Origin of the sequence: Cryobacterium roopkundense (assembly GCF_014200405.1) — a bacterium.
In the GTDB taxonomy this organism is placed as follows: Bacteria; Actinomycetota; Actinomycetes; order Actinomycetales; family Microbacteriaceae; genus Cryobacterium; species Cryobacterium roopkundense.
The window spans coordinates 4127307-4183979 of sequence record NZ_JACHBQ010000001.1; the positions used below are offsets into that span (position 1 = coordinate 4127307).

Sequence of the window (56673 nt, forward strand, 5' to 3'; positions counted from 1 at the left end):
GATGCCGCAACTGAACTTCGATGCCTTCATCGACATCGTGCGTCACGCCCTCTCCTGCAAGGAGGGGATCGGGGCTCTCGATCACACGACGATCATCGTGAGGATGAGTCTCGAATCCCTGCAGACCGGGCTCGGCGAGGCCCAACTCGACGGGGTCGAACAGCCGATCTCCGCCGGAACGGCCCGAAGGATGGCGGCGGAGGCGTGTTTGATCCCGATGGTCCTCGGTGGCAAGAGCGAGGTTCTCGACTTCGGCCTCCGAAAACGGCTCTTTACGACGGCGCAGAAGCTCGCGGCCATCGAGAGGGACGGCGGGTGCGCCACGGCGGGCTGTAACAGGCCGCCGAGCTATGCGGAGGGGCATCACATTCGTTGGTACAAAGCGCATGACGGACCGACAAATCAAGCCAACTGCGTGATGCTGTGTAGTGCGTGCCATCATCGGATCCACCGCGAAGGCTGGGACGTGGTCGTGAAGGATAACGTGGTGTACTTCATCCCTCCGGCCAGTGTCGATCCGAGGAGAACTCCGCGCAGAGGCGGCCGACCACCGGTCCCGACACCGAAAGGACACGACGGGCCGCACTACACGCGGTAACCGGCGGCACGTGCGGGGTGGTCGAGCGGGCGCGTCGGCTTACGGGGCCTACTAGGGAAAAGCGGTGCCTCTCACCATCTCTCTGATCGAGACACGACCAGCGGGGGGCGGCCGGGCCGCTGGTTGCGGAGCGGACCTTGACTCGGGGCGTCAGTCCAGGCAGAATTCGTTGCCTTCGATGTCCTGCATCACGAGGCACGACTCGTTCTCGTCGTCGGCCGGGAGGAGTTGCACACGAACCGCCCCAAGTGTCACCAATCGTGCACATTCATTCTCCAACTTGGCGAGGCGCTCCGCCCCGACAAGCCCAGAGCCGGCGCGAACGTCCAAGTGCACCCTATTCTTGACAGTTTTGAGCTCGGGAACGCGCTGGAAGTACAGGCGCGGCCCCGTACCTGTGGGGTCTACGCACACGACGCCGGAATCTTCGACGACATACCCCAACACATGGCCCCAGAACGCGGCGACGCGTCGGGGGTCTTCGCAGTCGAAGGTGACCTGGAACTCCGTGACTGACATCATCGGCCCAGCATAGTAATTTGCGCTCCACAACAGGTTAGGCGTTGGCGCAGGGGGCGTGCAGGGTGGCGGCGTAGGGTTAGGGCGTGAGTAACCCCGTTATTCGCCCGCGACGACTGCGCACTACTCCCGCGCTTCGTCGCCTGGCGAGCGAAATCCGTGTCCACCCCGCCGAGCTCGTTCTTCCCATGTTCGTGCGGGAAGGCGATGCAACGATGCCCATCCAGTCGATGCCGGGCGTCGTGCAGCACAGCATCGACAGCGCCCGTCGCGCTGTCGTGGCGGCGGCGGAAGCCGGCATCGGCGGTGTCATGCTCTTCGGCGTGCCCGAGGTTCGCGACGCGACAGGAACGGGAGCGACCGACCCCAACGGCATCCTCAACCTGGCCACCCGAGCCCTCGTCGACGAAATCGGCGACGCACTCGTGGTGCAGACAGACCTCTGCCTCGACGAGTTCACCGACCACGGCCACTGCGGCGTGCTGGCGTCCGACGGTCGCGTCGACAACGACGCCACCCTGCTGCGCTACCGGGACATGGCCCTAGCCCAGGCGAACGCCGGCTCCGCGCTGCTCGGCCTTAGTGGAATGATGGACGGCCAGGTCGCCGCCGTGCGCGAGACCCTCGACGGAGCCGGTTACGAAGACACCGCCGTGCTCGCCTATTCGGCGAAGTACGCATCCGCTTACTACGGTCCGTTCCGCGAGGCCGTGGCGTCGACCCTCACGGGCAACCGCCGCACCTACCAGCTTGACCCCGCCAACCGCCGCGAGGGCGTGCGCGAGGCGCAGATCGACATCGACGAGGTCGCCGACATCGTGATGGTCAAGCCCGCGGGCAGCTACCTCGATGTGCTCGCCGAGGTCGCCGGCATGAGCCCGGTCCCGGTGTGGGCCTACCAGGTGTCCGGCGAGTATTCCATGATCGAGGCCGCCGCCGCGCAGGGTTGGATCGACCGCCGCCGTGCCGTCGAAGAGTCGGTGCTGAGCATCCGTCGGGCCGGCGCTGACGCCGTGCTCACCTACTGGGCCGTCGAGCTCGCCACCTGGCTGAAAGAGGAACGCGCATGACACACAACGACGAACTGTTCGCCCGCGCCCAGGAGGCCATCCCCGGCGGCGTTAACTCGCCCGTGCGGGCGTTCCGCTCGGTGGGCGGCACCCCGTTGTTTCTTGTGAAGGCGCAGGGCGCCCACGTAACGGATGCCGATGGCCGCGACTACGTTGACCTCGTGAGCTCCTGGGGCCCCGCGATTCTCGGCCACGCACACCCCGATGTCGTGAAGGCCGTGCAGGACGCGGCGGCCCTCGGACTGTCGTTCGGCGCCTCCACGCCGGCCGAGACGGAGCTAGCCGAGCTCGTGAAGGAGCGCGTCGGCGCCGTGGAGAAGCTGCGCCTGGTCTCCACCGGCACCGAGGCCACCATGACGGCGATCCGCCTCGCCCGCGGGTTCACCGGTCGGGACCTGCTGATCAAGTTCGCCGGGCACTATCACGGCCACTCAGACGGGCTGCTAGCCGAGGCCGGATCCGGGCTCGCCACCCTCGCGCTGCCGGGCTCCGCGGGTGTCACCGCAGCCACGGCCGCGCAGACACTCGTGTTGCCGTACAACGACATTGAGGCCGTGCGGGCGGCGTTCGTGGCGCACCCCGGGCGCATCGCCGCGGTGATCACCGAGGCCGCCGCCGCGAACATGGGCGTCGTTGCCCCCGACCGCGGGTTCAACGCCGCCCTCGCCGCCCTCGTACACGAGGAGGGCGCGCTCCTCGTCATGGACGAGGTGCTCACGGGCTTCCGCGTGGGACCGGCCGGATACTGGGGCCTGGAGAATGCCACCGACGCGCGCTACAAGCCCGATTTGCTCACCTTCGGCAAGATCATCGGCGGAGGCCTACCCGTGGCTGCGCTCGGCGGACGCGCCGAGGTGATGGACTACCTCGCCCCCCTCGGGCCGGTTTACCAGGCCGGAACGCTTTCGGGCAACCCGGTCGCCGTCGCCGCAGGCATCGCGACCCTGAAGGCCCTCGACGCCGCCGTGTACGAGCACGTCGACGCCACCGCCCTGCTCCTGTCGGAGGCCGTCTCGGCCTCATTGGCGGCCGAGGGCGTGGCCCACAGTGTGCAGCGCGCCGGCAATCTCTTCAGCTTCGTGTTCGGCGCAGAGGCGCAGGCCACCCCACCGCGCACCTACGCCGAGGTGCAGCGTCAGGAGACCTTCCGGTACGGGCCGTTCTTCCACGCCATGCTCGACGGTGGCGTCTCGTTGCCGCCCTCGGTGTTTGAGGCCTGGTTCGTGTCGAACGCACACGACGAGAACGCCCTCGGGCGCATCTTCGAGGCGCTGCCCGCCGCTGCGAAGGCCGCCGCCGCGGCGACCGCCTAACCCGCGCGTCTGTGACGCGGCACGCGGCCGCTGGAGCGGTAGCGCGCCGCGGGAGGGGCGCGGGCATAACGTTCCGCACGCGATTCGGGGGCTTGAGCGATTCTCGGGCAGCGGATGCCCGCTCGACGGGGCACACTAGACACATGGCTTCATTGAGTGTTCACCCCGATCGGCTTGAGATCCATCTGACCCGCACCGAGAGAACGTTCGCGGTCAGGCGGGACTCCATCGTGGTGAAGCGCGAGAACATCCGCTCGGTGATCATTGCGGAGGATCCGTGGATCTGGCTGCGCGGCATCCGCTCCCCGGGAACCTTCATTCCGCTCGTTCTAGCGGCCGGCACCTGGAAGTTTCACGGGGGCAAGGACTTCGTATCGATCAAGCGGCAGCGTCAGGCCGTGGTGATCGACCTCGTCGACGAGGAATTCTCCCGCCTCATTCTCACGAGCCAGCATGCGCCCGACCTGATCGCGTCGCTCAAGCTCCCCGCCGTCTGACCTCAATCTCGACCAGCGCCTGGATCGAGCCCGTCTGGATTGGGGGCGTTGCGGAGGCCGGAGGACGTGGGAGAGGTCAGGCGGTGACCAGGGCGACCACGAGCAGTACGAGCCCGATCAGGGGAAACGAGCCCTGGATCAGCGCAGCGCGCCTGTACTGCGTTCCGCGCGAGAGCAGCACGACGGCCGCGAGCACCATGCAGGCCGTCGAGAAGAGGATGAGCGTGACGCCGGGTACCTGGAGGCCGCCGAAGAGAAGGCCCAGTCCGAAGACCGCGCCAACGCCGAGGAACAGGTTGTAGAAGCCTTGGTTGTAGGCCATCGGCTTGATCGCGTCGGCCGTGGCCTGATTGGCCACGCCGAAGCGCTTCCAGATCTGTGGGCGCGACCACCAGAAGCTCTCCATGAAGAAGATAAGCCCGTGCAGCAGTGCGGCGAGCATGACGAAGAAAGCAGCGATGTAGGCCATGGGCTCAGCCTACCGAGGCCCACACCCGCCGCCGTGCCGCCCGGGGCCGTGCCTACCGTGCAGCCACGCTCGTCTCTACGCGGTAGCCGGCGCCGCGGTGCTCGGTAGGCAGCCTGTCGCCGCGCCCGTGCAGCTTGTTGCGCAAGCTCCCCTCGGCGTAGGCCTCCGGGTACGCGCCGCGCTTGCGCAGCTCGGGAATGACGAACTCGATCACGTCCTCAAACGTGCCCGGGGTGATCGCGTAGGCGAGATTGAAGCCGTCCACGTCGGTGTCGGCCACCCAGTCCTGCAGGTGGTCCGCCACCTCCGCTCCCGAACCGACGACGATGGGGCCGAGGCCGCCGATGGCACCCTGGCGTGCGATGTCGCGCACCGTCCACTCCTTGCCCTCTCCGCCGGCGCCCTGCACGTTGGACACCGCGGATTGGATGGCGTTGCTCTTCACGTTGCCGATCGGCTCGTCGAGGTCGTAGGTGGACAGGTCGATACCCATCCAACCCGACATGAAGACGAGCGCGCCCTCCTCGCTCGCGTAGGAGAGGTAATCCTGATACTTGGCCTGGGCCTTCTCGGACGACGCGTCCGTGATGATCGTGAGTAGCGTATAGATCTTCGCGGCGTAGCGGTCCCGACCTTCGGCCTCGAGCGCGTCGCGGATCTTCTTCACGGTGGCCGTGAGCTGCGGCTTGGTCGACGCGGCGACGAAGATCGCCTCGGCGTTCTCTGCCGCGAATGTGATGCCGCGCGGCGAGGCTCCGGCCTGATAGATCACCGGGCTGCGCTGCGTAGACGGTTCGGCGAGGTGGATGCCGGGCACCGTGAAGTGTTTGCCGTGGTGGCCGATCTCGTGCACCTTGCTCGGATCGGTGAAGATGCCCGCCTCGCGGTCGCGCACCACGGCATCGTCTTCCCAAGAGCCCTCCCAGAGCTTGTAGAGCACCTCGAGGTACTCGTCCGCCACGTCATACCTGTCGTCGTGCTCTAGCTGGTCGTCGTGCCCCATGTTGCGTGCCGCAGAAGGCAGGTAGCCGGTGACGACGTTCCAGCCGACGCGACCGTTTGTCAGGTGGTCGAGCGTGGACATCCGTCGGGCGAAGGGATACGGGTGCTCGTAGGAGGTTCCGGCGGTGATGCCGAAGCCGAGGTTCTCCGTGACACTCGCCATGGCGGAGACCAGCAGGATGGGGTCGCCGACCGGAACCTGCGCGCCGTGCCGGATCGCCGCCTCGTTGCTGCCGCCGTACACGTCGTAGGTGCCGAGCACATCCGCGATGAAGATGCCGTCGAACGTGCCGGCCTCGAGCAGTTTGGCGAGGTCGGTCCAGTAGCGGAGGTCCTTGTAGCGCCATCCCTGGTCGTCGGGGTGGCGCCACAAACCGGCCGACTGGTGGGCGACGCAGTTCATGTCGAAGGCATTAAAACGAATCTGTCTGGGCATGTGCCCATGATGCGCCTCGGGCGGGTGCCGTCGCATCCCGAGGTGCAACAAACCGTTACACGGCGCGGCCGAGTCGGAGGAGCGTGTCGAGCAGCACGTTCGCGCCGTTCTCCACATCCGGCCAGGCGGTGTTTTCCTCGGGACAGTGGCTTCTGCCCCCGATACTCGGCACGAAAATCATGCCGGTGGGAGCCAGTCGCGCCATGTTCTGCGAATCGTGTCCGGCTCCGGAGGGAAGTGAGCTGAACGTGAGGCCGCGGGCCGCGGCGGCCTCGGCAATGATCGATTGAATGTCGGTATCGAGCCCGGTAGGAGGGATGGTGATCTCGAAATCCATCACGACCTCGAGGTCATACCGCGCCGCGATCGCCCGGGACTCGAGCACTATGGCCGCTTCCAGTGCGGCGACTCGATCGGCCCGCGCTTCGCGAAAGTCCACCGTCACCCGGGCAACCGCCGGCACCACATTCGCGCTCCCCGGCTCCACGGCCACGATCCCGGAGGTGATGACAGCCTGGTCGCTGACCGCAGCCGCGAGTTCCGGCAGGGCCACGAGTAACGCCCCGGCCCCGGTCAGGGCATTCTGGCGCCGCGTCATGGGAGTTGTCCCGGCGTGGTCGGCGCGCCCCACAAACGACACCACGCCCCCGCCGAGGGCAACGATTCCAGTGACGACCCCGATCTGGTGCTCGCGTTCCTCCAGTAGGGGCCCCTGTTCGATGTGCAGTTCCACGGTGGAGTGCAGCGTCGAGGGGTCAAGCCGGGTCGCGGCGGCGGCGTCGAGGTCGCCGCCGGCCGCCGCAAACGTCTCGGCGAAGCGATCACCGTCACGACCGGTGAGCGCCTCGAGTTCGGCGCGCGAGAACCCGCGTGCGAGCGCACTCGACCCGAACAGGTGTGCGTAGTTGCCTTCCTCGTCTGTGTAGACGACCAGGCGCACGGGCCGCGCGAGTTCGAGGTTTTCCTCCTGAATGCGCCGCACGCACTCGAGGGCGGCAAGCACGCCCAGGGTGCCGTCGAACGCGCCTCCGTTGGGAACGGTGTCGATGTGCGATCCCGACCAAACAGCCGGCAGCGCCTCGATGTTCTCTGCGAACACCGGCGACACGATCAGGTTTCCGATCCCGTCGGCCGTCACCGTGAGCCCGGCCTCGGCGCACCGGGCGAGCAACCACGCGCGGGCCTCGCCATCCGCTGCCGAGAAGGATGTGCGATCGATGCCTCCGCCGGGGCCGCGCCCGATGCGGCCCAGGGCCTGCAGGTCGGCGATGAGTCGAGGGCCGTTCACGGCGAGCCGGCCGGGGCGCGCGCTCAAGCGGCACCGCCCGTCGTGCCGACCTTCGACAGGATGGCCGTGAGGGCGGCCGTCAGGCCCGCCGCAAGGGCCGGCTCCGGGTCTGGCGCGAAATGCGGCGAGTGATTGCCGGCAACACTGTCAACAGAGTCGATGCTCTGCTGGGAATATCCACCGAACATCCAGTACACGGACGGCACGCCGATCGCCTCGGCGAGCAGGCCGAAGTCTTCGCTGCCCATAACCGGGGGCACCTCAAAGATGGCATCTTCCCCGAGGGAGTGGCTGAGTGCGGCGATCAACTTCTCGGTGGCCGCTGGGTCGTTGTAGCAGCGCGGGAAGGTCGACAGCACCTCGATTGTCGGTTCGGGCGCAGCGGATGCCTGCGCTTCCGCCGCGATGATACGCCGCACTGAATCGAGAACCCTGGTGCGAACCCCGAGGTCGAAGGTGCGCATGTTGATCGTGAACTCGGCGGTGGCGGGAATGATGTTTTCCTTCAGCCCGCCGTGGAAGGTGCCGACGGTAACAACGGCTGATTTCATGGGGTGAACCTCGCGCGCGACGACGGTTTGCAGGCGCACGACCATGTGCGCCCCGAGCACGATCGGGTCAATCGACTGGTCGGGCTGAGAACCGTGGGCCTGGCGCCCGTGCACTGTGACCTTCCAGGAATCGGCCATCGCCATGGCTACGCCGCTGCTGATATCGATGGTCCCGGCGAGTCCCGGCCACACGTGCTGGCCGTAGATGATCTCCGGGTGCGGTGCGCGGTCCCACAGGCCGTCCTCGACCATGGCGCGTGCTCCTGCGCCGGTTTCTTCGCCGGGCTGGAAGATGAAGACCAGGGTGCCTGCCCAGTCGGCCCGGTTGTCGACGAGGTGTTCGGCGGCGGTGAGAGCCACGGCCATATGAGTGTCGTGGCCGCAGCCGTGCATCGCCGGCACGTCGGTTCCGTCGGCGAGGGTGCCCCGCGCCACGCTGGCGTAGGCGAGACCGGTCTCCTCGGCGATGGGCAGCCCATCGGTGTCGGCGCGGAAGCCGATGGTCGGTCCGGCCCCGTTGCGCAGCACGCCCACCACTCCGGTGCCGCCGCAGCGGAAGGTCTCCAGGCCCAGAGCGTCGAGACGCGTGGCGATGAAGTCGGCGGTGGCCGATTCCTGCATGGACAGCTCGGGGTGGGCGTGCAAAAACCTGTACAGCTCGTGCATCTTCCGGGCGGTCACATCAGTATTCTGCGGGATGGTCAGTGTCATGATGTCTCTTTCGTGGATTCGGGTTGGGACTTTTTTCGGAGGAACCAGGCCAGGATGGCCGTGGCGACGACGGTAATGCCGGTGGCGAGATTGGCCACTGCTGGAACGGCGGGAATGATCACAAAGAACACGACGGCCGCCGTGGCGATCGCGATGAACGTGATGCGGGCCTGTTTCAGGGAGACCACCAGCTGCACGACGACCGCGCCGATGATGCTGGGGAAAATATAGAGGCGGGCCACGTCGGTGACGTCTGCCGGCACAATGCTCACGAGCCAGGACCCCAGCACGCCCACGAAGACGAGCATGAAGAACACGTGCACCATTGCGGCGCCGCAGATGGCCATCAGCGCGGAAAACTCACCCCGTTTTGTTCCGGCCTTGGCGCCGATCGACGCCTGCGCGACGAGGGCGGAGGGCAGCAGCTTGTTGGCGATATTGCCGATCATGAAGGCCTGGTACATCGTGGCAGGCCCGAGGATCGGGTAGTAGGTGATGGGTTCGACGACCCACAAGACGGAGAAGACCGCGGCGACGGCGAAGAACGCGGTCCACACCTGCACCTGGGTGATGCCGAGGTCGGCGAAGAGCACGAGGTACAGCGGTGCCGCGAGGGACATGATCAGCGCCGCGATCATGGTGAGGCGTCCCCACCGGGACGTCGTGCGATCGAACACCGCCAAATCGGCGGACTGTGCGGAAGTCACTGTTGTGGAGGACATGCTGGCCTTTCTCGGAGTCGGAGGGGAATCAGGCGATCGGCGCGAGGCCGCTGCTGTGGGCGGCGTACGCCACAATCAGGCCGATCACGATCGAGAATCCGAGGCCCCATTCGCGGAGCCAGCCCTGCTGGAATCGGTGGGCCGCGAGCAGGCACACGCCCATGACCACTGCAGAGGTGAGCACGGTGAGAACGTGGATGGGAGTCTTGCCGAGTTCGGCGATTCCGAGGCTGGCAAAGGCCCCCAGTAGCGCCGCCGCGGGAATGATAGCCATGAGCGCGGGGTTCACGGTGCGCAAGCGGGAGTCACCGCGCTTGAGAAGCGGAGTGAGAACGAGGGTGGCGATCATCCACATCGCCCCGGAGAGGCTCATCGCCATGAAGGCAACCGCGAAGACGGCCTGCGTGTAGCTCGCGTCGCCGAGGGCCGCGCCCATGGTGGACGCCGCGATGCTGGCTGAGGCGGTTTCGGTTGCCGCCGAACCCACCAGGCCCACCCGCACCAGCACTGCCGGGCCGCCGAACAGGCTGAGCAGCGCAACGCTGACAAGCACCACGGCCAGGGACGGTCCGATCGCGGCGACGGCGCCCGCCCGAAAGGAGGTCCTGAGTTCGGCCTGGGTGATTCCGGCCGCCGGGGCGGCGATCCGTGCGGCGCGCATATAGATGACCGTCTGCAGGATGATGGCCGCGAAGATGCCGACCGCGAAAATCCACAGAATCGGCGCGTTGGCGATCGACAGGATGTCGGTTGAATCGGGGTCACCGGGAAGAGCTGACGGCATGGTGCCTCCTGGGCTGGAATGCGGGTGGGATCGGACGTGCTGGTAGGTTCGGCGCTAGGAACGACGCGTTTCCCAGCGGAATTCACGGACGAAACGGAGTGGTTTGTGCGGCTACTTGACCCCCTGGAGCGGCGGATCGTGGCAGCCCTGCAGTTGGACGGGCGAAGCCCGTGGCGCAGGATCGCCGAGGTGTTGAACGAGCCGGAACGCACGGTCGCTCGCCGGGGCACCGAACTTCTCGACGCCAAGCTCGTGCAGGTTGCCGCGCTGCGTCCGCAAGCCACCTCCGTGATTCTGCGCGTGCAGAGCGCGCCGGGCACGACTCGCGCCGCCGCGAACGCCCTCGCCCAGCGCCGTGATTCGACCTTCGCCTATACGATGACCGGCGGGGTCGACTGCGTGGCCGAGATCCTCACCCGGCGCGAGCGGATGCCTGCCCTGCTCACCGACGAGGTCCCAGGGACCGTGGGGCTGGTGCGGGCGGTGAGTTACCCCGTGCTGCGGTACTTCCGCACCATTCGTGGCTGGCAACCGGATCTGCTGACGCACGTCGAGGCGAGCGCCCTGAGTGCAGGCGTGACAAACGACACCTGGACTTTGCAGCCTCCCCTGCGGCTGAGTACGGTGGACAACGAAATTGTCGGCGCCCTCTGCCGGGATGGACGGGTGTCGTGTGAACGCCTGGCCCGGCTCGCCGGGGTGTCGAACGCCACCGCACGCCGCCGCACCGACTGGCTGCTGCAGAACAACCACGTTTACATTCGCGCCGTGGTCGAACCGGCGAGCGTGGGTCTTCCGGTCGAGGCTTTTCTGTGGATCAGAAGCGAACCCCACAAGGTCGAGGCCGTGGGCCGGGAACTCGCAGCGTCGCCCCTGGTGAGGTACGCGGCGGCGGTCGCCGGCGATTACCAGATCGTGGCGAACGTCACCGCGAAAGACTCCGCAGCCCTGTACGCCTGTGTCACATCGGCACCCTGGGTCGCCCACACTAAATCGATCGACATCAGCTTGCTGCTGGGGGCATTCAAGCGAGGCGGTCGGGTGCTGAACCCGGCACACGCGTGAGGGCATCCGGCTCATCTCAGCGGCCGACGCTCAGCAGTTCGGGTGCCCGGCGAGCATGGTGTGTCGCCTGCTCGTACGCGAACCCAACCTGCAGCAGGTTGACGTCGCGGCCGTGGTTCATGGCCAGCTGCATGCCCACCGGGAGCCCGCTGTCGCTGAAGCCCGCGGGCATGCACAGGGCAGGAATCCCCATTGCGGACACGACGCACGCCGATCGCATCCACTCGAGGTAGGTGTCGAATTCGATCCCCTTGACGGTTCGCGGGTAGCGCCAGCTGGCGTCGAAGGGCAGCAGTTGCGCGGCGGGGCTGGCGAACACGTCGAACCGGGTGAAGAAGTGCCGGGTAGCCGCCGCGAGTCTGGTGCGCGCCAGCGCCGATTCCACGACATCCGCTCCCGTAAGTGCGAGGCCCCGCGCCACGTTCCACCGCACCTCTGCCTTGATGTCCTCGGCGTGGTCGGCAACGAGGTCGCCGTACGCCAGCGCGAAGTCGAGCGAACGCACCGTGTCGAAGACGACGTCGGCGTCCCGCAGATCGGGGGAGGCCTCCTCTACTATCGCGCCCAGGTCTTCAAAGACGCGCAGCTGGCCCTCGAGCACCCGCAACACTTCCTTCTGCACCGGAATCCCGAGCCCGAAGTCTGGCGACCAGCCGATCCGCAGGCCGGTGAGATCGCGCTCGAGCGGTTCGCGAAAACTGGACGCCGGCACCGGGCAGTGGAAGGGTGTCGACGCATCCGTACCGGTCAGAACGCTCATCGCCAGCGCCACGTCGGTGACCTCTCTGGCCATGGGGCCCGTGCGAGCGAGCCAGCCCCAGGCATTGCGCGAGGGGGCTAGCGGGATCATGCCCAGGGATGGGCGGAAGCCCACCACGTTGCAGAAGGAAGCCGGAATACGCAACGACCCACCCATATCGCTGCCGTCGCCGATCGACTGGATGCGCGCGGCCAGGGCCGCTGCCACGCCTCCACTGCTACCGCCCGCGCTCAACCGGGGATCGTAGGGGTTGGTGGTGGTACCGAAGACCTCGTTGAAGGTGTGCGATCCGGCCGCGAATTCCGGAACGTTGCTCTTGCCCGTGGTGACCACGCCCGCGGCCTTGAAGCGGGCCACGATGAGGTCATCGTGGTCTGGCACGTTGTCGGCGAACAGCGGGGAACCGAAGGTCGTGCGCAGCCCGGCCGTGCTGTGGGTGTCTTTGTGGGTCATGGGAACGCCGTGCAGGGGTGGCAGTACGGCGCCGCTCCGGGTCAGGGCGTCGGCCGCCTCCGCCTGTCGGGCGGCGCCTGCCCTGTCCAGGGTGACGATCGCGTTGATGCGGGGATTGACCCTGTCGATCTGGTCCATGTGCGCCTCGAGCGCCTCTCGCGCCGAGAGCTCGCGCGCACGTATGAGCCGTGACACATCGGATGCCGACAGTGCGGTGATCTCCTCGTTCACGTCTTCCCCCTGGTTGCGACTCGTGACTATGAGTCTCGTTGCCGGGGCGGGACCGGGTTAGTGCGCCGGGCCAATCGCATCCGCTTCTGTGGTTACGGCCACGAAAGTGGCTGATTTCTTCACGAATGACAGGGTGCGTGTGCGATTTCGTCGGGCGGGGTTCGACCGCCGCTATGTGACGTCCTTCTTCCAGCTCACGAAATAGCCGCCAACCGTGAAGACCACGGCGTAGCCGAGCAGCACGAGCCCGCCCTGCCACCACTCGAGCGAGGCGGCGCCGGCGCCGACGGGGCTCATCATGGAGTAGAAACTCGCGCCCACGAGGGCGTCGGAGGCCGCGCCCGGCAGGAACTTTCCGATGTTCGCGGTGACGTCGATGAACATCGCCGCGAGACGCAGCAGCGGTTCGATGAACTGGGTGAACGCGAGCACGATCACGATAGCCGCGACCTGGCTGGGCACGAGCACACCGAGCCCGACGCCCACGATCGCCCAGAGGGCCATCGCGAGCACGAGTCGGCCCACGAGCGCCCAGGTGTCGCTGTCGCCGAGCAGCGGGTCGACGCCGAAAGTCGACATGGTGAGGGCGCCGGTGCCCACGGATGCCAGCACCGCCACGAGCCCGAAGACCGCACCCACCACGAACAGCGCGATCGACTTCGCGGCGAGTACGCTTGCCCGGCGTGGATTGGCGAGAAAGGTGGGCGTGAGCGTCTGGTGCCGGAACTCACCGGTCGTGGCCAGAGCTCCGATCAACACAGGGAACACATAGCCGAGGGTGGCCCCGAAGCTGTAGACGAGCGGCGGGAGGCCGGCGCCCGAGGGGGTTCCTGCGCCCCCGGTACCCGCCACCTCTGCGGGGATCGCGCCACTGGCGATGCCGCCGAAGAGGGCCGCGAGGCCGCTCGCGAGCATCGCAATGTATGCGAACAGCACAATGAGCAGGATCCACCACATGCGGGTGGTGAGAATCTTGGTGAATTCGGCGGCGACGCCGCGCAGCAGCATTGTCACAGCGACCGCCCCCCGCCCACGAGCGCGAGGAACGACTCTTCGAGGCCGACCTTTTGGCGATGCAGCACGCTCAGCTCCACTCCGGCCGCGAAGGCCACGTGTCCCACCTGCCCGGGGTCGGGTGCCGCGGCGAGCAGGCCCGTGCGGCCGGCCACGAACGAGATTCCGGCGGCCGCGAGGGCGGAGGAGAGCGCCTCTCGGTTCGGGGAATCCACGACAACCTGCGGGGCGGTGTCCGTGTCGAGGCTCGAGAGCGGGCCGAGGTGCACGAGCTCGCCGCGGGCGATGATCACCACGTCGTCGACGCTCTGCTGCACCTCGGAGAGCAGGTGCGAACTCACGAGCACGGTGCGACCCTCGGCGGCCAGCTGGCGCAGAAAGCCACGAATCCACTTGATGCCTTCAGGGTCGAGACCGTTGATCGGCTCGTCGAGAACCAGCACGCCAGGGTCGCCGAGCAGGGCGTAGGCGAGGCCGAGGCGCTGGCGCATGCCCAGCGAGTACCCGCCCACGCGCTGGCCGGCGTGCTCGCCGAGGCCCACTAGGGTGAGCACCTCCATCACGCGCGTGCGGGTGAGCCCTGCCGCGATCGCATAGACGTTGAGGTGGCTGCGGGCGGTGCGTCCGGGGTGGAAGCTCGCCGCTTCGAGGGCTGCGCCCACCGTCTGGAGCGGATGCGGGAGGTCGCGATAGGCGAGGCCGCCGAACGTGGCAGTGCCCCGCGTGGGCGTGACGAGGCCGAGCAGCATGCGCAGGCTTGTGGTCTTGCCGGCGCCGTTCGGCCCCAGGAAGCCGGTGACCCGGCCCGGCTCGACGGTGAAAGACAGATCGTTGACCGCGGTGGCGGCGCCGAATCTCTTGGTGATGCTGCTGAACTCTATGACAGCGCCCGTTGGCATGGTGTCCCCTCCGTCGGTGACACCAGCCTATTGCCACCCATGGAAATTTGTAGCCCTTTTGAGGGCCGATCAGCCTTTTATGCGGCGAGGAATTCCTCGAGGAACACCAGGAGACGCTCCACATCGGCCGCCGTGTTGTACGGAGCGAGACCGATGCGCAGCCCGCCTTCGTCGCCGAGGCCGAGGTGACGACTAGCTTCGATTGCGTAAAACGACCCCGCCGGGGCCAGGATCTTGCGCTCGAATAGCGCGTGCGAGGCGTCGGCCGCGCTCTTTCCTGCGAAGGTGAGCAAGAGCGTGGGCGTTCTCTCGGCGGCCCGGGACCACACTGTGACCCCGGGCAGCTCGGCGAGGCGGGATTCGAGCAGCTCAAGCAGCTGCTTCTCGTGCCGTTCGAGGGCGAGTGACGATCGCACGAGACCGTCGCGGCGGGTGGGCGCCGGTGCAGCGGGGTCTGTCATGTCGGCGGGCACGAGCGCGGCGAGGAAGTCCACCGCAGCCGTGACGCCGGCGAGCGTCTCGTAGGGCAGGGTGCCGAACTCGAAACGCTCGGGTACGGCATCCGTTGAGGGCAGCAGCTTGTCGGGGTGGATGGTGTCGAGCAGCTCGGGGGAGGCAGCGAGCACGCCGCAGTGCGGGCCGAGAAACTTGTAAGGCGAGCACACGAAGAAGTCCGCGCCGAGGGCTTCAAGGTCGACGCTCGCGTGCGGCACGTAGTGCACGCCGTCCACCCAGAGCAGCGCGCCGACGCCGTGGGTGATCCGGGCGATCTCGGCGATGGGCGGGCGGGTTCCGATCAGGTTGCTCGCCGCGGTCACGGCCACGAGCTGGGTGTTGTCGTTCACCTGCGCGGCGACGGCCTCGGCGGAAAGCTCACCGGTCTCGGGATCGAAATCGACCCAGCGCACGGTGGCCCCGGCGCGCTCGGCGGCCTGCACCCAGGGGCGGATGTTGGCGTCGTGGTCCAGTCGCGTCACCACGATTTCGTCGCCGGGGCCCCAGCCGTGGGACAGGTGCCGGGAAAAGTCGTAGGTGAGGGCGGTGGCGCTTCGGCCGTAGACGATCCCGAGCGGATCAGTGTTCAACAGGTCGGCGCACGCCTGTCGAAAGCACGTGACGGCGTCATCCGCGTTGCGCTCGGGGAGGCTGCGGGTGCCGCGGTTCGACAGCGGCCGGGTGAGGGTGAGCGCGATGGCAGCACCCACCTGGCGCGGGGTCTGGGTGCCGCCCGGGCCGTCGAAGTGGGCGATGCCGGTGGCGAGGGCGGGAAAGTGGGAGCGGACAGCCGGTGCGTTGTAGGTCACCCCAGAATCCAATCACAGTGACGGTGGGCTTGGCGCGCCGGGCGGACAGGTCAGGCGTGCGCGTCGCAGGCCGGAGCTGCGAGGGCAACGCATGGCTCGCATGCCACGAGCTGCTCGCGGCAGGACACCTCGCGGCAGTTGAGCATGTGGCGGGTCGGCTCGTCGCACACCCTGCAGTGCCCGACCACCGCCGTGTGGTCGCTGAAATCGAGCGACATGCGTCGGTCGAACACATAGAGCGAGCCGTCCCACAGCCCGTCGTCGCCGTAGGCCTCGCCGTAGCGCACGATGCCGCCCTCGAGCTGATAGACCTCGCCGAAACCACGCGACTTCATCAGGCCGCTCAGCACCTCACAACGGATGCCGCCCGTGCAGTAGGTGACCACGGGTTTGCCCTTGAGATGGTCGTACCTGCCGCTGTCGAGCTCGGCCACGAACTCCCGCGTGTTGGACACGTCGGGCACGACGGCGCCGCGGAACCGGCCGATTTCGGCCTCGAAGGCGTTGCGGCCGTCGAAAAACACCACGTCGTCCCCACGTTGCTCCACGAGTTCGTGCAGTGCGGCGGGGTCGAGCCGGGTTCCCCCGCCGACGACGCCATCGGCATCCACTGTCAACTCGCCTGGCGCACCGAAGCTTACGATTTCGTCGCGCACCTTCACCGCGAGTTTGGGGAAATCGAGGCTGAGACCGGCCGCGTCGAGCCCGGTGCCCTCGCTCCACTTGAAGTCGATGTTGCGGAAGGCCGGGTAATCGTGGGTCTTGCGAATGTAGCGCTTGAGGGCCGGCAGATCTCCGCCGAGAGTGCCGTTGAGGCCGTCGGCGGAGATGAGAATGCGGCCGCGCAGGCCGAGAGCCTCGCAGAGGTCGCGCTGCCAGAGCCGCACCGCGTCGGGGTCGGCGAGCGGCGTGAAGACGTAATAGAGCAGGATCTTCGGAATAGCCACCCAGTTATTTTACGTGCAGGACGCCTAGGCTCTGGTCAACCATTGGAGCCCCATGACGCAAGACCCGCTCGCCCGTTTCGGCGAAGTGCCGCAATTCACCCTCACGAGCACCGACATGACGGATGGACACCCTCTCTTGGCGCCGCAATACGGCGCGGGTGCCGGCGGGGCGGACGTCTCCCCCGAGCTGTCCTGGTCGGGATTCCCGGCCGAAACGAAGAGCTTCGCGGTCACGATGTACGACCCTGACGCCCCCACCGGCTCGGGATTCTGGCACTGGGCCGTCTGCAACCTGCCGGCATCCGTCACCTCGCTCGAGGCCGGCGCCGGAGCCCCAGGCGGTGCCTCGCTTCCCGCTGAGGCGCTTGTGCTGCCCAATGAAACGCGCCAGAGCGCTTTTGCGGGCGCCGGCCCGCCTCCCGGAACCGGCACGCACCGCTACCAGTTCGTGGTGCACGCCGTCGACATGGAGCTCCTCGACCTCGACCCGCGATCCACGCCGGGCGTGCTTGGCTTCAACCTGCATTTCCACACCCTGGCCCGGGCCGTTCTCGAGGCCACCGGAGTAGCGGGCGGCGCGACAGTCGGATGACGACAGTTCGGCCCTTGTTGGCGACCACCCGGCACCGCTTGTCCCCCAAATGGGGGTATTCACAGTGTTTGGGCGGGTGCCTCCCAGCGCCCCCACACACTGCGGAGTTAACCTCAGTTCGTGAGAAAGCCCCGCAATTCCACCAAAGAAACCGGCCTCTCCCGGGTTCCGGTCTGGGTGTGGCGGGCTCTCATGCTGCGCCTGCCCGAGAATGACGCCACGCGCGTTCGGGCTAAGTCGATCGACACTGTGGAGTATCACCTCGACATCGACTACGTGGGCGACGAAAAACGCGATCACCGCCTCGACGTGATGGTGCCGCACGATAGCACCGAGTCTCTTCCCGTGTACATCTACTTTCACGGCGGCGGCTGGACCTCCGGCGACAAGGCCCCGCTCACCAAATACTGCGCGAGCCAGGCCAGGGAAGGCATGGTGGTCGTGAACGCGAACTACCGGATGGCGCCCCGGGTGCAGCTTTCACACATGATGCAGGACGGCAACGACGTGCTCGACTGGGTCGTACGCAACATCACGGAATTCGGCGGCGACCCCTCCCGCATCGTGCTCGGTGGCGATTCCGCGGGCGGCCACATCGCGGCTCTGCTCACAGCCTCGGCTTTCGAGCCCGAACTCGCCAAGTACTACGGCATCGAGCCGCACGTGGACCGCACGAACCTGCTCGGGCTCGTGCAGCACTGCAGCATTGCCGACTTCTCGGTGATGTTCGAGCGCGGTTTCGTGCTGAGCCTCAACTTTCTGCGCATGCTGCTGCCCGAGAACGGCCGCGGCCTGCACCTGCGCAGCGCCGCCCGGTTCATGTCGCCGATCGAATGGCTCGACGGCGGGTTCCCTCCTGTGTTCATCACGACCTCGGAACGCGACTATTTCTACCGCGCCAACCTCAACTTCATTGACGCCCTGCGCAGCAAGTCGATCCTCGTCGACACCCTGATTTACGCGCGCAACCGGGTGAATACCCGTCACACCTGGCAACAGGACTCCAAGCATCCCGAGTCGCAGGAGGTCTACCGCCGCCTCGGCGACTTCGTGCGCAGGGTCGCACCGCGCCCGGTGGCAGCGGTGGCCGCCGTCGCGGCCGTGCTTCCCGCACTCCCCGCGCTCGTTGCGGACACGCTCGTTCCCCGGGCCCTGTAGCCCCGGTAGGGTTCACGTGTGCAACGTGAATGGGTGAGACAGCGGATCGCGCGGCGCCGGCTTGCCCTGTTCGCCGCCGGTGCGCTCGTGGTCGCGGTCGGTCTGGCCGTCCACTTCCAGGCCGGCGGGACCGCGGCGAGCCTCGCGGCCGACGCCCTGTATGCCGCGTTGGTCTACCTGATCGTGGCGTTCCTCGCGCCGCGCTCGGCGCCTGTGCGCGTCGCCGCGACGGCGGCGGGGTTGTGCGTCGTCGTGGAACTGTTCCAGCTCACCGGTGTGCCGAGCCTTCTGGCCGAGGCCTGGCCGCCAACGGCACTCGTGCTCGGCACGACTTTCGTGGCCTGGGACCTCGTGGCTTACCTCGTCGGTGCAGCCCTCGCCGGGCTCGCTGACCGCATGGTGTCGTCGTGCGCTACCGTGAGGGCCGCGCGCGGGCGCTAATGCGGCAGCGCGGCGCGATACCGGCGCGGCATTGCTACGACCGGGGCCGATCAGCTCTGGGATCCGGTGACGGCGAGCACGCCGCCGAGACCGATCATCATGGCGCCGCCCGTTGCCGACAGACCTTCGACACGCTTGGGGGACTTCGCGAACCAGTGGCGGGCCGCGCCGGCCGCGAGAGCCCAGGTACTGTCGCCGATGAAGGCGAGCACCACGAACACCAGGCCGAGGGTCAGCAGTTGCAGCACGACAGAGCCCGCGCCGTAGTCCACGAACTGCGGTAGCACGGCCACGAAGAACACGAGCGACTTGGGGTTGCTCACCCCCACGACGAAGCCCTCCGCGAGCAGCCGCCGGCGCGACTTGTGCGCCAGGCTCACGCCCGACGCACCCATGGCCGAACGGCGATGCCGGATGGCCTGGATGCCGAGGTACACAATGTACGCGGCGCCGGCAAACTTGATGATCGTGAACACGACCACGGACTGCGCCACGATCGCGCCGAGACCGAGGGCGACGGCCAAGATGACCGGGATTAATCCGAGGGCGTTGCCGGCCACACTCAGAATGCCACCCCGGCGCCCGAGGGCCAGCGACCGCCCGATCACGAAGAGAACCGTGGGCCCCGGCAGGGCGATCAGCGCCACGGATGCGAGCGAGAAGGCCAGCAGATGAGGGAGGGAAACCATACTGAATGTTAGGCCTCCCGGCGGCTGCGCGTTGCACGAAAAATCCATGAACAATTCTCAGCTTCAACCGAGTAGATTCTCTGTGTGAAGTTTCACGAAGTTCGTGTACATCGAAGTGACGAGCATCTGGCCAGAGAGGGCCAGCTCGCCTGGAAGATCGCTCAGGTCGCGACCGACCCGGTACCGGTCACCCCTGCGGTCGCCGAGATGGTGATCAACCGCATCATCGACAACGCCGCGGTGGCCACGGCCTCGATCGTGCGCGACCCCGTCGTGGCAGCCAGGGCCCAGGCGCTCAGCCACCCGCGCTCCACCGGCGGCGACGGCGCCAACATCTTCGGAACGGATGCCGCCATCCGCGTGTCGCCGGAATGGGCGGCGTGGGCCAACGGCGTGGCCGTGCGCGAGCTCGACTTCCATGACACCTTCCTGGCCGCGGAGTACTCACACCCCGGGGACAACATCCCACCGATCCTGGCCGTGGCCCAGCACCTCGCGGCCACCCGCGGGCTCGGCGGCGGAGACCTGTTGCGCGGCATCGCCACCGGCTACGAGATCCAGATCGACCTCGTGAAGGCGATCAACCTGCACGAGCACAAGATCGACCATGTCGCCCACCTCGGACCGTCGATGGCCGCCGGCATCGGCACCGTCCTTGGCCTCGACGAGCAGATCATCTACCAGGCCGTCGGCCAGGCGTTGCACACCACCACAGCTACCCGGCAGTCCCGCAAGGGTGAGATCTCAAGTTGGAAGGCCTACGCCCCCGCGTTCGCCGGCAAGCTGGCGATCGAGGCTATCGACCGGGCCATGCGCGGCCAGACCAGCCCGACGCCCATCTACGAGGGGGAAGACGGCGTAATCGCCTGGCTCCTCGACGGCCCCGAGCACGTCTACGCTGTGGGCCTGCCCGACGCCGGCGAGGCGAAGCTCGCCATCCTCGACAGCTATACCAAGGAGTATTCGGCCGAATACCAGGCGCAGGCGTGGATCGACCTGGCCCGTCGGCTGCACCGCGACTACCCCGAAATCGCGGAGAACACCGACACGGTGGCATCCGTTGTGTTGTATACCTCGCATCACACCCACGTGGTGATCGGCTCGGGCGCCCACGACCCGCAGAAGTACAACCCCGACGCGAGCCGGGAGACCCTCGACCATTCCATTCCCTATATTTTCGCGGTGGCCCTGCAAGACGGATGCTGGCACCAGGTCGATTCGTACGCCCCGGAGCGCGCCCACCGCCCCGACACCGTTGCGCTGTGGAACTGCGTCACGACCGTGGAAGACCCTGAATGGACCCGCCGCTACCATTCCACCGACATGAACGAGAAGGCCTTCGGGGGGCGGGTGGTGATCACCCTCGCCGACGGACGCACGATCACGGACGAGATCGCGGTGGCGGACGCGCATCCGCTCGGGGCCCGGCCGTTCGCGCGCGCGCAGTACGTGGCCAAGTTCCGCGCGCTCGCCGATGACGTTCTCGAACCCGACGAGATCGAGAGATTCCTCGAGACGGCCCAGCGCCTGCCCGACCTCAGTGGGCCGGAGCTTCGCGGCCTCACCATCACCGCCCGGCGTGGTCTCGTGCACCCCGCCACGGACCCCAAAGGCTTGTTCTAACACGACCCAATCCGGCCCCACCTTGCCGCACCGCCGAAGGGAGCATCATGAGCGACTCAGCCACCACCGAGCCTCGCATTTTCAAGGGGCTGGCCGGGGTCCCGGTCGATGTCACGGCCATCTCGATGGTCAACTCCGACACGAATTCGTTGCTCTATCGGGGGTACCCGGTGCAGCAGCTCGCCACGCGCTGCAGCGTGGAGCAGGTGGCGCTGCTGCTCTGGGACGGCGAGCTGCCCACGCCCGAGCGGCTGGCCGAGTTCCAGCTGGAAGAACGTTCGAACCGTGCGCTCGCGCCCAACGTGCTGCGCGCAGTGGATGACCTGCCGCTGACAACGCATCCGATGGACGTCTGCCGCACAGCCGTGAGCATCCTCGGCGCCAACGATATGGACGCCGGCAGCAATTCCACCGCACACAACCTGCGCAAGGCACGGCACCTGTTCGCGCAGCTGCCGGCGATCGTGGCGTACGACCAGCGCCGTCGCCACGGGCTGGCCCTCGTGGAGCCGCGAAATGACCTCGACTACACCGAGAATTTTCTGTACATGACCTTCGGAGCGGTGCCGGAGCCCGAGGTGGTCGCGGCTTTCCGCACGTCGCTCGTGCTCTACGCCGAGCACTCCTTCAACGCCTCCACCTTTGCCGCGCGGGTGATCGCGTCCACGCTCTCCGACATGCACTCGGCTGTCACGGGCGCGATCGGCGCCCTCAAGGGACCGCTGCACGGCGGTGCCAACGAGGCCGTGATGTACACCTTTGACGAGATCGGAACGCCCGACCGGGTGGCTGCCTGGCTCGACGAGACGCTCGCGAGCAAACGCAAGGTGATGGGTTTCGGGCACCGCGTCTACAAGCACGGCGACTCCAGGGTGCCCACCATGCGGGCCGCGATGGTGACGATGCTCGAGCACTTCGACAGGCCGGACCTGCTCGAGATGTACATGAACCTTGAGGAGGCGATGGCGGCGCGCACGGGCATTCTGCCGAACGTGGACTACCCCACGGGCCCCGCCTACCACGTGATGGGCTTCGACACCGAGACGTTCACGCCCATCTTCGTGGCCGCGCGCGTCATCGGCTGGACCGCCCACGTGTCGGAGCAGCTCGCCGCGAATGCGCTCATCCGCCCGCTGTCGGTCTACGTCGGGGCCGCCCAGCGCGATCTGCCCGCCTAGGGAGTGTCTCACGGGGTCTGCTCAGCTTCCCCCTCCCGCTTCCCGCTGGTGTTCCGCTCGTCTTCCGCTGGTCGAGGCGCGACGAAGGAGCGATCGAGACCCCGCGACCCGAACCTCGGACCGCACTCGGGTCTGAGGAACGTCTCGCCAGGTCTCGATCGCTCGTGCCTCGCGCCTCGACCGGCGGGGTGCTCGTGCCTCGCGCCTCGACCGGCGGGTCGCCGATAGCATCGCAGCATGCATATGTTCTTTCGTACTCTCTTGCACTCCCTGCTGTCCCGCTTCGGCCCGAGGCTCGGCCACTACGACGTGGCGCGCACCCGCTTCATCACGTCTCCGACCGACCTCGATATTCTGCGCCATATGAACAACGGCGTGTACCTGTCGATTATGGATGTGGCCCGCTTCGACATGCTGCACCGCACGGGGGTCTGGAAGATCTTCGTCGAGCGAGGCTGGTACCCGGTGGTCGTGGCCGAAACGATGAGCTTTCGCAAGTCCCTCACCGTGGGGCAGCGGTTTACCGTGGAGTCGCGCATCCTCGGTTTCGACGCGAAGGCCGTCTATGTGGAGCAGCGCTTTGTTCGACCGGATGCCGCGGGCGAGCCCGAGATTTACGCACACGGGTTCATCCGTGGTCGCTTTCTCAAGCGCACCGGCGGCGTGGTTCCCATGGAAGAGCTGCTGGAGGCGGTGGGAATGCCCGAGAACGTCACCGTTCCCGCCTGGCTGCTGGAGTGGAGCGACGACGTGGCCATGCCGGCCACCCGCGCCCCGGCCCCGAGCATCTGGGAGTAGCCCGCGAGCTGCCTACCGCGTGCGGGCGGGCAGGATCATGTCCTTGTAGGCCTGCGCGAGCGCGGGATAGTAGCCGTCCCAGGTGGGCAGCGGGCGTCCGGCCCGGTAGGCGACGAGTCGGTCGAGGTAGTAGTCCCAACCCGGGCCGACGGTGGCGGCCTCTGCCGGATTGCGGAGTCGTTGCCCGAAGGTGAGGGTGGTCATTCCGTTGCCCTCGACCAGGTGGAACAGGGCGCGCCAGGCGTCTTCGCCCTCGCCGAAGTCGCCGAGGAACCGGTGCGGTGCGCTGCATTCGAGAATCGTCACGTACTGGGCCTGCGCCTCGGGCTCGGCCGACATGCGAAACTTGGCGGCGCCGGTGTTGGGGGCGCCCGTGAGCGTGCCGATCCACTTCTCGAGCTCGGCCGGCCGGGTCATGGTGGCCCACACGTCGTCCGGGATCGCCGTGAACAGTCGATCCATCATGAGATACAGTCCGTCGTCGCGATGGACGAGCCGTCCGGTGGCCTTGCCTGTCATGATTTCCTCCCAGCTGAGTGACACACGATCTTTCCCACAGGCTAGGCCCCTTTCCGCTTCACTGCCAGCATCGTTTGTGGGGGCGTCAGCCCTCCAGCACCGCCATGGCCGCATTGTGCCCGCCGATGCCGCTCACGCCGCCGCCGCGTCGCGCGCCGGCTCCGCACACCAGAATTCGCGGATGCGTGGTGGCCACGCCCCAGCGCTCGGCCGCCGTCGTGCGCGGGGCGTCGTCTTCGAGGAACGGCCAGGACAGCGCCCCGTGAAAGATGTTGCCGCCGGGCAGGTTCAGGGCGAGTTCGAGGTCTCGGGTGGTCTTGGTTTCGATGCACGGGCGACCCGAGGCATCCGTCAGCAGCAGGTCTTCGATCGGTTCGGCGAGCACCGAGTTGAGCGACGCGAGCACGGCGGCCTGCAGGGTCTCGCGCAGGGCGTCGTTGCCGGCATAGCCGTTGTGCGGGTCGACCCAGCGGTCGGGGGTGTGCAGGCCGAAGACCGTGAGGGTGTGTACCCCGGCCTCGCGGAGCTCGGGCGAGAGGATGCTCGGGTCGGTGAGCGAGTGACAGTAGATCTCGCACGGCAGGCGCTCGCCGAGTTCGCCCTGCAGCGCGGCGGCGAAGGCTCCCTCGAGCTGGGTATATGTCTCGTTGATGTGGAACGTGCCCCCGAACGCGGCCGCGGGCGGGACTGACCCGTCACGCAGCCGCGGCAGCCGGGAAAGCAGCAGGTTCACCTTCACCTGGGCGCCCTCGGGCTTGGGCGTGCCCGCGCGGTCGTGGCCGAGCAGGCCGTCGAGCACCCAGGGGGCCACGTTGCTGAGCACGTACTCGGCCGTCACAGTGTGCCGCTGTCCATCGTGCAGGTAGGCGACGGCACCGTCTGGCGTGATCGACGTGACGGTCGCGCCGGTTTCGAGCCGAGCGCCGGAAGCCAGGGCCGCCTGCTCGAGCGCGCCGGAGACGGCGCCCATGCCGCCGATCGGCACGTCCCAGTCACCGGTCTCCTGGCCGATCACGTGGTACAGAAAGCAGCGGTTCGCGTGGAGGTCGTCGCCGTCGAGCGAGGCGAATGTGCCGATCAGGCCGTCGGTCGCCACCACGCCGCGCACCAGGTCGCTCTCGAACGTGTCGCGAATCGTGGTGCCAAGCGGATGCTCGATGAACGCGTTCCACAGGGCGTCATCGGCCACGAGCAGCCGCGCCTCCGTGCGGGTGAGCAGCGGTTCGCAGACGGTGGGGAACAGTGCACGGGCCAGCACGCCGGTGCCGTCATAGAAGGCGTTCCATGCTGCGAAATCGGCCGGGGCGACCCGGCCGAAGGAGGCCTGGGTGGCGGCGGGGTCTCCGTGGTCGACGAGCAGCCCCTGCACCGGATCGGTGGGATCGGGCGTGTACGACGAGTATCGACGCCGAGCGAGCTCAAGGTCGAGCCCGAGCTCATCCCTGATGCGCTGCGGCAGCAGGCTTACGAGGTAGGAGTAGCGCGAGAGCCGAACGTCCTGGCCGGGGAAGGCATCCGCTGACACCGCCGCACCCCCCAGATGGTCGTCACGTTCGAGCAGCAAAACTGTCTTGCCGGCCAGGGCGAGGTAGGCGGCCGCGGTGAGCCCGTTGTGTCCGCCGCCCACAATCACCACGTCAAACTCAGTTTCGGTCATGACCCGAGCCTACGGCCGGGGCCATCGCCCGGACACGTCCCGTTCACCCGCGCGCCACGTGACCCCCTTAGACAGGAGTCACAGTAACCGCTTGCACCGCACCAGGGGGACCCCGCATGAAAGCTTTCACTCCGTACCGTTTGCTTCCACGGACGGCCCTCGCGCTGGGCCTTGGGGCCGTGCTGGCCTGCGGGTTGGCTGCGCCCGCGGCATCCGCTGCCATTGTGGACGCACCCATCTCGTACTCCAGCGACACCGCGGCTCTCACGCTGTCGGCGCTCGGCAGCTACGAAACCGGAACGTTCGACGCCTCGGCGGCCGAGATCGTCACGTACTTCGGTGGTCGGCTCTTCGTGGTGAACGCAGCCCAGGGGGCCGTAGATGTGCTCACGATTGAGGATCCCGCCAGCCCCGCCAAGCTCTATGCCCTCGCCGCCGAGGGCGCGCCTCTCAGTGCGGGTGGTGCGGTTCCGGCCGGCGCCACCGCCAACTCGGTGGCCGTGCGCGGCGACGGCCTCGGCGTGATGGCGATCGAATCTCCCACCAAGACGGATGCGGGCTGGCTCGTCTTCTTTGACGCCAACGCCGCCGTCGCGACGGTTCTCGGTGCCGTCGAGGTGGGCGCGTTGCCCGACATGGTGAGCATCTCGGCTGACGGTTCTTACGCCGTATCCGCCAATGAGGGCGAGCCGAACGACGATTTCACCATCGACCCTGAGGGATCGGTCAGCGTCGTGACGCTGCCCGACGGCGTCTCGGCGCCGGCGCAGTCCGCCGTCAGAACGGCAGACTTCCACGATTTCGAGGCGGGTGGCAGTAAAACCCTGCCCGAGGATGTGCGCGTCTTCGGCCCCCACCTCGGCGGCAACCGGGTCTCCACCAACCTCGAGCCCGAGTACGTGGCGATCGACGCGAACGGCCTCGTGGCCTACGTGGCGCTGCAGGAAGCCAACGCTGTGGCCGTGGTGGACCTGGCCACGGCAGAGATCACGCAGATCTGGCCGCTCGGGTTTCAGGACCACGGGGTCGAGGGCAAGGGAATCGACGCCTCCGACCGTGACCCTGAAGACGCGCCGACGGTGAACATTCAGACCTACCCAGGGCTGAAGGGAATGTATATGCCGGACGGCATGAACTCCTACACGGCCAATGAGGCAACATATCTGGTGACAGCGAACGAGGGCGATGCCCGTGAGTGGGGTGCCTACGCAGAGGCAGTGCGCGTGAAAGACCTTGGCGCCGGCGGCCTCCTGCCCGTGTGTGCGGACAGCGCGCTCGCCGCTCTCACAGGCGACGCCGATCTCGGTCGCCTCACCGTCACCACCGAGAACGGCCTCAACGCTGGCGCAACCTGCTACGAGGAGCTCTATTCCTTCGGCTCGCGTTCATTCTCGATCTGGAATACAGATGGAACTCAGGTCTTCGACTCCGGCGACGACTTCGAACGCATCACCGCTGCGGCCAACCCCGCTTACTTCAACTCGAACCACAGCGAGTCGAATCTCGAGGGCCGCAGCGACGACAAGGGACCGGAGCCCGAAAACCTCGCCATCGGCGACGTGAACGGCCGGACCTACGCGTTCATCGGACTCGAGCGCGTGGGCGGCATCATGGTCTACGACATCGAAGACCCTGCCTCGGCCGAATTCGTGACGTACATCAACAACCGCGACTTCGCGGTGTCGATGGAGGCCTCAGTCGACGCCGGCACCGGCGCCGCCGACCTGCCCGCAGCGGGCGATCTCGGCCCCGAGGGCGTGGCCTTCATTGCCGCGAGTGACTCCGCGAGTGGTGTTCCGATGCTCGCGGTGGGTAATGAGGTCTCCGGCACCACGACGCTCTTCGCGATCGCTGCCTCCGCGGCTGCGGCCGTGCCCGGCGCCGATGGAGTTCTGGCCGAGACGGGTGCGGGCGACATGCTGGCTGCGACCGGATCAGAGCTGGCCCCGGCCGGACTGCTTGCCACCCTGCTGGTGCTCGCGGGCGCCGTGCTCGCGTTCATGTTCCGCCGCCGGGGCATCCGCTCCTAACGACGCGCAAACGGATACCCCTGGCGAAGACCTCGTCAGGGGTATCCGTTTGTCCGCGCTCGGCCGGCTCAAGCCGGTGTCAGCTCTTGCGTTCGTCTGCACACACCCGATCAACCGACTGGTGACGGCACCGCGCCGTCGGCGTGCGGGAGAAGTCGCGGGAGCACGTCGGATAGGGTCACCACCCCTAGGAACCGACCGTCGTCGACCACCACCACGAGCTGCTGGCTCGTCGCGCGCATCTGGGCGAGGGCCTCGTAGACCGGGGTCTCCCCCGAGAGCGTGAGGGCGGATCGCACGAACGGAGCGGCGGGGGCATCGAGCGGGGCGAGCAGCGTATCCCTCACGTGGATGACGCCGGGAATGCCGAGGCCCGGGTCGCCGACGAGGATGCGCATGTGGCCGGACTGCGCAGCCGCGCGCTGCACGGCGCCGACAGTTGCATCATGGGCTACGACGGTGGGCGTCGCGCTGATGTCAACGAGTGCGTCGAGACGCAGGGTCTCGAGTTCGATAGCGGCCTCGAGCTGGTCCTGGAAGGAACTGTCGAGCATGCCTGTGCGGGCCGAGAGTTCCACGAGGTGGCGGATCGTCTCGGCGTTCTGGCCACCGACAGCGGCGCTCTCCACGGGGACTACACCTGACGCCCTGACCAGCTTGTTGGCGATGCTGTTGATCCACAGGAGCAGGGGGCGGAACGGCCAAATGAAGATGCGGGACGGGATGCCGATTGCCTTGGCCGCTGTTTCGGGGTGAGCAATGGCCCATGATTTCGGCGCCATCTCGCCCACGACGAGGTGCAGGAACGTGACGATGAGAAGGGACAGAGTGAAGGCCAGCACACCCGCGGCCCACTCCGGAAGCCCCCACGCCGAGAAGACGGGCCCGAGCCAGGAATCGAGCGCGGGCTTGGTGACGGCGCCGAGGGCGAACGTGCAGGCGGTGATGCCCAGTTGCGCGCCAGCGAGCATCAGGGTGAGTTCGTTGACGCCCCTGAGGGCAGCACGGGCAGAGCGATCCGTCGCCGCTGTCACCTCGAGGCGGTGACGTCGCGCGCCCAGCAGCGCGAATTCGATGACCACGAAGAACGCGCTGAGCGCGATCAGGATGACGGTGGCGATCGCCACGACAAGACCATCACTCATCGTTTGGCCTCCGCCGTGTCGTCGGATCCCGGTTCGGATCCTTTCTGCGCTTCCTCGTCGTCCCCCACCGTTTCGAGGAGCCTCACGCGCACCTCGTGCGGAACGTGGCGTTCGATGCTGAGCACCTCGATTTCGAGTGACCTGTGAACTTCGTCGTTTCGGACGAGGTCGGCAGGGTCATCGGGCAGCACGATGCGGATGGTGTCGCCGGCGACGGGCAGGCCTCCGCGCTCGGCGATGATGAGCCCCGCGACTGTCTCGAAGTCTCCAGCGGGCAGGTCGTAGCCGATGGCGCGGTGCATCTCGTCGACGTGCACGTCACCACTCATGATCCAGACCGCGTCGCCGTCGGGATCGACTGAGGGAGCAGCCTCCACGTCGTGTTCGTCGGTGATTTCACCGACGATTTCTTCCGCGAGGTCTTCGAGGGTGAGCACTCCGGCGAAACCGCCGTACTCGTCGATCACACAGGCGAGTTCGTTGCGGGAGCGGGTGAGCTCGGCGAGGGCATCGGGCAACTTCATCAGCGCCGATAGCACCACCGCCGGCTGCATGAGTTCCGTAACGGGGGCATCCTGGGAGAGCGTTGAACCGAGAACGTCCGCGAGTTGCACGACGCCGAGGGGCTGGCTTTCGTCGTCGACGACCGGGTAGCGGGTGTGGGCACGCGCCATCAGCTCGCGCACCTCACCGATACTGGTGTCGGGGCGCACAGTGGCTACGAGCGACCGGGGAATCATTGCATGCTCGACGTCCTGTTCGGGGAATTCGAGGATGCGGTCGAGCATGAGAGACAACTCGACGGGCAGGTCGCCGCTGTCGCGGGAGTCCGACACGATGCGCTCGAGGTCCAGTGCCGTGGCGCTGGAATCGACGTCGTGCACGGGGTCGATGCGCAGAAGGCGTAGCAGGGAGTTGGCGGCGAAATCGAAGACGGCGATCAGCCATCCGAAGACTGCGAGGTAGATGGTGGTCGAGCGGGCCAGGCCGCGCGCGAGGGGTTCGGGATTCGCGATGGCGAGATTCTTCGGGTAGAGCTCGCCGAAGATCATCTGGACGACGGTCGCGAGCACCAGAGCGACAACGGTCCCCAGAGTGACGCTGACCGCCATCGACACACCCACCCCGCCCAGCAAGGTGCCAATGGATTCACCGATGAGCGGCTGGGCGACGAAGCCGACCAGCAGACCCGTGACGGTAATGCCCAGTTGTGCTCCGGAGAGCATGAATGATGTCCGGTTGGTCACAGCGAGAGCCCGCACCGCAGCTGCGTCCCCCGCAGCCGCACTGGCCCCGAGTCGGTTACGGTCGACGGACATATAGGCGAACTCCTGGGCGACAAAATAACCGTTGGCCGCGATTATCACCAGAGTGATGATGATGCCGAGCAGCAGGAGGAGCAGGGTTTCGATCACGAGAACGTCACCTCATCACACGGGCAATCGGTACGATCGCGGTCGGTGTGAAGTCGTATTGTGCCGTTCGATGGCCCATGGGGCCATGGCTGGTGAGCCACAGTTGCGGTCAACGCCTTTCGGGTGTGTCCTAATGATCAGGGATATCAATGTTACTGGGTTGTTGCTGAAGACGGGCAGGACCGTGGCTTCATGATCGCAGAGGCACTGGTTTGAGGGAGTCCGCGAGCCCGCGGCGTTTAGGCCGGCGTGGGGGCTGCCACGAGGGCGACCGCGCGCGTGAGGGCATCGCGCACGGCGAGCACGCCGGGGCGCCCGGCGCTCGACCGACGGGCGGAGGAGAAGATCGAGCGGTTGGGCAGCCCGGACAGCTCGAGAAGGTGCACCGCGGGCGACTGCCCGGCCCACAGCAGGTCGGGGAGGATTCCCACGGCGTTGCCAGACTCGATCAGGTGGATGTGAGCGATCAGGTCGGCGCTTTCGAACCGCACATCCGGCTCGAAACCAGCCGAGCGGCACACCTGCGTTGCCCATTGTCTCGAGGCGGTACCCACCGGTTCCATCACCCACGGCAGCATGGCGGCATCCTCGAGGGAGCCCACGACCACGCGGCCGTCGCGGGGCCTAGGGACGGCGAGACGGAGGGCATCCGTTGCGAGGTTGACCCTGTCCAGGTCTGGCCGGTGCGCGCGGGTGTAGCCGGGGTACTGCTCGGCGAGCACGAGGTCGAAGTCGCGCGCCGACACCGCGAACAGGCCGGCCTCCGGCTCGCGCTCGGTGATCTCCACACGTAGGGCCGGGTGTTCCTCGCCCAGGATGGTGAGCGCCGGCGGGATGACGGCGTGGGCGGCGGACTGGAACACGGCCACGCGCACGGTTCCCGAGACCGTCGTGCGAGAGGCCATGATGTCGGCCTCCGCCGCCTCGAGACGTTCGAGCAGGTGCTCGGTGTGTGCCACCAGAATCTCGGCCTGCGGGGTGAGTTTGACTCGCCGGCCCACTCGCTGGAGCAGCTCGACGCCGGCCTCCTTCTCGAGCAGGGCGAGCTGCTGCGATACCGCGGAGGGGCTGTAGGCGAGGGCCTCGGCGACGCCGGCGAGGGTGCCGCGAATCTTTAATTCGCGCAATAAGCGTAGTCGCCGAACGTCGAGCATCCGCTCTCCTCAGGGGGTCGGTTGTGATTGATCATTAATTCTAATGAATACCAGTCAGAAAGACTCACTTTCCTGATGCGAATGCGGCGCTGAGGCTGCGGCACACTGGGGAGATACCGAGCTGCCCACCGCGACCGAGAGACTAAAATCGTGACCATGACCAACCCCTTCATTCCTCGCGTGCACGAAGACCTCAGCGCGGAGGTGATCGTTCTCGTGCAGAAATGGCTCGCCGAGAGTGCAACGATCCCGGAGGATGCCGCGGCCGAACGTCTGGCCGGGGTTCTGAAGGATCCGAACGGGCTCGACTTCACCGTGGGCTTCGTCGACAACGTCATGCGTCCCGAGGACAAAATGGTCGCCGGTTACAGCCTGCAGCACGTGGCGAAGAAGGCCCCGGCCTTCCTGCCCTGGTACATGCGCGGCGCCATCGGCGTGGGCGGAATCCTCGGCCCCGTGCTGCCCTGGGTCGTCATCCCGGCCGCCCGCAAGGTGCTGCGCCAGATGGTGGGCCACCTCGTCGTGGACGCGACCCCCGACAAGCTCGGCCCCGCGATCGCCCACCTCAAGGAATCCGGCAACCGCCTCAACATCAACCTGCTCGGTGAGGCCGTGCTCGGCGACGAGGAGGCCACCCACCGCCTCGAAGCCACCCAGGAACTGCTGGCCCGCGACGACGTGGACTACGTTTCGATCAAGGTCTCCTCGATCGCCAGCCAGATCTCAATGTGGGCCTTCGACGAGTGCGTCACGCGCATCGTCGAGCGCCTCACGCCGATCTACGAGCTCGCCGCGGCGAGCTCGGCGGCCGGCCAACCCAAGTTCATCAACCTCGACATGGAGGAGTACCGCGACCTCGACCTCACCATCGCGGTGTTCGAACGCCTGCTGGACCAGCCGCAGCTCGCCAAGCTCGAGGCTGGTATCGTGCTGCAGGCCTACCTGCCCGACTGCCTGAACGCGCTGCAGGGACTCACTCACTGGGCGCAGGCCCGCCGCGCCTCTGGCGGAGCGCCCATCAAGGTGCGCCTCGTCAAGGGCGCCAACCTGGCCATGGAGCACGTGGACTCGGCCGTGCACGACTGGCCCCTCGCCACGTACTCCACCAAGCAGGACAGCGACACCAACTACAAGCGCGTGCTCAGCTGGGCCCTCACCCCGCAGAACACCGATGCCGTGAAGATCGGCGTGGCCGGCCACAACCTCTTCGACGTGGCCTGGGCTCACCTGCTGAGCAAGAAGCGCGGCGTCGACGACAAGGTCGAGTTCGAGATGCTCCTCGGCATGGCCACCGGCCAGGCCACGGCCGTGCGCAAGGATGTCGGCCGCCTCCTGCTCTACACGCCCGTCGTGAAGCCCTCCGAGTTCGACGTGGCCATCAGCTACCTGATCCGCCGCCTCGAGGAGAACGCGAGCCAGGAAAACTTCATGTCTGCAGTGTTCGAACTCACGAGCACCCCGGCCCTGTTCGAGCGCGAGAAGAACCGTTTCCTCGCCTCGCTGCACGCCATGGACGACGTGATCCCCACGCCCAACCGCAGCCAGGACCGCTCTCAGGTGACCCAGCTCGAGGCGCTGCCGAAGGCCGAAGCGGATGCCGACGCATCCGCTGACGAGGCGGACCCCAACCTCACCACGGCGCTGCTCGGGCTCACCCGCGGTTCCGCCTCCGGCCTCACCGGCTTCCACAACGAGGCTGACACCGACCCCTCGCTTCCGGCGAACCGCGCCTGGGGCCGCCGAATCCTCGACCGTGTCGAAACGTCGACGCTCGGCCTCGACACGATCGCCGGCGCGCGCATCGACGACGTGCCCACGCTCAACCACGTGATCGAGCAGACCCTCGCCGCGAGTGTGGCCTGGGGACAGAAGACCGGCGCCGAGCGCGCTTCCGTGCTGCACCGCGCCGGGCTGGCGCTCGCCGCGAACCGCGACCGACTCATCGAGGTCATGGCCGCCGAGACCGGCAAGACCATCGCAGAGGCCGACCCCGAGGTGAGCGAGGCGATCGACTTCGCCCACTACTACGCCGAGCGCGCGAAGGACCTCGACCACGTGCAGGGTGCCGTGTTCGTGCCGTCCAAGCTCATCGTGGTCACCCCGCCGTGGAATTTCCCGGTGGCCATCGCGGCCGGCGGCATCCTCGCCGCCCTGGCTTCCGGCGCCGGCGTCATCGCCAAGCCCGCCAAGCTCGCCCAACGCTCCGGTGCCATCGTGGTCGAGGCGCTGTGGGAGGCCGGCGTGCCGCGCGAGCTGCTCGCGCTCGTCGACCTCAAGGACCACTCGCTCGGCACCACGCTGATCGGGCACCCCGCCGTCGACAGGGTCATCCTCACGGGTGGTTACGAGACCGCGGAGCTGTTCCGCTCCATGCGCAGCGACCTGCCGCTGCTCGGCGAGACGAGCGGTAAGAACGCCATCATCGTCACGCCGTCCGCCGACCTCGACCTGGCCGCGGCCGACGTGATCAAGAGCGCCTTCGGCCACGCCGGCCAGAAGTGTTCCGCCGCGAGCCTCGTGATCCTCGTCGGCTCAGTGGCACGGTCCGAGCGTTTCGAGCGCCAGCTCATCGACGCCGCGCGCTCACTGCGCGTAGGCATGCCGAGCGACCCGGTCAACCAGATGGGCCCGATCATCCAGCCGGCAGAGGGCAAGCTGCTGCACGGCCTGACGACGCTCGGGTCCGAGGAAAGCTGGCTCGTGGAGCCGCACCAGCTCGACGAGGAAGGCCGTCTCTGGACGCCAGGTATTCGCACCGGCGTCATGCCCGGCTCCTACTTCCACCTCACCGAGTTCTTCGGCCCGGTGCTCGGCGTGATGCACGCGAAGAACCTCGAGGAGGCCATCCGCTTCCAGAACGCTGTCGACTACGGCCTCACGAGCGGCCTGCACTCCCTCGACGCCGACGAACTGCGCGAGTGGCTTGACACCATCGAGGCCGGAAACCTCTACATCAACCGCGGCATCACCGGCGCGATCGTGCAACGCCAGCCGTTCGGCGGCTGGAAGCGTTCGGCCGTGGGCCCCGGTACCAAGGCCGGCGGACCGAACTACCTGTACGGCCTCGGCAGCTGGGTGACCGACCCGGGCCGCAATAGTTCCACGCTGCACCTGCGTGGTCTCGAGCCGCGCGTCACCGCGGTCATCGAAGCGTCGCAGGCGTTCCTCGACTACTCCGACTTCGACGTGCTCCGCCGCTCGGCGCTCAGCGATGCGCTCGCCTGGCGCGAGGAATTCGGCGTGGTCCGTGACGCGTCCAACCTCAAGGTGGAGCGCAACCTGTTCCGCTACCGCTCGCTTCCGGTCACCATTCGCCTCACCGAGGCTGGCACCCTGTCCAACCTGCTGCGCGTGATCGCTGCCGCGACGCTGTCGAAGTCGAAGTTCGAGGTGTCGAGTGCCCTGCCCGTTCCGGCCGGCGTGCGCGCCGTGCTCGAGCAGCGCGAGGTGCCGGTCTCCGTGGAGAGCGACGAGGAGTGGCTGGAGCGCGCCGCCCGCGGTGGCATCACCACCACACGCGTGCGTCTGGTGGGCTCCGACCCGATTCACGGGGCTGCGGATGCCGCATCCGCTTTGGCAACGGCGCTCGGCGGCAGTCCCGACGTGGCCGTCTACTCGCACCCTGTCACCCAGGCCGGCCGCGTGGAGGTGCTGCCTTTCCTGCGCGAGCAGGCGATCTCGATCACCGCGCACCGTTTCGGCAACCCAAGCGCGCTCTCGGACAACGTGATCTGACGCGCTTCGCCAGCCGGCCGAGAATCGTCCCAGCGGGGGTGAATCTCGGCCGTTTGGCGGTTCCCGGTGCCCGCACCCGCCGCTCTGTCAGCTAGGGGAGCGTAAAGTTAGCGGGCGCGGGTCTGATTGTGTGACTCGGCGCGCGCGGAAGCACCTCACTCTCGACAGGGGAACAACAGTTGGATGGAAACGCAACGTCGACGCACACCAACGTCGCACTGTTGTCGGTTGTCAGTACCCTTGCCACCCGGATAACGACTTCGAAAGACATTGATCGCCAGTTGCAGCCGGTTCTCCGGCGCCTGCGTCTTCCGAGTGGGCTGCTGCAGCGCGTGGCCGGAGTGCAGGAACGTCGCAACTGGGCCGAGGGCGAGGCCTTTGACGACGCCGCGGTCTCGGCCGGCAAACGCGCGCTCCTCGAGGCGGGCATCGAGCCCGGCCAGGTCGGCCTTCTCATCAACACCTCGGTGACCCGCAAGCACCTCGAGCCCTCTGTCGCCGTGCGCATCCACCACGGCCTCGGCCTGCCCTCTTCGGCGATCAATTTCGACATCGCGAACGCCTGCCTCGGCTTCGTGAACGGCATGACGCTCGCCGCCCAGCTCATCGACAGCGGGCAGATCAAATACGCCGTGGTGATCGACGGCGAAGACGCCGACGAGATCCAGGTGAACACGATCGAGCGCCTCGGCCGCGAGGGAATCAACCGCAAAGACTTCATGAGCGAGTTTGCTAGCCTCACCCTCGGCTCCGGCGCCGCGGCCGCCGTGCTCGGCCCGCTCGACGCCCACCCGGGCGGCCACCGCATCCTCGGCGGCGTCACCCGGGCGGCGACCCAGTTCAACGATCTCTGCGTGGGCAGCGTGGACGGCATGTTCACCGATGCGAAGGCCCTGCTCAAGGGTGGCATGGAACTCGTGGTCTCGGCCTGGACCGCGGCCCGGCGCGATTGGAACTGGTCGAACATGGACCGCTACATCGTGCACCAGGTCTCCGACGTGCACACGAACGCCCTCGTGAAGGCTACCGGCCTCGATCGCACGAAGGTTCCTCTCACCTATCCCACCCTGGGCAACGTGGGCCCGGCGTCGATCCCGATCACGCTGGCCCAGGAGTCGGCCGGGCTTAAGCCGGGCAATCGCGTGCTACTCATGGGGGTCGGCTCGGGTCTGAACACCGCCATGATGGAGATCCTCTGGTGACCCGCCGGCTTCCGCGCGCCGGGCGCACACCTGCCGCGGCGACGCTTCCGCCGCATCCGCTCTCCGGCCTCGACCCAGCATTCTCCCGCCTCGTCACGGTGCCAGAGCGCGACACCACGCTCGAGCGCACCTGGCATGTCCTCGACAACGGACAAGCGCTCGAGGAACTCGGCGTGCAGCCAGTGGGCACCATCCTGTGCGTGCACGGCAACCCCACCTGGTCTTACCTGTGGCGCCGACTCGTCAGCCAGGCGACGGATGCCGCGGCCCGCGGCAGGGAGGGCTGGCGCGTTATCGCCGTCGACCAGCTCGACATGGGGTTCTCCGAGCGCACGGGAGTGGTCCGTCCCCTCGCTCGCCGGGTGCGCGACCTGGCGGACCTCACCGACCACCTGGGGCTCGACGGCCCCGTCGTGACTTTCGGGCACGACTGGGGCGGATCGATCTCCCTCGGTTGGGCCCTCGACCACCCGGAGCTTCTCGCCGGCGTGATGCTGCTCAACACGGCTGTGCACCAGCCCGCGGAACACCCCGTGCCGGCACCGCTCCGTCTCGCGCTCGGCAAGGGAATCCTCGGTGCGGCAACAGTCGTGACGCCGGCGTTTCTCGAGACCACTCTCGCGCTCGCGCACCCCGCGCTCGACACCGACGTGAAGACCGGCTACCGGGCACCGTACCGCGGTGCGGCCCGCCGCGGCGGCATCGGCGCGTTCGTCGCCGACATCCCGATCGACGCCGAACACGAGAGTTCGCCGGAGCTCGACCGCATCGCCGGTGGGCTCGAGGCCCTCGAGGTGCCGGCCCTCATGCTCTGGGGACCGCGCGACCCGATCTTCAGCGACCTGTACCTCGATGACCTGCTCGGCCGGCTGCCGCAGGCCGACGTGCACCGCTTCGAAGGCTGCGGGCATCTGCTCGCCGAAGACGCCGACTACGCCGGCGCCGCGCTGACCTGGCTCGCAGACCTCCGCCTCGAGACCTCCGTCCCGCCTCGCCCGCTGGTCGAGGCGCGACGAAGGAGCGATCGAGACCTCGCAAGCCAATCCTCAGACCCGACGCGTCTCGCGGGGTCTCGATCGCTCGTGCCTCGCGCCTCGACCGGCGGTTCCCCCGTCGCTCCCTGGCCCGACGGTACCCGCCCGCTGTGGCATTACCTCGACGAACTGCGCTCCAGCGAGGAAACAGCCCTCGTCGACATGGCTCCCCGCTCGGGGGAACCCCTCGTGGTGAGCTGGCGTCTGCTCTCCCAACGCGTGCGTCGCCTCGCTGCGGGCCTTGACCGCATCGGCGTGCGCCGCGGCCACAGGGTCTCCCTGCTGGTGCCGCCCGGCGCCGACCTCACCGCGGTGCTCTATGCCTGCGTGCGCATCGGCGCGACCGTGGTGGTAGCGGATGCCGGCCTCGGCCTGCGCGGGCTGACCCGCGCCGTTCGCGGCGCGCGCCCCGATTTCGTGATCGGCGCTGCTCCCGGCCTGTCGGCCGCCCGCGCCCTCGGCTGGCCGGGGATCAAGATCGCCACCGCGCGCTTTCCCGCCGTGATGGCCCGCACCCTCGGTGTGGAGCACACCCTCGCCGAGCTGATCGCGCTCGGATCCGACGAGCGACTCCCCGCTGAACCGAGCCCGGACGACGTGGCGGCAGTGCTCTTCACCTCAGGCTCGACCGGACCGGCTAAGGGCGTCGTCTACACCCACGGGCAGTTGTCCGCGGTGGCCCATGCCCTCTTCGTGCAGTACGGGGTGGGCGTGGGAACCGGGCTCGTGGCCGGCTTTGCCCCGTTCGCCCTGCTCGGCCCCGCGCTCGGCGCGCGCTCCGTGACCCCCGACATGGACGTCACCTCGCCCAAGACACTCACGGCCGTCGCGGTCGCTGCCGCAGTGGCCGCGATCGACGCCACCGTCGTGTTCCTCTCGCCTGCCGCGCTCGCAAACGTGGTCGCAACGGCCGACGGACTCACCCCGGCTGACCACGCAGCCCTCCGCGGTGTGCGCACCTTCCTCTCTGCCGGGGCCCCCGTCTCGGAGCCGCTGCTCGCGGCGGCCGCCCGGCTGATGCCCGAGGCGACCGCGCATACCCCGTACGGCATGACCGAGGGGCTGCTAATGGCGGACATTTCCCTCGACGGCATACGATCCGCTGCCCAGACCGACACCGGCGCTGGCGGCGTCTGCGTGGGCGTCGGGGCGGCGACCACGAGCATCCGCATCTCCTCGCTCGACCGGCACGGCGACGCCACCGGCCAGCCGAGCGAGCAGGCGGACGTAACCGGGGAGATCCTCGTCTCCGCGCCGCACGTCAAAGACCACTACGACAGGCTCTGGGTCACTGACCGGGCCAGTCGGCGGGGAGTGCCGCACGGCGACCGCTGGCACCGCACCGGAGATGTGGGGCACCTCGACGCCGCGGGTCGTCTGTGGGTGGAAGGCAGGCTGCCGCACGTGATCGCCACGGCCACCGGCGTCGTCACGCCCGTCGGTCCGGAACAGCTGATCGAAGCCGCGCCCGGTGTCGGCCGCGCGGCCGTGGTCGGCGTCGGACCGCGCGGCACGGAGCAGATCGTCGCGGTCGTTGAGACGGTTCCGGGGGCTCGACGGGTCGGCCTCGCGCCGGCGGCCCTTGCGGCCGCTGTGCGGGCGTCCGTCGCCGTGCCGGTGGCGGCTGTGCTCGTGGTGCCGCACCTGCCCACTGACATTCGACACAACTCCAAGATCGACCGGTCGTTGCTCTCACGCTGGGCGGCCGGCATTCTCTCCGGCGGACCGATGAGGCGACCGTGACCGAAGCGACCGTGACCGAGCCGACCGTGACCGAGTCGCTGAAATGAAGGTGCTCGTCACCGGAGCGAGCGGCTTTCTCGGTCGGGCGGTCGCCGCCGAAATCGTGGCCGCCGGGCACGAGGTGCGCACGTTTCAGCGGCGCCCCTCGGGTGTGAGGGGAGCGCTGGATGCGCTCGGCTCCCTGACGTCCCGCGCCGATCTTTTATATGCCGTCAATGGCATGGACGCGATCGTGCACCTCGCGGCCAAGGTGTCCCTGGCCGGAGACCCGGCCGAGTTCGAGGCCGTGAATGTGGGCGGCACGCGCGACCTGCTCGCCGCGGCGACGGATGCCGGTGTCTCCCGGTTTGTCTACGTGTCGTCACCCTCGGTGGCGCACGCCGGCGATTCCATCATGGGCACGGGAGCCCTGCCCGCCGATCCCGCCCGCGCGCGGGGCGACTACGCCCGTACCAAGGCGCGAGCCGAGTTGCTTGCCCTCGCGGCCGACTCCGACCCACTCCGCGTGGTGGCCGTGCGCCCGCACCTCGTCTGGGGCCCCGGGGATACCCAGCTGATCGGCCGCATCGTGCACCGGGCGCGGTCCGGTCGACTTCCCCTCCTCGGGCACGGCGCGGCACTCATCGACACGACGTACGTTGACAACGCGGCCACTGCCATCCGCTCGGCGCTCGACAGCGTTGACGAGGTGCACGGCCGGTCCTACGTGATCACGAACGGCGAACCACGGCCGGTCGCGGAGCTCCTCGCCGGCATTTGCGCGGCCGCGGGAGTTGCGGCCCCGGCCTGGCGGGTTCCGGCGGCGATCGCCCGGGGTGCGGGAACGCTCATCGAGGCCGCGTGGCGTGTGCGGCCCGGCGCGGACGAACCCCCGATGACGCACTTTCTGGCCGAACAGCTCTCCACCGCGCACTGGTTTGACCAGCGTGACACGCGAGCCGAGCTGCGGTGGATGCCTGCCGTCACGCTTGACGAGGGGTTTGCCCGACTGGCTGCTTTCTATCGGGCGCGATAGCTCGACTACTGGGTTCGGGGAAGAGCTCCGAGTGACTGGGTGACGAGGCCCAGAGCCTCGTCAGGGTCGATGCCGAGCTTGTCGATGCGTGCGGCGAAGGCGCTGGCGGCCTCCTGGGCGTGCCGGTGCGCGGCGTCGCCGTTGGGGGCGATGAAGGAACCCATCCGACCGCGGGTTTCGATCATGTCGTCGCGCTCGAGTTCGCGGTAGGCCCTGGCCACGGTGTTCGTGGCGATGCCCAGCTCGGTGGCCAGCGCGCGAACCGTGGGAAGGCGGGTGCCGGGGGCCAGAGCACCGGTGCGCACAGATTCCATGATCTGTGTGCGGATCTGTTCGAAGGGCGGCGTGGCCGCCATGGAATCGATGCTGACGATGGACTTGGGCACGACATCTCCTTGCGCTGCAGTCTTTGTAGTGCTGTGTTGGTCATTGTGGCAAGATGCGGCCGATGTGGCAAGCCGCCGGACGGTCTGTGTTGCATAATCGTGGCTATGAGATTTCACACTGTCGTGCAGCGCGCCGGTAAAACGGCGACCGGAATTCACGTTCCCGACGACGTTGTCGCCGAGCTGGGCTCGGGAAAGCGGCCCGCCGTGACCATGATGATCAACGGGTTCACGTATCGCAGCACCGTGGCCGTGATGGGCGGACGCTTCATGGTGGCGCTCAGCGCCGAGAACCGGGCCGGGGCCGGGGTGGAAGGTGACGACGAGATCGACGTGGACATCGACCTCGACACGGAGCCCCGGGAGGTTTCGGTTCCGGAGGATTTCGCGGCGGCCCTCGCGGAGCATCCGTCGGCTCAGGCGGCCTTCACCGCCCTCTCGTTCAGTAACAAGTCGCGGCTGACGACTGGCATCGAAGCGGCCAAGGCGCCCGAGACCAGGCAGCGCCGCATCGACAAGGCCATCGCCGAACTCAGCGCGTAGGGTCGACGCATGACCTTCGCCGAGACCCTCGTGGGCCTGCTGCCGACGCTGCTCGGTGTGACGCTGCTGATGGCCGTCACGGCGCTCGTGCTGCGCGGCTACCGCACGCGGCATCCATTCGCGCCGCCGCTCGCCCTGCTGCGCGGCGCGCTCCAGCTCGCGGCGATCAGCCTCATCCTCAGCGGCATCATCAACGATCCGCTCTGGGTGGGCGTGGGCCTGCTCGTGATGTTCGCGGCGGCGGTCGCCACGGTCACCCGGCGAATCGGCTGGAGCCGGCAGCATCTGCTCTGGGTCGCCACCGCGATGGGGCTCGGCGTGGCGGTGACCCTGAGCATCATCTTCGCCGCCGGGGCGATTGAATTCTCACCGCGCTATGTGCTCGCGATCGGGGGAATCGTGATCGGCAACGCCATGTCGATCGCCACGCTCTCCGGCCGCCGCTTCCGCGAGGGTGTGATCGACCACTGGGACGAGGTGGAGGGCTGGCTGGCGCTCGGGGCCACGCCGCGGCAGTCTACCCGCGAACTCGCCCGCCGCGCGGTGTACTTCGCCATGATCCCGTCGACCGACCAGACCAAGACCACCGGACTCGTCACCCTCCCCGGCGCATTCGTGGGGGCGATTTTCGGCGGGGCGTCGCCGCTTGAGGCTGGGCGCTTCCAGATCGTCGTGCTCGCCGGCATCCTCTGCGCCGGGGCGATCGCGGCCGTCACGCTGCTCTACCTGCTCTCGCCGGTGCGGCAAAAACCCGTGGACACCCTCGCCTGACGCAGGCATGCCGGCAGGCAGGGGAGCGGATGCTGTCGGCTCAGTACGGCTAGTCGTTCGCGCGGTGGATCAGGCGGGAGAGCACGATCGCGCTGCGGGTGTGGTCCACGTTCGGGGCCAGCCGCACTTTCTCGAGCGCGATCTCGAGCGCTGAGATGTCGCGCGCCCGAATGTGCACCATGGCGTCCGCGCTGCCGGTGACGGTGCCGGCGTCGACGACCTCGGGCACGCCGGAGAGAATTCGCAGCAGTTCCTCCGGAGCCACGGTGCCGCGGCAGAACAGCTCCACGTAGGCCTCGGTGCTCATGCCGTCGACGGCGGGGTCAACCTGAATCGTGAAGCCACGAATCACCCGATCCGAGACGAGACGGTCAACCCGACGTTTCACAGCGGACGCCGACAGCCCGATGACCGAGCCGATATCGCCGTATCCAGCCCGGGCGTTCTGGCGGAGCAGGTCGAGAATGCTGCGGTCGAGATTGTCCATTGCGTCAGTGTAGGCGAATTTATTGCGCGGGAGCGGTAATTCACGCTGATTAAGTGCGCGATTCGGCGTGCAACGTTGATTCGAGCTGTGTGACACTAGTGATGGCGTCCCGTGTGTGGTCTCTGACCGCGCCGGGCTCTCGTGAGTGACCTGGTCCGCCATCCATGACACGCTCCGCCGGTTCGCTGCGCGGAGCCGAACAGAGAAGTCAGGTCACGCAATGACAATCAACACCGCCGCTCCCACCGCCGCAGAGGCCGCATCGCCCGCCGTTCCCGTTCGCACGCCAGTGAAGCGCACGGTCTTGATGTGCAAGCCCGAATTCTTCACCGTCGTCTACAGGATCAACCCGTGGATGGATCCGGCCCTCCCGACCGACACGACGCTCGCGGTGGCCCAGTGGCAGACGCTCTACGACACGTACGTGGGGCTCGGCTTCGACGTGCACCTCATCGACCCGATCGACGGCCTGCCCGACATGGTCTACGCGGCCAACGGTGGCTTCGTCGTCGACAACCAGGCCTACGGCGCCAAGTTCACCCACGTGCAGCGCCAGGCCGAAGGCCCCGCCTACATGGACTGGTTCGGCGCCAACGGCTTCGATGTGCGCGTGCCCGTTGAGACCAACGAGGGCGAAGGCGATTTCCTGCTCGTCGGTGACGTGATCCTGGCCGGAACCGGCTTCCGCAGCGCCTCCGACAGCCACGCCGAACTGTCGGCCATCGCCGGCCGCACTGTCGTCACGCTCAACCTCGTGAACCCAAGTTTCTACCACCTCGACACCGCCATCGCCAAGCTCGACGAGACGAACATCGCCTACCTGCCGAGCGCCTTCGACGAGCCGAGCCTGGCCATCCTGCGCGAGCGCTACCCGGATGCCATCATCGCGACCGAAGAAGACGCCGCGATCCTGGGCCTCAATTCGTACTCCGACGGCTACAACGTGGTCATCGCGGCCCGCGCGAAAGACTTCGAGCGCGAGCTGCGCGCCCGCGGCTACAATCCGATCGGCGTCGACCTCTCCGAGCTGCTGCTCGGCGGCGGCGGCGTGAAATGCTGCACCCTCGAACTGCGCCGCTGAGTCGGCGCACCGACACCACCCAGACACGAGTGAGGACCCGATGACGACCCTGACGCCACGGCACGCGCATCCCGACGTGACGGATGCGGCATCCGTTCCCGTCGCATCCGTTGGCAACGCCGTCGACGCGATCGCCCTCGAGACCGCGCATGCCGCGCACAACTATCACCCGCTCGAGGTGGTTGTCGCCTCGGGTGACGGGGCCTGGGTGACGGATGTTGGCGGCCGGCGCTATCTCGATTGCCTTGCCGCGTATTCCGCGGTGAACTTCGGGCACTCGAACCCGGTGCTGATCAACGCAGCCCGGGCGCAGCTCGGCCGTATCACCCTCACGAGTCGCGCGTTCTACAACGACCAGCTGGGTCCGTTCGTGACGGCGCTCGCAGAGCTGTGTGGCAAAGACATGGTGCTGCCCATGAACACGGGGGCAGAGGCGGTCGAGTCCGGCATTAAGGTGGCGAGGGCCTGGGGCTACCGGGTGAAGGGCGTTGCGGCGGATCAGGCCAACATCATCGTGGCGGCTGGGAACTTCCACGGCCGCACGACCACCATCATCAGCTTCTCCGACGACGAGTCGGCGCGCAGCGGCTTCGGGCCGTTCACGCCGGGCTTCCGCATTGTGCCGTTCGGAAATGCAGCGGCCCTTGAGGCCGCGATCGACGAGAACACCGTGGCCGTGCTCCTTGAACCGATCCAGGGCGAGGCGGGCATCGTCGTTCCGCCGGCCGACTACCTGCCGAGCGCGCGTGAAATCACGACCAGAAACAACGTGCTGTTCATTGCCGACGAGATCCAGTCGGGGCTCGGACGCACCGGAGCGACCTTCGCGTGCGACCTCGTGGGCGTCGTGCCCGACCTGTACCTGCTCGGCAAGGCGCTCGGCGGTGGAATCGTGCCGGTCTCCGCTGTGGTCGGCAATGCCGACATCCTCGGCGTGCTGCAGCCCGGCGAACACGGTTCGACATTCGGCGGCAATCCGCTTGCCGCCGCTGTGGGCCTCGCCGTTGTGAAAATGCTCGCCACGGGCGAGTACCAGGAACGGGCGCGCGACCTCGGCGCCCGGCTGCACGACGGGCTGACCGCACTCGTCGGCCACGGCGTCGTTGAAGTGCGCGGTGCCGGACTCTGGGCAGGCATCGATATTGACCCCGACCTGGCCCCCGGTCGCGTCGTGTGCGAGGCCCTGATGGCTCGCGGAGTTCTCGCGAAAGACACCCACGGCTCGACGATTCGCCTCGCCCCGCCGATCGTGGTCTCCGCGGAAGACGTGGACTGGGCGGTCGAACAGCTGCGCGTCGTGCTCGAGGAGCTCTCCGCCAGCTGATCTCCCGGCAGGATGCGTGTTTCGGCCAGTAACAGCGCATGGCGGGAGCTGCGCGCCGCCACCTAGGTGTACCGAGCCATCAGGTTGGTGACACTCGTTTGATCGGGGTGGTTCCGATGCCGGTGTGGATGCGTTCAGTGTTGTAGTAGTTGAGCCAGGGGTCAAGGGCTTGGGTGCGTTGGGCGCTGCTGGTGAACACCTGGCGGTAGGCCCACTCGGTTTGCAGGGTGCGGTTGAAGCGTTCGACCTTGCCGTTGGTCCAGGGGCAGTGCGGTTTGATGAAGCGTTGCTGCGCACCGAGGGTCGCGACGGCGTCTTTGAACGCTTGGGAGTTTCGGTAGGCGAAGGCGTTGTCGGAGAGGACTCGTTCGATTTTGGGGATGCCGCAGCTGGCGAAGAATGCCGCAGCGCGCAGGAGAACGCCGGCCGCGGTGGTGCCCTTTTCGTCGGGGTGCACTTCGGCGTAGGCGAGGCGGGTGTGATCGTCGATGACGGCGTGCACGTAGTCGTAGCCGACGCGCACGTGACCGGCTGTGTGGTTGGCCCTGGTCTGTCCGGGTTGGGCCCGCCAGCCGCCGCCTTCGGCGATACGCCCGAGCTTCTTCACGTCGATATGGAGCATTTCGCCGGGGCGGGCGCGTTCATACCGGTTGGCTGTGGCGCGGGTAGCGCGGATCCGTTCGCCGGTCAGCGGGTCGCATTCCCAGAGCGCGGGGACGTTATGACGAGCGAGGACTCTCGAGACGGTCCGCGCGGGAACGCCCGTATCGGCGGCGATGCGGACCGGGCCCGTGCGCAGCCGGCCGCGGGCCTCGAGGACCGCTGCCTCACGTTCGGGGCTCGTCTGGGTGGGCATCGAGTGCGGCCGTGAGGACCGGTCTCTGAGGCCGGCTTCACCCTCCGAACAGTACCGGCGCACCCACCGATACGCGCACTGGCGGGAGATGCCGAGCTCTTTGGCGACGTGCGCGGCCGGACGACCACCGAGCACCCTTTCGACCAAAAGAGCCCTTCCGCGAACGGTCAACTTGGCGTTAATGTGTGACACGAGGACCTCCGTTGTGAAGTGAGACGTTGAACATCTCCACTAAGCACCGGAGGTCCTTCCTTTTTCAACCCCTTAAGTCACCAACGTCATGGCTGGGTACACCTAGGCTGGGGACATGTACACCGACCTGCCCGAGGCCCAGCTGCGCTCCCATCTGAGCACCCAAGCCGATCCGGCCGACTTCGACGAGTTCTGGGCGGGCACGCTGGCCGAGACCCGGCGGCATCCGCTGGCCGTCACGGTGCAACGCGTCGACGCGGGGATCAGCACGCTCGACGTGTTTGACGTGACCTTCGCGGGGTACGTTGGCCAGCCGATCAAGGCCTGGCTGCGCGTTCCGGCCGGGGCCACCGGCCCGCTGCCGACCATCGTGCAGTTTCACGGGTACGGCCGCGGGCGCGGGCAGGCCTTCGAGAACCTGCTGTGGGCATCCGCCGGGTACGCGCACTTCGATATGGACCTGCGCGGCCAGGGCTGGGGCGGCAGCACCGGTGACACCCCCGACGAGGGCGGCAGCGGGCCGCAGGCACCTGGGTTTCTCACCCGCGGCATAGAGTCGAAGGAGAACTACTATTACCGGCGGCTCTACACGGATGCCGTGCGGGCGGTCGAGGCCGCCCGCAGCCTCGACCTGGTCGACGCCGACAGGGTGGGCGTGATGGGCACCAGCCAGGGCGGTGGCATCGCCCTCGCGGTGGCTGGCCTCGTGCCCGACATTGCTGCTGTCGTGGCCCGTGTGCCGTTCCTCTGTGACTTCGCCCGGGCATCCGTGATCACCGACGCGATGCCGTACCGGGAGCTCGGCGTGTACCTCGCCACGAACCGGCCGCGCACCGCGGCGGTGCACGACGTACTGTCATACTTCGACGGCGTGAACTTCGCCAAGCGCGCCAGGGCCCCGCTCACGGTGACGGCGGCGCTCATGGACCCGATCTGCCCGCCGTCGACGGTGTTCGGCGCGTTCAACAACTACGCCGGACCCAAGGAGATCACGGTGTGGCCGTACAACGGTCACGAGGGCGGGGCCTGGGAAGACGACGCGCTCGCGCTGCGGGCGTTCGGTTCGGCCCTCGCCTGACCTAGCCGCGTTGGTACCACAGTGGTACTTTGAGGGTATGGCCATGACAATAAGGCTTCCCCCCGAACTCGACTCGGCGCTGGAAGAGATCGCCCGGCAGCGGCACACGTCCAAGCACGCCCTCATCGTGGAGGCCGCGAGCCTCGCGGTGGAGAGGTACTCGCGCCGCGAGGAGATTGACGCCGGGCTGCAATTCGTGCTCAGCCACGATGCCGAGTTGCTGCAGCGCCTCGAAGACGCATGACCCGCTACCTGGGGATGGAGGACGCGCTCCAGGTGACCGAGCGCTACGGATTCTACGTGCGCGACTCCGGGCTGCTCGCCTCGGCCCTGGCGCGTCCGTCGGCATCCATGTTTGGAACGGATGCCTACGCCACGCTGGATCGGAAAGTCGCTGCCTTGCTCGAATCGCTCGTGCGCAACCATCCGCTCATCGACGGGAACAAGCGCACCGGGTGGACCCTCATGGTGCTGTTTCTGTGGATCAACGGCTTCGCCCACAATTTCACCACTGACGAAGGATTCAATCTCGTCGTCGGGGTTGCCGAGGGCGCGATCGACCTCGACGAGTCGGAGCGCCGCATCGCGGCGCACCGGGTGGCTCGCACCTGACGCTCTGGCGGGTGCGCCGCTGTCGCGGGCCGCGCCCGCCGTAGCGGCAGCGGCCCGCGACAGCGGCGCGAACCGGCCGAGCCGGTTACTTCGCGGCGGGCTTCGCCGTGGCCTTCGAGGCGGCCGAGGCGCTCACCGCGGGCTTGCGGGCCGGGGTGCGGCGCGCGGGCACGGTGGCGGCTGCAGCAACGGCGGGCGCCGCGATCGGCATCAGCCGGGCGAGCTGCGTGACATGCCCGGGGTTGAGTTCCTCGAGTGAGTTCACGCCGAGCAGGCGCATCGTGCGAGCGACCTGGTCCGACAGGATCTGAATCGTGCGGTCGACACCCGCCTCGCCGCCGGCCATCAGGCCGTAGAGGTACGCGCGGCCGATCATCGTGAACCGGGCGCCCAGGGCGACGGAGGCCACGATGTCGGCTCCTGACATGATGCCGGTGTCGAGGTGCACCTCGGTGTGTGCGCCCACTTCTCGCGCCACCTGTGGCAGCAGGTGGAAAGGGATGGGTGCGCGGTCGAGCTGGCGTCCGCCGTGGTTGGAGAGCGTGATGCCGTCCACGCCCAGGTCCACGAGACGCTTGGCGTCTTCCAGGTTCTGCACGCCCTTCACGACCACCTTCCCCGGCCACTGCGCCTTGATCCAGGCGAGGTCCTCGAAGTCGACGGTGGGGTCGAACATCGTGTCGAGCAGGTCGGCGACGGTGCCGCTCCAGCGGTCGAGGCTCGCGAAGGCGAGCGGCTCGGTGGTGAGGAAATTGATCCACCACTCCGGTCGCGGCAGCGCGTTCACGACGGTGCCGAGGGTCAGCGCCGGCGGAATGGAAAAGCCGTTGCGCTTGTCGCGCAGCCGCGCGCCGGCCACCGGAACATCGACGGTCACGAGCAGGGTGTCGTAGCCGGCCTTCGCGGCCCGGTCCACGAGTGCCATCGAGCGGTCGCGGTCTTTCCACATGTAGAGCTGGAACCAGTTGCGGCCGTCGGGGTTGGCGGCCTTCACGTCTTCGATCGAGGTCGTGCCCATGGTCGAGAGGGCGAAGGGGATGCCCGCCCGCGCCGCCGCGTGCGCGCCGGCGACCTCACCCTCGGTCTGCATCATGCGGGTGAAGCCGGTGGGGGCGATGCCGAAAGGCTGTGCCACCGGGGCGCCGAGCACGTCCCAGCCGGTCTTCACGTTCGACACGTCCCGCAGAATTGAGGGGTGGAATTCGATGTCTTCGAAGGCCTGGCGGGCTCGTCCGAGCGAGATTTCGGCCTCGGCCGCGCCTTCGGTGTAGTCGAAGGCGGCCTTCGGCGTGCGCTTCTTCGCGATCGCTCGCAGGTCGGCGATTGTGAGCGCGCCGTCGAGGCGACGCTTCTTCGCGTTGAGCTCCGGGGCCTTGAATTTCATGAGCGGGGCGAGGTCTCTGATCTTGGGAATGCGTCGTTGAACCATGGGTGTCCTTGTCTAGTGGGAGCTGAGGTGCGTTTCGGCGTAGTAGCCGGAGATGTGGGAGTGCATGAAACGCCGGGCGGCATCCGCTTCACCGCTCGCGATGGCGGCGAGGATGGCGCGGTGCTCGAGCCTCAGGCGAGCGGATGTGGCCGGCCACGACGGCAGGCTCGCCGCGCCCGCACGGGCATATGCCTCGATTGCGCTGCGGAGCCCCGCCATCGTGGCGGTCACCACCTGGTTTCCGCCGGCCTCGGCCAGCGAGAGGTGGAACTCCGCGTCGAGGGCCAGGAACTCCGCCTCGGTGAGGTGGGGGGAATCCATGGCGTCGAGCAGCCGAGCCGAACCGGCGAGGTCCGCGGGCCCGGCGGCGAGTTCGGTGACGACCGAGCCCTCGAGGATGAGCCGGGTCTTTACGACGTCTGCGACCTCGAAGCCCTGCGCGGCGACCTGTAGCCGCATGAGGGCCGACATGCCCCCGCCGGGAAGCGCCACAATTATGGCGCCTGCGGAGGGGCCCGATCCCACGTTCGTGCGGATCAGGCCGAGAACCTCGAGCACGCGCACGGCCTCGCGCACGCTCGAACGGCCCACGCCGAGGGTGGCCGCGAGTGCCCGCTCGGGCGGCAGGTGGTCGCCCGGGCCGAGGCGGCCGCTGAGCAGGTCGAGCTCGATGCTCTGCAGCACCACCTCCCAGGCGCGCGGCGCGGTGGCGGCTGCGCTTTCTGGCACGCGTCTGCTCCTTCGCGGTCACGATCGATGTGGTCTGACCACAGGCTACAGGACAACGACCGGCCTGTCGAGGCTCGTGTGGCTGTGGGGCGAAAGACCCAGCGTGCGACCGGCTCAGACTCCCTCGGTCGCCTCCAGCCGCCCTGACTTCACTGCCTCGGCGAAGGCCTCGTAGTCCTCCGCGTTCTGGTCGGCGTAGCGCTCCGAGAAATCCATGATGCCGAGGTCGAAGGCATCCGTCTTGCCGAGGTAGGCGCCGATCGCCACGGGGTCACCCGAGCGGGCGTGTGCCCGCGCCAGGGTCCAGCCGCATTCCCGAGCATAAAATGCCATGGCGAAGGGCTTCATTGTTTCGACGACGGCAGACCCCTTCATGTCGCGCAGCTGCCGCCAATACAGAAAGCGTCCTTCCTGCACGCCCTTGGTCCAGCCGAGGTAGATATCGCTCGCGGCCTGCATCATTCGTTGCCCCTGCACCACCCGCTCGCCGGGCTGGCGGTAGCGGCTCTTCGGCAGGTGGTCTTCCAGAACGGACGTCGTGGCCTCCTTCACCTGCAGGAACAGGGGATCCTGCTGGTCGCGTCCTTCGAGCAGGGCGATGAAGGCGCGGGTGCCCACGCTCCCAACGCCCACGACCTTGCGGGCCACGTCGATGACGTGGAACTGTTCGAGCAGGTGCCGACGGTCATCCTGCAGGGTGTCCCGGTACGACCGAAGTTGCTCGATGAGCGCCGCCTCGGTTTCCTCCTCGTTCATGCCAAACGTGGTGGCCAGTTCGCGGAGCGGGATGACGATCGGCGGTTGGCTCACGATGCGGTAGTTGCCGTCAACATATTCGGCGAGCTTGGACAGTGCTTGCAGGCTGTCCCGCGTGCGGGCCTTCGCGACACCCTTGCGCGTGTTCTTTTCGATCTGATCCGCGGCCTTGCGTTGGGCCTTGCCTTTCTCGCCTGCCCGCGCCACGTTGAAGTTGTTGATGAGCTCCTCTTCGGACAGATGCGCATACCAAATGTCCATGACCCGCATCTGCGCGAAGTCCCGCATCGACTCGCGATAGGCTCTCGCAGCGGAGAGCGTGACATCGCGGGCATCCGCTGGCGAGAATTCATTGTTGCGCGCGGCTATCGTGAAGCTCGCGCACAGACGCTTCACGTCGTACTCGAAAGGCCCCGGCAGGGTCTCGTCAAAATCGTTCAGGTCGAAGAGCAGCTGGCGCTCCGGGGAGGCGAAGACGCCGAAGTTGGAGAGGTGCGCATCGCCGCAGAGTTGGCTGATCAGCCCGGCGCGGGGGGTGCCCTTGAGATCGGCGGCCATGATCTTCGCGGCCCCGCGGTAAAAGGTGAACGGGGACACGAGCATGCGGCCGTGACGCACCGGCACGAGGTCCTGTTCCCGGGTGGCATTCTGCGCCTCGAGCAGCGCGATCGGGTCGGGTCGATCCGCGGCAGAGGCCCAACCTAGATGGCTGGTGAGCGGGGTGTTATCCCTCGCATCCTTGCCGCGTGCTTTGCGGTCAGCAACGCTCAAGTGCTCGATACGGCGTGCGGTCATGATGCGCGACCCTTCTTGGCTTGGCGGTGCTAGCGCACGCGGCTGGGGACCACAATTGCCCCACCGGTGCCTTGTGTCAATGGGCTGGCGCCGCCCGGCAGATGCGGGGGGCTAGAGTTTCACTCCAACCGGTTCATCCGATTTGCGCACACCACAGGGAGAGCCATGAGCGAGTCACCGCGCCTGATCGAGCTCACCCTGCCGGTGGGCCCCGGGGGGAGCCCAGGGCTGAAGGCCGTGCTCGCCATCCCGGCAGGTGCTGGCCCGTGGCCGGGCGTGGTGCTCGTGCACGAGGCCTTCGGCCTGAATGACGTGATGCGGCGGCAGGCTCTGCGCCTGGCGCGGGCCGGGTACCTCGCGCTGATGCCCGACTTGTTCACCGCGGGCGGGGCCCGAAAATGCCTCGTGTTGACCTTTCGCGCGCTGTCGGCAGGGGAGGGGCGGGCCTTCGTCGACATCGAGGCTGCGCGTGCCCAGCTCGGCGGGCGCCACGACTGCACCGGAGCCGTGGGCGTGCTCGGGTTTTGCATGGGAGGTGGGTTCGCGCTCGCGGCCGCACAGCGCGGGTTTGCCGCGGCATCCGTCAACTACGGACAGCTGCCGAAAGACCTCGATGCCGTCCTGGAGGGAGCCTGCCCGATCGTTGGCAGCTTCGGAGGGCGGGACCGCTCGCTGCGGGGTGCGGCGGCCACACTCGATGCTGCCCTGGTGCGCGCTGACATTCCGCACGACGTGAAGGAATACCCTGAAGCGGGCCACGCCTTTCTCAACGATGCCGAGAGCGGCCCGCCGGTGCTGCGCTACGTGTTCAAACGGATGCTGGGGGCCGGCCCCAACCCCGAGGCTTCAGTCGATGCCTGGGAGCGCATCGACGCCTTCTTCGGCGAGCACCTGTCGTAGGGCGTCGTCTGCATTTTTTAGAATAATCATGCGAGAGTGTGACACAAGTGCTGCCGTGCTCGTCATAGACAGGGAGGCCCCTCCGCCTCACTGTCACACACATTAGAAGGGCATTACTCATGGGATTTTTCAGTTTCCTCCTGCTCGGCCTGCTCGCCGGAGCCATCGCCAAACTCATCCTCCCCGGCCGCCAAGGCGGCGGATGGTTCATCACCCTCCTCCTCGGCGTTGTCGGAGCGTTCGTCGGTGGTTTGCTGGGCGGGCTGTTGTTCAACGCCTCGTTACAGGACTTCTTCTCAATTCAGACATGGCTCCTCGCCATCGGCGGTGCGATCGTCGTTCTGCTGATCTACGGGGCAGTCGCCAAGCGCCGCGCCTAGGGTCTCAGCCTGAGACGGGGTGGTGCGCAGGCTGTCGCTGCGGGCCACCCCATCGCCGGAAACCCCGGATGTTGGCCGTCGTGACGTAGGGTGCGAGCAGGCCCTTCGCTTCGGTCGGTCCGCCCAGTGATGTGCATGTGGTGCAATGTGCCGCAGGTTGTGCGGGGTGATTGCCGGTCGAGCGCGCGGCCGATGGCCCCACCCACGGGGCCGCCGAACCACCGACAGGATCCAATGCGCTCCCTCTTTGCCCTCGCGCTCGTGCCCGTATTCGCCCTCTCCGCCGTCACATTTGCGGCTCCGGCCATCGCCGCCGAACCCGGCGGGCAGGTGGCGGTCTCCGAGTTGTTCTCCGAACTCGTCACCTCCGCCGACAGCACCGCCACCTATGACCGCAGTCTCTTTCAACACTGGATCGACGCCGACAGCGACGGGTGTGATACACGGCAGGAGGTCCTGATTCTGGAGTCGACAGTTCCCGTGCAGATGGGCTCCGGCTGCACAGTGACGAGCGGCAAGTGGGATTCCTGGTACGACGGCGCCAGCTGGACGTTGCCCGCCGACGTGGATATCGACCACTTCGTGCCCCTCGGCGAAGCCTGGCGCTCGGGCGCCGACACCTGGAACTCTGACCAGCGTCGGGCGTTTGCGAACGACCTTGACCTCGACGTGGGGCTCGTGGCCGTCACCGACAACGTCAACCAGTCCAAAGGCGACCGTGACCCTGCCGAGTGGATGCCGCCGCTCGCCGGGGTGGAATGCCGTTACGCGAGCGATTGGGTGGTCGTGAAGTACCGCTGGGACCTCTCCATCGACACCGCCGAGCGAGACGCGCTCGCCGGAATGCTGGCCGGAACCTGCGGCTCCACCGCGGTGACAGTGCCCGCTAAGGGCGGCACCGGCGGCACCGGCGGCGCCGGCCAGCCCCCGGCCAACCCCGGAGACACCAAGAACTGCGGCGACTTCGCCACCTGGGCTGAAGCCCAGGACTGGTACGACACCTACTACCCGTACTACGGGGACGTGGCCCGTCTCGATTCCAACGGCGACGGTATCGTCTGCGAGTCCCTTCCCGGCGCTCCGTAGCGCGTCAGGGGCGGAGCCGGTCGGCTGCGCAGCACCCTAGCTGCGCAGCACGACGTTCACCGCGGCGTCGCCGCGCAGCATCCGCTCAATTTGCTCGCGTACGAGGCGTGCCATGCGTGGCCGCATCGCGCTCGAGGCGCCGCCCACGTGGGGCGAGATGATGACGTTGGGTAGGGCGAAGAGCGGATGCCCGTGCGGCAGCGGCTCCGGGTCGGTCACGTCGAGAGCGAGGCGCAGGCGCCCGCTCGATGCGTGCGCGAGCAGCGCATCGGTGTCGGCGACAGGTCCGCGCGCGATGTTCACGAGCAGGGCGCCGTCGCGCATGCTCGACAGGAAAGTGTCGTCGACCATTCCGGTGGTGCCCGTCGTGAGCGGCACGCCGATCACGACGATGTCGGCCTGCGGCAGCAGCTCGGCTAAGGACTCCATGGCGTAGATCTCGCCGCGCTCATCGCTGCGCGCCGTGCGGGCCACGCGGATGACGGTGGCCTCAAAGGCGAGCAGCCGCGATTCGATCGCGGCGCCGACTCCGCCGAAGCCCACGAGCAGCACGGTGCGGTCGGCGAGGCTCGCATGGTGCGCGGGGGCCCACTCTCCCCGCCCGGCCGCTCGAACGAAGTCGTCGATCCCGCGCTGAGAAGCGAGGATGAGCGCGAGGGTGAGCTCGGCCGTCGAGGTCTCGTGCACCGTCGCGGCATTCGCGAACACGTGGCCGGCCGGCAGCAGGTTGTCGATGCCGTCGTACCCGATCGACTGGCTCTGCACGAGCCGGGTCCGCACCCCGGCGAGGTGGGCGACCCGATTGGCGGCGCCCATGTAGGGCGTCACGACCAGGTCGATCTCGGGAACCGGTGCGGGGCCCTCCATCGCCCAGTCGATGATCTCAACGCCGTCGGGCAGCTCGCCGAGGGCGGCGCGCAGGTCGGGTTCGGGCAGGCTCACACGCAGGGTTTCGGGGCTCATCGGTCAAGCCTAGACGGCGCGGGCGCGGTCACCTCAGCCGCACGCGCTCCGCCAGCTCTGCGCTGCGCAACGGCGCACGTGCCGGGCGCAGGGTGCTGAGCGCCACGCCCGCGAACACGATCACGCCGCCCACGAGCTGTGGCGTGGTGAGTTGGGCGCCGAGGATCACGGCGATGATCACAGTGAACACTGTGATCAGGTTGAGAAACAGTCCCGCGCGTCCCGGCGGGATGCTTTTCAGGGCCGAGTTCCAGAGCACGTAGGAACCGATCGACGGGAAGAGGGCGATGAAGATCACCGCCCAGCCGATGGCGGCATCCGCTGGCCAGCTTGCTCCGCCGACAAGCGCCACGGGCGCGAGCAACGCAGCCACAATAGTGCCCTGCGCGGCCGTGGCCGTGATCGGGGGTACGGGCAGCCCGCGCCCCACAATCGTGTACAGGCTCCACACCACGATCGCCGCCACCATGAGCACGTCGCCGGCGTTCGGTGTGCGCGTGAAAACGGATGCGAGGGCGCCATCTGTGATGATCAGCACGACTCCGATTAGCCCGAGCAGCAGCCCGGCGATGCCACGCCAGCCGATGCGCTCGCGCAGCAACAGGGCAGCGAGCACCACCATCACGGCCGGGTTCGCCGCGTTGATCAGCGAGGCGGACTGCGGGGTCGTGTACTGCAGGGCGGTGTAGAGCAGCAGGTTGTAGCCGCCCACCCCGAGCGCCGCGAGCAGCAGCAGGCGAGGCCAGTGCCGCACCACGAGGCGCCAGTCCGGCTTCTCCACGACCTGCGCGAGGATGAGCAGCGGAACGCAGGCGAGCAGCCACCGCAGCCAGGTGAGCTCGACCGGGGACATGGTTTGCACAGCGATGCTGCCCACCACGTAGTTGCCCGCCCACATGAGTGTGGCGAGCACGAGGGCGATCGTGGCCTTCATACGCGGGCCGTTAGCCGAGGGCCGTGTGCAGGGCGGCGAGGTCCCTGTCCATGGCGCGCAGCTGGGGCGCGCGGGGCGGCTCGGTGTCAATACCGCACAGGGTAGCGAGGGCATGCAGGGCGCCCATGCTGCGGGCGCTCCCGGCCAGTGCCTGCGCGAGTGTGAGCAACTCGGTGCGCGCCTCGGCGTCGTGCTCGGCGGCATCCGTTGTGTTGGTGCGTGCGGCACGCCACACCGCTACGTACTGGTCGGGCCGAAGCGCGGCGAGGCCCGTGTGCCACGCGTCCGTTGGCGGCAGGTCGGTGAGTATCTGCACGTCGCCGCTCACGCCGAGGCTGAGCCCGGGACCACCGGCGGCCCGCAGCTCGGCGAGGCGGGACGCCGGACGGCCCGCCCTGGTGGCCGGTTCCTTGACAGCGACCAGATTGGTCTCCGCCATCAGCCGTGTCAGCACGGCGGGCGGCAGGTCGTACTGCGTCTGCACCGGCTTGTTGTAGAAGCAGATAGGCAGTGGGGTCTCGTCGCTGAGGGCCTGCAGGAGCGCCACGACCTCGTCGTCGTCGAGAGGCAGGTACGAGAAGGGGGTCACGACGAGTCCCTGCGCGCCGAGCCCGGCGGCGTCCTGGGCGAAGGCGAGCACGTCCCGGGTGCTGGGGGAGCTCACCGCCACGTACACCGGCATGTCGCCCGCGGCGGCCACGGCGGTCTGCACGATGGCGCGGCGTTCCTCCCGGTCGAACGACGCGCCTGCACCCGACGACGCGAGCACCGTCACCCCGTCCACGCCCGCGGCCGCGTTCCGTGCCACCAGCCGGGCCAGAACGTTGTGATCGACGAGCTTCTCACTGCCGGTCAGCGGCGTGATCGGGTACGCGATGAGCCCGCGGAAAAGTATCGGTGATTCGGTCATGGCTGCCTCTGTTCGGTGGAGGGTCTGTCTTTCGACCCTAGACCCGCCGCGGCCCGTCCCGTTCCGTCCTCCGAAACCGCCGCGGCCTTCCTGGACCGGCGCCGCGGCATCCGCTTCCTGCGGCGGCTCGGCAACCTGAGAGACCATCAGTTTCGCGGCGAGGCTGCGGGGTAAAGTCAAGCAATGAGTAACATCACCAACGATGCTGAAACAGAAGTAACTCCCGTACCGTCCCACGAGGATCGCGGATTCTTCGGACAGCCCCGCTCGCTCGCCAACATCTTCGGCGTCGAAATGTGGGAGCGTTTTTCCTTCTACGGCATGCAGGGCATCCTGTTGCTGTACCTGTTCTACTCCGTCAACGAGGGCGGACTCGGGATTCCGCAGGCGACGGCCGCCGGAATCGTCGGTGCGTACGGCGGCGGCGTGTACCTGTCCACCATCCTCGGCGCCTGGATCGCCGACCGCCTGCTCGGCTCCGAGCGTGTGCTTTTCTACAGCGCTATCGTCATCATGATCGGGCATATTGCGCTCGCCCTGCTCCCCGGAATCCCGGGGCTGACGGCCGGCCTCCTTCTTATCGCTGTCGGTAGCGGGGGGCTCAAGGCGAACGCGACGTCGGTCGTGGGCACGCTCTACGCCCCGGACGACACTCGGCGCGACGCCGGATTCTCCATCTTCTACCTCGGCATCAACCTCG

Annotated in this window: 54 protein-coding genes (2 of these 54 running past the window's edge); 27 read left to right on the plus strand and 27 right to left on the minus strand. The window is 67.7% G+C overall.

Annotated features, from left to right (window positions below):
* A protein-coding gene (locus BJ997_RS19145) for an HNH endonuclease signature motif containing protein (protein ID WP_052542140.1) crosses the window boundary here: on the plus strand, positions 1–598 show its final stretch. Its footprint begins 830 nt before the window's first position; only the last 598 of its 1428 coding nucleotides appear in the window; its start codon lies beyond the left edge, outside the window; its stop codon occupies positions 596–598.
* A gap of 150 nt (positions 599–748) precedes the next feature.
* Here BJ997_RS19145 and BJ997_RS19150 read toward each other — a convergent pair whose 3' ends face one another.
* Positions 749–1120: a VOC family protein gene (locus tag BJ997_RS19150; protein ID WP_035836177.1), complete on the minus strand. Its 372-nt coding sequence runs from the start codon at positions 1118–1120 to the stop codon at positions 749–751.
* Positions 1121–1203: 83 nt separating this feature from the next.
* On the opposite strand from BJ997_RS19150, the gene hemB reads away from it, so the two are divergent.
* The 3 genes from hemB to BJ997_RS19165 all read left to right on the plus strand — a co-directional run bounded on the left by hemB (position 1204) and on the right by BJ997_RS19165 (position 3997).
* Positions 1204–2187, plus strand: a complete 984-nt coding sequence (gene hemB / locus BJ997_RS19155; protein ID WP_035836178.1) for a porphobilinogen synthase — start codon at positions 1204–1206, stop codon at positions 2185–2187.
* Positions 2184–3500: a glutamate-1-semialdehyde 2,1-aminomutase gene (gene hemL / locus BJ997_RS19160; RefSeq protein WP_035836179.1), complete on the plus strand. Its 1317-nt coding sequence runs from the start codon at positions 2184–2186 to the stop codon at positions 3498–3500. Before hemB ends, hemL begins: the two co-directional genes overlap by 4 nt.
* A gap of 143 nt (positions 3501–3643) precedes the next feature.
* Complete coding sequence (locus BJ997_RS19165; protein ID WP_035836180.1) at positions 3644–3997, plus strand: hypothetical protein; 354 nt, start codon at positions 3644–3646, stop codon at positions 3995–3997.
* A gap of 76 nt (positions 3998–4073) precedes the next feature.
* On the opposite strand, the gene BJ997_RS19170 is transcribed toward BJ997_RS19165, so the two are convergent.
* From BJ997_RS19170 to BJ997_RS19195, 6 genes are read right to left on the minus strand one after another with little or no spacing between them, the layout of a single operon-like run.
* The gene (locus BJ997_RS19170) at positions 4074–4466 is read right to left on the minus strand and encodes a DUF1304 domain-containing protein (protein ID WP_035836181.1); all 393 of its coding nucleotides are present in this window, start codon (positions 4464–4466) and stop codon (positions 4074–4076) included.
* Between the two features lie 52 nt (positions 4467–4518).
* Positions 4519–5904: an LLM class flavin-dependent oxidoreductase gene (locus BJ997_RS19175; RefSeq protein ID WP_084141147.1), complete on the minus strand. Its 1386-nt coding sequence runs from the start codon at positions 5902–5904 to the stop codon at positions 4519–4521.
* Between the two features lie 55 nt (positions 5905–5959).
* Positions 5960–7219, minus strand: coding sequence for a Zn-dependent hydrolase (locus tag BJ997_RS19180; protein WP_035836182.1), 1260 nt, complete (start codon positions 7217–7219; stop codon positions 5960–5962).
* Positions 7216–8454, minus strand: a complete 1239-nt coding sequence (locus tag BJ997_RS19185) for an amidohydrolase (RefSeq protein ID WP_035836209.1) — start codon at positions 8452–8454, stop codon at positions 7216–7218. The genes BJ997_RS19180 and BJ997_RS19185 overlap by 4 nt, the downstream gene beginning before the upstream one ends.
* A complete protein-coding gene (locus BJ997_RS19190) occupies positions 8451–9176 on the minus strand; it encodes a hypothetical protein (protein WP_183323680.1) in 726 nt (241 codons plus the stop codon). The genes BJ997_RS19185 and BJ997_RS19190 overlap by 4 nt, the downstream gene beginning before the upstream one ends.
* A gap of 28 nt (positions 9177–9204) precedes the next feature.
* Positions 9205–9960, minus strand: a complete 756-nt coding sequence (locus BJ997_RS19195; protein WP_035836183.1) for a DUF5058 family protein — start codon at positions 9958–9960, stop codon at positions 9205–9207.
* 105 nt (positions 9961–10065) lie between these two features.
* On the opposite strand from BJ997_RS19195, the gene BJ997_RS19200 reads away from it, so the two are divergent.
* On the plus strand, positions 10066–11025 hold the full coding sequence (locus BJ997_RS19200) for an Lrp/AsnC family transcriptional regulator (protein ID WP_035836210.1): 960 nt from the start codon (positions 10066–10068) through the stop codon (positions 11023–11025).
* Positions 11026–11041: 16 nt separating this feature from the next.
* Here BJ997_RS19200 and BJ997_RS19205 read toward each other — a convergent pair whose 3' ends face one another.
* The 5 genes from BJ997_RS19205 to trhO all read right to left on the minus strand — a co-directional run bounded on the left by BJ997_RS19205 (position 11042) and on the right by trhO (position 16633).
* Entirely contained in the window at positions 11042–12469 is a 1428-nt protein-coding gene (locus tag BJ997_RS19205) for an amidase (RefSeq protein ID WP_035836184.1), read from the minus strand.
* Positions 12470–12640: 171 nt separating this feature from the next.
* Positions 12641–13477: an ABC transporter permease gene (locus tag BJ997_RS19210; RefSeq protein WP_035836185.1), complete on the minus strand. Its 837-nt coding sequence runs from the start codon at positions 13475–13477 to the stop codon at positions 12641–12643.
* A 2-nt stretch (positions 13478–13479) separates the two neighbouring features.
* On the minus strand, positions 13480–14382 hold the full coding sequence (locus tag BJ997_RS19215) for an ATP-binding cassette domain-containing protein (RefSeq protein ID WP_035836186.1): 903 nt from the start codon (positions 14380–14382) through the stop codon (positions 13480–13482).
* A 77-nt stretch (positions 14383–14459) separates the two neighbouring features.
* Positions 14460–15686, minus strand: a complete 1227-nt coding sequence (locus BJ997_RS19220) for a cysteine desulfurase-like protein (RefSeq protein WP_035836187.1) — start codon at positions 15684–15686, stop codon at positions 14460–14462.
* 50 nt (positions 15687–15736) lie between these two features.
* On the minus strand, positions 15737–16633 hold the full coding sequence (trhO, locus tag BJ997_RS19225) for an oxygen-dependent tRNA uridine(34) hydroxylase TrhO (RefSeq protein ID WP_035836188.1): 897 nt from the start codon (positions 16631–16633) through the stop codon (positions 15737–15739).
* A 52-nt stretch (positions 16634–16685) separates the two neighbouring features.
* Between trhO and BJ997_RS19230 the strand changes: the two genes are divergently transcribed.
* From BJ997_RS19230 to BJ997_RS21650, 3 genes are all read left to right on the plus strand, one after another.
* On the plus strand, positions 16686–17225 hold the full coding sequence (locus BJ997_RS19230; protein ID WP_035836189.1) for a YbhB/YbcL family Raf kinase inhibitor-like protein: 540 nt from the start codon (positions 16686–16688) through the stop codon (positions 17223–17225).
* Between the two features lie 120 nt (positions 17226–17345).
* The gene (locus tag BJ997_RS19235; protein WP_236628901.1) at positions 17346–18383 is read left to right on the plus strand and encodes an alpha/beta hydrolase; all 1038 of its coding nucleotides are present in this window, start codon (positions 17346–17348) and stop codon (positions 18381–18383) included.
* A gap of 18 nt (positions 18384–18401) precedes the next feature.
* Positions 18402–18824 (plus strand): DUF2809 domain-containing protein, encoded by a 423-nt coding sequence (locus BJ997_RS21650; protein ID WP_035836190.1) that lies wholly within the window; start codon positions 18402–18404, stop codon positions 18822–18824.
* Between the two features lie 50 nt (positions 18825–18874).
* Here the strand turns inward: BJ997_RS21650 and BJ997_RS19245 are convergent, their stop codons facing one another.
* Positions 18875–19513: a LysE family translocator gene (locus tag BJ997_RS19245; RefSeq protein WP_035836191.1), complete on the minus strand. Its 639-nt coding sequence runs from the start codon at positions 19511–19513 to the stop codon at positions 18875–18877.
* Between the two features lie 84 nt (positions 19514–19597).
* Between BJ997_RS19245 and BJ997_RS19250 the strand changes: the two genes are divergently transcribed.
* From BJ997_RS19250 to BJ997_RS19260, 3 genes are all read left to right on the plus strand, one after another.
* Positions 19598–21136 (plus strand): MmgE/PrpD family protein, encoded by a 1539-nt coding sequence (locus tag BJ997_RS19250; protein WP_035836192.1) that lies wholly within the window; start codon positions 19598–19600, stop codon positions 21134–21136.
* A 47-nt stretch (positions 21137–21183) separates the two neighbouring features.
* On the plus strand, positions 21184–22314 hold the full coding sequence (locus BJ997_RS19255; protein WP_035836193.1) for a bifunctional 2-methylcitrate synthase/citrate synthase: 1131 nt from the start codon (positions 21184–21186) through the stop codon (positions 22312–22314).
* A gap of 237 nt (positions 22315–22551) precedes the next feature.
* Positions 22552–23112 carry an acyl-CoA thioesterase gene (locus BJ997_RS19260; RefSeq protein ID WP_035836194.1) on the plus strand — a complete coding sequence of 187 codons (561 nt, stop codon included), beginning with the start codon at positions 22552–22554 and terminating at the stop codon, positions 23110–23112.
* A gap of 12 nt (positions 23113–23124) precedes the next feature.
* Here BJ997_RS19260 and BJ997_RS19265 read toward each other — a convergent pair whose 3' ends face one another.
* A complete protein-coding gene (locus BJ997_RS19265) occupies positions 23125–23631 on the minus strand; it encodes an SRPBCC domain-containing protein (protein ID WP_035836195.1) in 507 nt (168 codons plus the stop codon).
* 85 nt (positions 23632–23716) lie between these two features.
* Positions 23717–25288 (minus strand): phytoene desaturase family protein, encoded by a 1572-nt coding sequence (locus BJ997_RS19270; protein ID WP_035836196.1) that lies wholly within the window; start codon positions 25286–25288, stop codon positions 23717–23719.
* A gap of 116 nt (positions 25289–25404) precedes the next feature.
* Between BJ997_RS19270 and BJ997_RS19275 the strand changes: the two genes are divergently transcribed.
* Positions 25405–27318 (plus strand): choice-of-anchor I family protein, encoded by a 1914-nt coding sequence (locus tag BJ997_RS19275; RefSeq protein WP_084141149.1) that lies wholly within the window; start codon positions 25405–25407, stop codon positions 27316–27318.
* A gap of 110 nt (positions 27319–27428) precedes the next feature.
* On the opposite strand, the gene BJ997_RS19280 is transcribed toward BJ997_RS19275, so the two are convergent.
* The 3 genes from BJ997_RS19280 to BJ997_RS19290 all read right to left on the minus strand — a co-directional run bounded on the left by BJ997_RS19280 (position 27429) and on the right by BJ997_RS19290 (position 31032).
* Positions 27429–28463: a CNNM domain-containing protein gene (locus tag BJ997_RS19280; RefSeq protein WP_035836197.1), complete on the minus strand. Its 1035-nt coding sequence runs from the start codon at positions 28461–28463 to the stop codon at positions 27429–27431.
* A complete protein-coding gene (locus BJ997_RS19285; protein ID WP_035836198.1) occupies positions 28460–29878 on the minus strand; it encodes a hemolysin family protein in 1419 nt (472 codons plus the stop codon). Before BJ997_RS19285 ends, BJ997_RS19280 begins: the two co-directional genes overlap by 4 nt.
* 239 nt (positions 29879–30117) lie before the next feature.
* Positions 30118–31032: a LysR substrate-binding domain-containing protein gene (locus tag BJ997_RS19290; RefSeq protein WP_035836199.1), complete on the minus strand. Its 915-nt coding sequence runs from the start codon at positions 31030–31032 to the stop codon at positions 30118–30120.
* 156 nt (positions 31033–31188) lie between these two features.
* Between BJ997_RS19290 and BJ997_RS19295 the strand changes: the two genes are divergently transcribed.
* The 4 genes from BJ997_RS19295 (at position 31189) to BJ997_RS19310 (ending at position 39761) form a co-directional block, all read left to right on the plus strand.
* Positions 31189–34767, plus strand: a complete 3579-nt coding sequence (locus BJ997_RS19295) for a proline dehydrogenase family protein (protein ID WP_052542142.1) — start codon at positions 31189–31191, stop codon at positions 34765–34767.
* Positions 34768–34946: 179 nt separating this feature from the next.
* Positions 34947–35969, plus strand: a complete 1023-nt coding sequence (locus BJ997_RS19300) for a 3-oxoacyl-ACP synthase III (protein ID WP_035836200.1) — start codon at positions 34947–34949, stop codon at positions 35967–35969.
* Positions 35966–38746, plus strand: a complete 2781-nt coding sequence (locus BJ997_RS19305; protein ID WP_183323682.1) for an alpha/beta fold hydrolase — start codon at positions 35966–35968, stop codon at positions 38744–38746. Before BJ997_RS19300 ends, BJ997_RS19305 begins: the two co-directional genes overlap by 4 nt.
* Before the next feature lie 43 nt (positions 38747–38789).
* Entirely contained in the window at positions 38790–39761 is a 972-nt protein-coding gene (locus BJ997_RS19310) for an NAD-dependent epimerase/dehydratase family protein (protein ID WP_035836202.1), read from the plus strand.
* Between the two features lie 5 nt (positions 39762–39766).
* On the opposite strand, the gene BJ997_RS19315 is transcribed toward BJ997_RS19310, so the two are convergent.
* On the minus strand, positions 39767–40147 hold the full coding sequence (locus BJ997_RS19315; RefSeq protein WP_236628909.1) for a GntR family transcriptional regulator: 381 nt from the start codon (positions 40145–40147) through the stop codon (positions 39767–39769).
* Between the two features lie 105 nt (positions 40148–40252).
* On the opposite strand from BJ997_RS19315, the gene BJ997_RS19320 reads away from it, so the two are divergent.
* Together BJ997_RS19320 and BJ997_RS19325 are read left to right on the plus strand one after the other, a co-directional pair.
* Positions 40253–40690 carry a YdeI/OmpD-associated family protein gene (locus BJ997_RS19320; RefSeq protein WP_035836203.1) on the plus strand — a complete coding sequence of 146 codons (438 nt, stop codon included), beginning with the start codon at positions 40253–40255 and terminating at the stop codon, positions 40688–40690.
* Positions 40691–40699: 9 nt separating this feature from the next.
* On the plus strand, positions 40700–41461 hold the full coding sequence (locus BJ997_RS19325) for an ABC transporter permease (protein ID WP_035836204.1): 762 nt from the start codon (positions 40700–40702) through the stop codon (positions 41459–41461).
* Between the two features lie 49 nt (positions 41462–41510).
* Here BJ997_RS19325 and BJ997_RS19330 read toward each other — a convergent pair whose 3' ends face one another.
* Entirely contained in the window at positions 41511–41948 is a 438-nt protein-coding gene (locus BJ997_RS19330; protein WP_035836205.1) for an Lrp/AsnC family transcriptional regulator, read from the minus strand.
* 220 nt (positions 41949–42168) lie between these two features.
* On the opposite strand from BJ997_RS19330, the gene ddaH reads away from it, so the two are divergent.
* Both ddaH and rocD read left to right on the plus strand, forming a co-directional pair.
* Positions 42169–43029, plus strand: a complete 861-nt coding sequence (ddaH, locus tag BJ997_RS19335; protein ID WP_035836206.1) for a dimethylargininase — start codon at positions 42169–42171, stop codon at positions 43027–43029.
* Between the two features lie 40 nt (positions 43030–43069).
* On the plus strand, positions 43070–44353 hold the full coding sequence (gene rocD / locus BJ997_RS19340) for an ornithine--oxo-acid transaminase (protein WP_084141150.1): 1284 nt from the start codon (positions 43070–43072) through the stop codon (positions 44351–44353).
* Between the two features lie 79 nt (positions 44354–44432).
* Here rocD and BJ997_RS19345 read toward each other — a convergent pair whose 3' ends face one another.
* A complete protein-coding gene (locus BJ997_RS19345; RefSeq protein WP_183323253.1) occupies positions 44433–45401 on the minus strand; it encodes an IS481 family transposase in 969 nt (322 codons plus the stop codon).
* Positions 45402–45516: 115 nt separating this feature from the next.
* Here BJ997_RS19345 and BJ997_RS19350 point away from each other — a divergent pair, with 115 nt between their 5' ends.
* From BJ997_RS19350 to BJ997_RS19360, 3 genes are read left to right on the plus strand one after another with little or no spacing between them, the layout of a single operon-like run.
* Positions 45517–46479 (plus strand): acetylxylan esterase, encoded by a 963-nt coding sequence (locus BJ997_RS19350; RefSeq protein ID WP_035839531.1) that lies wholly within the window; start codon positions 45517–45519, stop codon positions 46477–46479.
* A 43-nt stretch (positions 46480–46522) separates the two neighbouring features.
* The gene (locus tag BJ997_RS19355; RefSeq protein WP_035839544.1) at positions 46523–46723 is read left to right on the plus strand and encodes a CopG family ribbon-helix-helix protein; all 201 of its coding nucleotides are present in this window, start codon (positions 46523–46525) and stop codon (positions 46721–46723) included.
* Positions 46720–47091, plus strand: a complete 372-nt coding sequence (locus tag BJ997_RS19360; protein ID WP_183323684.1) for a type II toxin-antitoxin system death-on-curing family toxin — start codon at positions 46720–46722, stop codon at positions 47089–47091. Before BJ997_RS19355 ends, BJ997_RS19360 begins: the two co-directional genes overlap by 4 nt.
* A gap of 85 nt (positions 47092–47176) precedes the next feature.
* Here the strand turns inward: BJ997_RS19360 and BJ997_RS19365 are convergent, their stop codons facing one another.
* From BJ997_RS19365 to BJ997_RS19375, 3 genes are all read right to left on the minus strand, one after another.
* Entirely contained in the window at positions 47177–48520 is a 1344-nt protein-coding gene (locus BJ997_RS19365) for an alpha-hydroxy acid oxidase (RefSeq protein WP_084141686.1), read from the minus strand.
* 12 nt (positions 48521–48532) lie between these two features.
* Positions 48533–49249, minus strand: a complete 717-nt coding sequence (locus tag BJ997_RS19370; RefSeq protein ID WP_035839529.1) for a FadR/GntR family transcriptional regulator — start codon at positions 49247–49249, stop codon at positions 48533–48535.
* A gap of 114 nt (positions 49250–49363) precedes the next feature.
* Positions 49364–50800: a DUF2252 domain-containing protein gene (locus BJ997_RS19375; protein ID WP_035839527.1), complete on the minus strand. Its 1437-nt coding sequence runs from the start codon at positions 50798–50800 to the stop codon at positions 49364–49366.
* 165 nt (positions 50801–50965) lie between these two features.
* Between BJ997_RS19375 and BJ997_RS19380 the strand changes: the two genes are divergently transcribed.
* The 3 genes from BJ997_RS19380 (at position 50966) to BJ997_RS19390 (ending at position 53166) form a co-directional block, all read left to right on the plus strand.
* A complete protein-coding gene (locus BJ997_RS19380; RefSeq protein ID WP_052542640.1) occupies positions 50966–51700 on the plus strand; it encodes a dienelactone hydrolase family protein in 735 nt (244 codons plus the stop codon).
* Positions 51701–51819: 119 nt separating this feature from the next.
* Complete coding sequence (locus BJ997_RS19385) at positions 51820–52080, plus strand: GlsB/YeaQ/YmgE family stress response membrane protein (RefSeq protein ID WP_035839524.1); 261 nt, start codon at positions 51820–51822, stop codon at positions 52078–52080.
* Positions 52081–52314: 234 nt separating this feature from the next.
* A complete protein-coding gene (locus BJ997_RS19390; RefSeq protein WP_052542639.1) occupies positions 52315–53166 on the plus strand; it encodes an HNH endonuclease family protein in 852 nt (283 codons plus the stop codon).
* Positions 53167–53202: 36 nt separating this feature from the next.
* Here BJ997_RS19390 and BJ997_RS19395 read toward each other — a convergent pair whose 3' ends face one another.
* Genes BJ997_RS19395 through BJ997_RS19405 form a run of 3 tightly spaced genes read right to left on the minus strand, consistent with a single transcriptional unit; the run spans position 53203 to position 55973 of the window.
* A complete protein-coding gene (locus BJ997_RS19395; protein ID WP_035839523.1) occupies positions 53203–54129 on the minus strand; it encodes a 2-hydroxyacid dehydrogenase in 927 nt (308 codons plus the stop codon).
* Between the two features lie 28 nt (positions 54130–54157).
* Positions 54158–55063: a DMT family transporter gene (locus BJ997_RS19400; protein ID WP_035839521.1), complete on the minus strand. Its 906-nt coding sequence runs from the start codon at positions 55061–55063 to the stop codon at positions 54158–54160.
* 10 nt (positions 55064–55073) lie between these two features.
* Complete coding sequence (locus BJ997_RS19405; protein WP_052542638.1) at positions 55074–55973, minus strand: dihydrodipicolinate synthase family protein; 900 nt, start codon at positions 55971–55973, stop codon at positions 55074–55076.
* A gap of 183 nt (positions 55974–56156) precedes the next feature.
* Between BJ997_RS19405 and BJ997_RS19410 the strand changes: the two genes are divergently transcribed.
* On the plus strand, positions 56157–56673 hold the start of the coding sequence (locus BJ997_RS19410; protein ID WP_035839518.1) for a peptide MFS transporter. The gene runs 971 nt beyond the window's last position; only the first 517 of its 1488 coding nucleotides appear in the window; it begins with the start codon at positions 56157–56159; its stop codon lies beyond the right edge, outside the window.

What these genes read in the sequence shown, in the direction of transcription:
- BJ997_RS19385 (WP_035839524.1), top strand. Translation starts at nt 51,820, where the DNA reads ATGGGATTTTTCAGTTTCCTCCTGCTCGGCCTGCTCGCCGGAGCCATC.
- BJ997_RS19350 (WP_035839531.1), top strand. Translation starts at nt 45,517, where the DNA reads ATGTACACCGACCTGCCCGAGGCCCAGCTGCGCTCCCATCTGAGCACC.
- BJ997_RS19400 (WP_035839521.1), bottom strand. Translation starts at nt 55,063, where the DNA reads ATGAAGGCCACGATCGCCCTCGTGCTCGCCACACTCATGTGGGCGGGC.
- BJ997_RS19275 (WP_084141149.1), top strand. Translation starts at nt 25,405, where the DNA reads ATGAAAGCTTTCACTCCGTACCGTTTGCTTCCACGGACGGCCCTCGCG.
- BJ997_RS19360 (WP_183323684.1), top strand. Translation starts at nt 46,720, where the DNA reads ATGACCCGCTACCTGGGGATGGAGGACGCGCTCCAGGTGACCGAGCGC.
- BJ997_RS19175 (WP_084141147.1), bottom strand. Translation starts at nt 5,904, where the DNA reads ATGCCCAGACAGATTCGTTTTAATGCCTTCGACATGAACTGCGTCGCC.
- BJ997_RS19260 (WP_035836194.1), top strand. Translation starts at nt 22,552, where the DNA reads ATGCATATGTTCTTTCGTACTCTCTTGCACTCCCTGCTGTCCCGCTTC.
- rocD (WP_084141150.1), top strand. Translation starts at nt 43,070, where the DNA reads ATGACGACCCTGACGCCACGGCACGCGCATCCCGACGTGACGGATGCG.
- BJ997_RS19325 (WP_035836204.1), top strand. Translation starts at nt 40,700, where the DNA reads ATGACCTTCGCCGAGACCCTCGTGGGCCTGCTGCCGACGCTGCTCGGT.
- BJ997_RS19330 (WP_035836205.1), bottom strand. Translation starts at nt 41,948, where the DNA reads ATGGACAATCTCGACCGCAGCATTCTCGACCTGCTCCGCCAGAACGCC.
- BJ997_RS19165 (WP_035836180.1), top strand. Translation starts at nt 3,644, where the DNA reads ATGGCTTCATTGAGTGTTCACCCCGATCGGCTTGAGATCCATCTGACC.
- BJ997_RS19280 (WP_035836197.1), bottom strand. Translation starts at nt 28,463, where the DNA reads ATGAGTGATGGTCTTGTCGTGGCGATCGCCACCGTCATCCTGATCGCG.
- BJ997_RS19405 (WP_052542638.1), bottom strand. Translation starts at nt 55,973, where the DNA reads ATGACCGAATCACCGATACTTTTCCGCGGGCTCATCGCGTACCCGATC.
- ddaH (WP_035836206.1), top strand. Translation starts at nt 42,169, where the DNA reads ATGACAATCAACACCGCCGCTCCCACCGCCGCAGAGGCCGCATCGCCC.
- BJ997_RS19170 (WP_035836181.1), bottom strand. Translation starts at nt 4,466, where the DNA reads ATGGCCTACATCGCTGCTTTCTTCGTCATGCTCGCCGCACTGCTGCAC.
- BJ997_RS19310 (WP_035836202.1), top strand. Translation starts at nt 38,790, where the DNA reads ATGAAGGTGCTCGTCACCGGAGCGAGCGGCTTTCTCGGTCGGGCGGTC.
- BJ997_RS19195 (WP_035836183.1), bottom strand. Translation starts at nt 9,960, where the DNA reads ATGCCGTCAGCTCTTCCCGGTGACCCCGATTCAACCGACATCCTGTCG.
- BJ997_RS19150 (WP_035836177.1), bottom strand. Translation starts at nt 1,120, where the DNA reads ATGATGTCAGTCACGGAGTTCCAGGTCACCTTCGACTGCGAAGACCCC.
- BJ997_RS19365 (WP_084141686.1), bottom strand. Translation starts at nt 48,520, where the DNA reads ATGGTTCAACGACGCATTCCCAAGATCAGAGACCTCGCCCCGCTCATG.
- BJ997_RS19355 (WP_035839544.1), top strand. Translation starts at nt 46,523, where the DNA reads ATGACAATAAGGCTTCCCCCCGAACTCGACTCGGCGCTGGAAGAGATC.
- BJ997_RS19245 (WP_035836191.1), bottom strand. Translation starts at nt 19,513, where the DNA reads ATGGTTTCCCTCCCTCATCTGCTGGCCTTCTCGCTCGCATCCGTGGCG.
- BJ997_RS19270 (WP_035836196.1), bottom strand. Translation starts at nt 25,288, where the DNA reads ATGACCGAAACTGAGTTTGACGTGGTGATTGTGGGCGGCGGACACAAC.
- BJ997_RS19375 (WP_035839527.1), bottom strand. Translation starts at nt 50,800, where the DNA reads ATGACCGCACGCCGTATCGAGCACTTGAGCGTTGCTGACCGCAAAGCA.
- BJ997_RS19230 (WP_035836189.1), top strand. Translation starts at nt 16,686, where the DNA reads ATGACGCAAGACCCGCTCGCCCGTTTCGGCGAAGTGCCGCAATTCACC.
- BJ997_RS19290 (WP_035836199.1), bottom strand. Translation starts at nt 31,032, where the DNA reads ATGCTCGACGTTCGGCGACTACGCTTATTGCGCGAATTAAAGATTCGC.
- BJ997_RS19190 (WP_183323680.1), bottom strand. Translation starts at nt 9,176, where the DNA reads ATGTCCTCCACAACAGTGACTTCCGCACAGTCCGCCGATTTGGCGGTG.
- BJ997_RS19320 (WP_035836203.1), top strand. Translation starts at nt 40,253, where the DNA reads ATGAGATTTCACACTGTCGTGCAGCGCGCCGGTAAAACGGCGACCGGA.
- BJ997_RS19215 (WP_035836186.1), bottom strand. Translation starts at nt 14,382, where the DNA reads ATGCCAACGGGCGCTGTCATAGAGTTCAGCAGCATCACCAAGAGATTC.
- BJ997_RS19295 (WP_052542142.1), top strand. Translation starts at nt 31,189, where the DNA reads ATGACCAACCCCTTCATTCCTCGCGTGCACGAAGACCTCAGCGCGGAG.
- BJ997_RS19395 (WP_035839523.1), bottom strand. Translation starts at nt 54,129, where the DNA reads ATGAGCCCCGAAACCCTGCGTGTGAGCCTGCCCGAACCCGACCTGCGC.
- hemL (WP_035836179.1), top strand. Translation starts at nt 2,184, where the DNA reads ATGACACACAACGACGAACTGTTCGCCCGCGCCCAGGAGGCCATCCCC.
- BJ997_RS19265 (WP_035836195.1), bottom strand. Translation starts at nt 23,631, where the DNA reads ATGACAGGCAAGGCCACCGGACGGCTCGTCCATCGCGACGACGGACTG.
- BJ997_RS19185 (WP_035836209.1), bottom strand. Translation starts at nt 8,454, where the DNA reads ATGACACTGACCATCCCGCAGAATACTGATGTGACCGCCCGGAAGATG.
- BJ997_RS19380 (WP_052542640.1), top strand. Translation starts at nt 50,966, where the DNA reads ATGAGCGAGTCACCGCGCCTGATCGAGCTCACCCTGCCGGTGGGCCCC.
- BJ997_RS19390 (WP_052542639.1), top strand. Translation starts at nt 52,315, where the DNA reads ATGCGCTCCCTCTTTGCCCTCGCGCTCGTGCCCGTATTCGCCCTCTCC.
- BJ997_RS19210 (WP_035836185.1), bottom strand. Translation starts at nt 13,477, where the DNA reads ATGCTGCTGCGCGGCGTCGCCGCCGAATTCACCAAGATTCTCACCACC.
- BJ997_RS19255 (WP_035836193.1), top strand. Translation starts at nt 21,184, where the DNA reads ATGAGCGACTCAGCCACCACCGAGCCTCGCATTTTCAAGGGGCTGGCC.